The organism is Streptomyces sp. NPDC005728 (assembly GCF_040630895.1).
Lineage (GTDB): Bacteria > Actinomycetota > Actinomycetes > Streptomycetales > Streptomycetaceae > Streptomyces.
The window spans coordinates 1-57,671 of the sequence record NZ_JBEXYL010000019.1 but is presented as its reverse complement, the minus strand read 5'-3'; the positions used below and the strand labels follow the sequence as shown (position 1 = coordinate 57,671).

Genomic DNA, 57,671 nt, shown 5'->3' with positions numbered 1-57,671 from the left:
CGATCGGCATCGACCTCAAGGGACGCATTCCGGTCGGTGAACAGGCCTCGTCCGGGCGGGCTCTGGGTCGGTTGTCGGACATCGGCTGGGGCAACCGGCTACGGCCCCTGCTCGCACCCCAGGCCGCCGACACACCCGTGCCGGACGATGTGGCGCGCGCCGTGGTGGAGGTGCTGGCCGACTGGGCGAAGAGCCCGGGCGGCTGGGCCTCCGGCGCGGCCGGCGCCCAGCCCCGGCCCGTGGGTGTCGTCACGGTCGCCTCGCACACCCGGCCGACGCTGATCCACTCCCTGGGCGCCCGCATCGCGGAGATCGGCCGGCTGCCTCTGCTCGGTTCCGTGGAGTACGCCGACGAGGCGCCACGCGTGCCGCGCAGCAACAGCGCCCAGCGCCTGAAGGCCCTCGACGGCGCGCTGACCGTGCCGCCCGCCCTCGCCTCCGCCCTCACGGAGGCGCGCGGTCCGGTCCTGCTCGTGGACGACTTCACGGAGACCGGCTGGACCCTGGCAGTCGCTGCACGCCTGCTCAGAAGGGCCGGGGCCGGCGGGGTGTTGCCCCTGGTGCTGGCCGCCCAGGGCTGACCTCCGGCTGCGCCTGGCCCATCGGCGCCGGCCACCGCACACGAATCTGCCGTGGCAGAACGCCCACGGGGGTCATCAGAGGCCCTCGTGGGTAGGGATATAAGCCACGCACCACCTGATAACTGCCGGTGGCCCCAATTGCTCGTTGCCGCATCCCAGTTCGACAGGAAGAATTGAGGTCCGCTCCCCGCACGGCTCGTCCGTGATCCGGTTGGGCTTTACTGCGGTGCGCGCTCCCCCGAATCCGACCTCGCCCGCAGTGTGGGCGCGTAGCCGAAGGGAGGAACGTGACCTTCGGATTCGCCTCGTCCTCGGCGGCCTCGTTGTCGACGTCCGCGTCCGCCGCTTCCGCCAGCCGCCTGCTCGAGCCCGCGGAGTGGGCAGCCGCCGGAATCCCCCTGCTGCGCAACCCCCGTGAGGTCGTCAGCGGGCTCCACGCCCGCCATCACCCCAGACCGTCCATGGCGATCGTGGCCGTTCTGGATGCCGAGGAACGGCTGTGCGCCAGCGCCTCGTTCCTGCGCCGTCCGGCACCGGCCGACGGCTGGATGTTCCGCAACGCGCTGCTCGCCCAGCTGCGCCGGATCATTCCGCACGACCTGCGCCGCCGCACCCCGGTGCGCACCGCCGTGCTGCTCTACTGCCGTGAGGGCGAAGCGCGTTGGACCGAGGAGGACGGCGCTTGGATGTGGGGCCTGCGCGACGCCTGCACACTCCACGGGCTGCGCTGCGGTGCGTACATCACGCTGACCGGGGACGGGTGGCAGGTGCTCGGTGAGGGGCGCGGGGGACGCAGACCGCACGCCCACTCGGAGCCGGAGCCCTTCGCCATGTCGGAGACCCCGCCCCTGGCTCCTCGCACCGGCGGGCCGGTCTCCGAGGTCCTGCGCCGCGTGGCTGCCCGCTGAGGATTCGGCCGGGGGCTACGGGGGCCCGCCGGCGCAGCCCGCTCAGTGAGCCTGTGCCACCAGCCAGGAGGCGGGTGGAGGACCGCCGAGGGATACCAGCCAGAGCCGCGTACGAGTCACGCGACACCGAGGCTCGTACTCGGTGCACGGCGGTCTGTACGACACCGATACGCACAGCCGTCGGCCCGCCGCCGATACGGCGCTCGCCACTTGGGCCGGCCTCGGACGCGCCACTGCGCTCCCGCCTCGGCCCTGCCCGTGGGACGCTGTCGGCTCTACTGCCGACGCCTGCCAGGCGGCCGTCCCACGAGGAGGAACGGCCACTGCCAGTCGTCCGGGCACGCCAAGAACCGCACCGTGCGGATGCCCTCGGAACTGCCTTCGTCACCTCGACGCCCGGTGGGGCCGGACGTGACTCAGACGCCCGCGCCGAGCACCGAGTTGATCTGCTGCGGGTCGCCGCAGACGATCAGCAACGCACCGGCCCTGGAGTGGGCCAGCGGGAGGACGGTGGCGGCAGCGGCGGCAGGACCACCGTTGACGGCCACGACCACCACCGGGCGGGACGCGGCACGGGAAGCGATGGCGGCGTCCGTGTAGAAGACGTCGTCACCGGCGTCGTGCTGCGCCCAGTAGGAGGCTTCGCCGAAGGACAGCTCGTGCTCGGCCCACGGGTGCTGGGCACCGGTGGTGATCACCAGCACGTCTCCGGGGGTGCGGCCCGAGTCCAGGAGCAGGTCCACCGCCTCGTCGGCGGAGTCGAGCGCACCCTCGGCCGAGGCCGGAATGAGTTGGATCTGGGGGGTCGCCGCCGTGGCGGCGGGAACGGCCGGGCCCGACGGGCCTGGCTTGGACGGAGCCACGTCACGCGGTGTGCGCTGCACCGGCGACGTCGGCCGCTGGGGGCCGGGACGACCGGGGCGGGACGGAGCCGCGGGACGGGGGCCGGGTACGGGGCGGGGGGTCGGCGCGGTACGGCCGCTGGCCGGCGTGGCGCGGGGACCCTGGGCACTCTCGTGAATCTGAGGCTCCTCGGGAATGAGAGGCATGAGCTGATATTTATCAAACATTGGTGCGGCGCGGATGACCGGGTGGCACATCAGTGCGAGCAGAACCGTCAGAAATCGAAGCCGAGCTGACCCTCGATCTCCGGAACGCTTCCGTCCGCCCAGCCGCGGACCTTCTTGAGGTGCTGCCACTGGGGCAGCGCATCAAGATACGCCCACGACAATCGGTGGTACGGGGTGGGTCCCCGCTCCTCGAGTGCGGCCTTGTGCACGGGCGACGGATACCCGGCGTTGTCCGCAAACCCGAAGTCTGCATGGTCGATACCCAGTTCGGCCATCATTTTGTCGCGCTGGACCTTGGCGATCACCGACGCTGCCGCAACGGCCACGCACGACCGGTCACCCTTGATCACCGTGCGCACCTTCCACGGGGCGCCGAGATAGTCGTGCTTCCCGTCGAGGATCACGGCGTCGGGGCGGACCGGCAGGGCTTCCAGGGCACGCACGGCTGCCAGCCGCAGCGCGGCGGTCATCCCCAGTTCGTCGATCTCCTCGGGGGAAGCATGCCCCAGGGCATAGGCCGTCACCCACGAACGCAGTATCCCGGCCAGTTCCGTACGCCGTTTGACCGTCAGCAGCTTGGAGTCGGTCAGACCCTCGGGCGGTCGACGGAGTCCGGTGATCGCCGCGCAGACGGTGACAGGACCGGCCCAGGCGCCCCGCCCCACCTCGTCGACACCAGCAATGACCTTCGCTCCGGTCGTGGCGCGCAGGGAGCGCTCGACGGTATGAGTGGGCGGTTCGTACGGCATGGCGCCCTTAGCGTACGCCGCCGGGAACCTCGTGCGACACCCTGGTCCCACGGCCGGCACCGAGGTCGCGGGCGGCCGGGATCAGGCACCGTGCGGGCGCAGCAGCGGAAGCATCAGCAGGTCGATCATCTCCTCGAGATCCCGATCGCTCCATTCGCTGGCGCACATCTTCGATCGGTACATCATCATGGCCGGGATCGCATCGATGACATATCCGTTGGCTGCGTCGGAACGCACCTCTCCGCGCTCTATTCCACGGGTGATGACCTCACGCAAGAGCTTGACGGTCGGCTCCACCAAGCCGTCGGAGATCACCCCATGGAAGCGCTCGGCCTGCGCTGGGTCACATTCGTGAATCACGGCACGCAGTGCGAAACCGGGGCGGGAGTACATGGCCTCCCGCACCCGCACACACAGGGCCAGCAGATCCTCGCGCACGCTGCCGAGGTCGGGCACCTCCTCGACGGGGGGCAGTCCGGCCACGAGGGCATCGGCGACCAGGTCCTCCTTGGATGGCCAGCGACGGTAGACCGCGGCCTTACCGGTCTGGGCGCCGGCCGCGACCCCCTCCATCGTCAGGCCCTTCCAGCCGACCGTACTGAGCTGCTCCAGCGCGGCATCCAGGATCGCGCGCTCGAGCACCGCACCGCGCCGACGAGGAGGGGCCGTCTGAGCAGGAGCGGCCGTCCAGCGCGAGGTAACCATCGTGTTTCTCCAGCGAGCAAGGGGGAGTGGGGATTCAGGAGCGGGGCTGCGTCGCGTCTCAACCAAGGGGGACGTGATACGCGACGCGAGATTAAGTGAACGCTTGCGTTCTCTCTTGGGGACTCACTACCGTTGACGCGACAGTGAACGCGAGCGTTCACTAACACCTTCGTGGGGGACCCATAGTGACAACCTCTCAGCTGCTCCAGGAACAGAAACCGGGTGCGGCCCGCCGGGAGGGGCATCCCGGCATCGCGCTCACCGTCATCGCGGCCTGCCAACTCATGGTGGTGCTCGACGCGACGATTGTGAACATCGCCCTCCCGCACATTCAAGACGCGCTCAAGTTCAGCACCACAGACCTCACTTGGGTGGTCAGCGCCTACACACTCACCTTCGGCGGTCTGCTGCTCCTCGGCGCGCGGGCCGGTGACGTCCTCGGCCGGCGCCGGGTGTTCATGACCGGCATCCTGCTGTTCACCTTCGCCTCGCTGCTCGGTGGCCTCGCCCAGGAACCCTGGCAGCTGCTGGCCGCACGAGCCCTGCAGGGCGTGGGAGGCGCGATCGCGTCGCCCACCTCGCTCGCACTGATCACGACCACCTTCCCCGAAGGTCCCGAGCGCAACCGGGCGTTCGGCGTGTTCGCGGGAGTGTCGGCCGGTGGCGGTGCCATCGGTCTGCTCGCCGGCGGCATGCTGACCGACTGGCTCGACTGGCGGTGGGTGCTCTTCGTCAATGTGCCCATCGGTGTGCTGATCGCCGTACTCGCACCGCTGTACATCAGCGAATCCGAGCGGCACCCGGGGCGGTTCGACATCGCGGGCGCGCTGACGTCGACACTGGGCATGGCCTCGCTGGTGTACGGCTTCATCCGTGCCTCGGAGGACGGCTGGCGGGACGGACTGACCCTCGGTTCGTTCGGCGCGGCGGTGGTGCTCCTGGTGGCCTTCGTCTTCACCGAACTGCGAGCGAAGGAACCGATCACCCCGCTCAAGATGTTCGCGGACCCCAACCGTTCGGGGACGTACGTGATCATGCTGAGCCTGGCCGCGGCGATGTTCGGCATGTTCTTCTACATCGTGCTGTTCGTGCAGAACGTGCTGGGCTACAGCCCGATCAAGGCAGGCGTGGCCTTCCTTCCCGTCACGGTCGCGATCGCGATCGGAGCGGGTCTGTCCCAGCGATTCCTGCCCACGCTCGGCCCCAAGCCGTTCATGATGGTCGGCTCGGCGCTCGTGGCGGTCGGCCTGTTCTGGCAGACCTTCATCAGCCCTGACAGCTCCTACCTCAGCGGAGTGCTGGGACCGATGCTGGTGTTCGGTTTCGGTATGGGTCTGAACTTCGTGACTGCCACCGTCACGGCGGTTTCCGGTGTCGCCCCGCACGAGGCGGGGGCGGCCTCCGGGCTGCTGAATGCCACCCAGCAGATCGGCGGCTCGCTGGGTCTGTCCATCCTGACCACGGTGTTCGGCTCCGCGAGCACGGACGAGGCGAAGAAGCAGCTGCCCCAGTTCCTCGCGCACAGCACGCCGGAGCAGAAGGCGCAGTTCGCCAAGACGCACCTGCTTCCGGCGCCCTGGGGGAGCGAAGTGCTCGCCCACGGCATCTCGATCGCCTTCATCCCGGCCGTCGCGATGGCTGCACTCGCAGCCGTCACCGCCTGGCTGGTGATCAAGGTCCGCAAGAGCGACCTCGAGGCCCTCTCCGGCACGGCGGGTCCGAGCATCGGCTGACCCGCCCGAGGCTGCGGGAAGCCGCGGCCGGCCGGACCCCTGCCGGGATACAGACGGCACACACAGCGGTCCGGCCGGCCGCATCACGCTCACGGCCATGGTCGCGGCGCCCAAGGGCAGGATCAGTACCATCACCACAACGGCAACCACCGACATGGCCCGCACCCCCTTGCACCCTCGTCTGCCGCCGCCTCGAACCGCGCCGGCGTCTGACCCTGCCGACGGGGATGGCGGATACCAGGAATACGGTTGCCGGTCACGCAGAGTTCCCGGCGAGCACGGAGAGTTTCCGCCTCGGGTGACCGGCAGACCTGTGGTGAGCGCACACCAGGACGCAGGACCGTGCAGGCCTTTGGAGCACGGCCTTCAGAGACCCGCGAGCACCCAGTCCGGCAGCGCCTCGGTCCGCTCCAGCCACTCGGCCGGCGGCGTCCCCGCCTTGCCGGACGCGAGCACACCGCCCACGATCGCGCAGGTCGTGTCCACGTCCCCGCCCACCTGGGCGGTCGTCCAGAACGCCGTCTCGTAGCCGGCAAGGGACCGCGCGGCGGACCAGAGGGCGAACGGAACCGTGTCATGGGCACTCGTGCGGCGCCCGCAGCCGAGAACGGCCGCGACCGTGCCCGCGTCGCCGTAGTCGAGCATGTCCCGGGCGCGGCGCAGCCCGGCGCCGACGGCGCTCTTCGGGACGAGGGCGATCACGCCGTCGAGGAGCGTTTCGGGGCTGGGCGGGCCGTCCGGAGATGCGACCAGCGCGGCAGCCGCGGCAACGGCCATCGCGCCCACCACGGCTTCGCGGTGCTGGTGCGTGGGATACGCCGAGATCTCCGCCTGGTGGGTCGCCTGCTCCAGGTCGTCCGCGTACCAGGCACCCAGGGGCGCGATACGCATCGCCGCGCCGTTGCCCCAGGAGCCCCGTCCGTTGAAGAGGGCCGCGGACAGCTCGCGCCAGTCCTCGCCTTCCCGGACGAGGCGGAGCAGCCGGTTGACGGCGGGGCCGTAGCCCCGGTCGAAGTCGTGGTGCTCGGCGAAGGAGCGGGCCAGCGCGTCCTGGTCGAGGCGCTGGTGGGCGGCCAGGACGGCCACCACGGAGCAGGCCATCTCCGTGTCGTCCGTCCACTGCCAGGAGCCCCCGGGCAGCTCGCGCCGTTTGAGCAGGGGGTAGTTCGCCGGAACGAAGAACTGCGAGCCCAGCGCATCCCCCACCGCAAGTCCGCGCAGGCTGGCCAGGGCGCGCTCCAGGCGCCCGAGAGAAGAGGAGTCAGCGGTCATCGCCCTGCCACTCTATCCGCTGACCCAGTTCGGCACCGGGTCCCGCCACCGCTCGAAGGGCCGGTCGAGGGTGTACTTGCCGTCCTCCCCGAGAACGAGCATCCGCATCTCGGCGTTCCCGGGGTTCGACAGAGACTCGAATTCCGCGACGGTCCAGTGGAACCAGCGCATGCAGAACAGCCGCATCGCCAGTCCGTGTGTCACCAGGAGCACGTTCGGCGGATGGTCGGGGGCCTCGAAGCTGCGGAACAGGCTCTCCAGGAAGCCGCCGACCCGGTCGTACACGTCGGCACCGGACTCCCCCTGAGGGAAGCGGAAGAAGAAGTGGCCGTACGCGTCCCGGTACGCCTTCTGCAGGCGCACGTCGTCGCGGTCCTGCCAGTTGCCCCAGTCCTGCTCGCGCAGCCTGGGTTCCTCCCGCACCCGTATGAGGTCGGGGTCGAGGTGGAAGGCGCGCAGGGTCTCGAGGGTACGGCGGTAGGGGGAGACGTACACGCTCACGCGTTCGTGGCCGAAGATCTCGCGGACTGTCTTGCCGGTCTCTTCCGCCTGCCGCCAGCCGCGTTCGGTCAGCGCGAGAGCGTGGTCGGGCTCGCGCTCGTACACGGAGTCATCAACATTGCCCGTTGACTCGCCGTGCCGGACAAGGATGATGCGCCGTGGTCGTGCCATGCCAAAACCCTAGTTGGCGCGGCGGGCAGTCGAGCACTCGTACGGGCTCCATACGGCGTAGGTCACACGGATCTTGCACATTGAAGTGCTTTTCGGGCACACGAATCTAGCGTTTGCTTTTCCAACTATCTACGGCGGCGCCTGCCCCCGTCAGGTACACGCCTCAGACCGTCCAGGACGGCTCCAGCTCCACGATGTCACCCGAGAGGGCCGCGATGTCCGCCTCCGTCTGGGCGCGCAGGGCGAGGCGCTCCACCCGCTCCGTGCGGTACTTGCCGTGCTCGGCCGCCGACCGCCACATGGACAGGACCATGAACTCGTGCTCGGGCGCCTCGGCGAACATGCCCCGGATCATGCCGGGCGAGCCGGCCATCGCGGGGTTCCAGACCTTCTCCTGCATCAGCGTGAAGTGTTCGACGCGGTCCTCGTGCACCCGGCAGAGTGCGACGCGGATCAGGTCCGAGTCGGTGAACCGGGGCTCGAAGCCGGTCTTCACGTCGAATCGGTACTCGAACAGCTTGACCTGGGCGTCCTTGAACGTGCCGGACTGGGCAGCCGCCAGGCGGTCGTGGGAGCGGGCCATGAAGGAGTCGTAGAAGGCACGGCTCTCCCAGAAGGCGAAGATGTGCACCACCCCGGGCCGCTGCCGGCTCCAGCCTCCGCCCTGTCCCCGAAATCCCGGCTCCCCCAGAAGCCCCGCCCATTTCCGCTGCCCGCGCTCGAAGCCGCGGCGGTCCACCACGGTGCAGCGAATCCACTTGACCAGCACCGCGCCATCGTACGGCCACCGGGCGTGGCGTCGGTCACGCTCCGGCGGAGATCACCCGCGCATGCAGCCCGCGCCCGTGGCACGATGAGCAAGGAGCCCTGACTCCACAGGAGTTGGGGAAGACGGATCTTCAGGGGGGAAGGGGAAGCCCGGTGACCGGCTTCAGCAAGGGAAACCGCAAGGTGGAGGTCGCGCTCAAGTGGGACCCGAGTCCGGCGGGTCAGGCGCCCACCGATCTCGACCTCGTCGCCGCGACCTTCGTGTCCGGTGACCCGAACGGGGCTCCGGCCTATCTGGTGCACTTCGACAGCCGCTCCCCGGACGGCACGATCTACCTCAACCGGGACAGCACGGACGGCAAGGGCTTCGGCTGGGACGAGGTCATGACGCTCGAACTCGACCGGCTCGACAGCCGGTACGCGCGCGTGGTGGTCGGTGTCGTCATCCAACAGCAGACCGGGCACAAGGTGTTCGTGGATGTGCTGAGTCCCGCCGTGCGCATTCGCGAGGGCTACACGGTGCTCGCCGAGGACGACTTCGGCTCGGTCCTCGGGGCCACGGCGGCCACGATCGCCGAGTTCGTGCGGGACGGATCCGGCGGGTGGACCTTCCACGCCGGTGTCCATGGCTTCGACGAGGATCCGGCGGCCTTCGCCCAGGTCATGGGCCGGACGGACCGGCCCTGACGTTCACCCGGTGCAGGGGGCGACGATCGCGGGCGTCCGGGCCGGCTCCTCCAGGACGGTGCATGGTGTGGGAGGCCAAGGCAGGCACCGGGCCGGGCTCGCCGGTCCGGAAGGCCGCCGCCAACGGCGCCGGCCGGCGCATCGAGTCGGCCTCCGTGAGGCTCGGACGGCCGAGGATCCGCGCGAGCGCCTGGGCGAGGCGGTCGTCCTCCTGAGCGCGGCCAGGAGGTCCGCTCCGTCGGTGATCCGGGCCAGCACGAGCGGCACGAAGCCGCGGGCCCGCACGGCCGGATCCTTCAGATGAACAGCCATGCGGTCACCGAGCCGGTCTCGCCCGGCGGGACGGAGCCCCGGTACGCGGCAGACCGCCGCGAGGTAGGCGTCGTCGCGCACCACGGGACCGGGTGAACGAAAATCCTCGGCCAAGGCGTCGAGGGCAGCGGCCCGGTCCACTTCGCGAGGTCCGAGAGGCCGGCGTCGTACCTGTGCGTCGTGGTCATGAGCCGAGGTAGGGACGCGCCCCCGCAACCTGCGGAGCCGATTCCGCGGATGCCCCAGAGAGTAGAGGCGCCCCGGAAAAGTAAGGGGCGCCGGCAATTGGCCGGCGCCCCTTACCTCAGATACCGCGTGTCATCAGCTGCAGCCGCTGGTCGAACCGCAGCCCTCGCAGATGTAGCAGGACCCGGCCCGCTGCATCTTCGTACCGCAGGAGAAGCACAGCGGGGCGTCGGCCTGGATGCCCAGCTGCATCTCCACCAGCTCGGCGCTGGTGTGAGCCTGCCTCGGAGCCGGCTCGACCACCTCGGCCTCGACCTTCGGTGCGGCCACGGCCTTCAGCTCCTGGGCGCGCGGCGCCGACTGGGCCAGGCCCTCGACGTCGACCTCGTCCTCGGTCGGCTCGTAGGAGCCGGTCTCCAGGTGGCGCTGGCGCTCCTCGGCGGAGTGGATGCCCAGGGCGGAGCGGGTCTCGAAGGGCAGGAAGTCCAGCGCCAGACGGCGGAAGATGTAGTCGACGATGGACTGCGCCATGCGCACGTCCGGGTCGTCCGTCATCCCGGCCGGCTCGAAGCGCATGTTGGTGAATTTCGAGACGTACGTCTCCAGGGGCACGCCGTACTGGAGGCCGACCGAGACGGCGATGGAGAAGGCGTCCATCATGCCCGCGAGGGTCGAGCCCTGCTTGGACATCTTGAGGAAGACCTCGCCGAGACCGTCGTCGGGGTAGGAGTTGGCCGTCATGTAGCCCTCGGCGCCACCGACGGTGAAGGACGTGGTGATGCCGGGACGACCCTTCGGGAGGCGCTTGCGAACCGGGCGGTACTCGACCACCTTCTCGACCGTCTCGCGGATGGTCGCCTCGGCCTTCGCCGTGACCTCGGCCTTCTCCTTCTCCTTGGTCTTGGCGGAGAGCGGCTGACCGACCTTGCAGTTGTCGCGGTAGATGGCGAGCGCCTTGACGCCCATCTTCCAGGCCTCGAAGTAGATCTCCTCGACCTCCTCGACGGTCGCCGACTCCGGCATGTTGACCGTCTTGGACAGGGCACCGGAGATCCACGGCTGGATCGCGGCCATCATGCGGACGTGGCCCATCGCGGAGATGGAGCGCTCGCCCATGGCGCAGTCGAACACCTCGTAGTGCTCGTGCTTGAGGCTCGGGGCATCGACGACATTGCCGTGCTCGGCGATGTGGGCGACGATCGCCTCGATCTGCTCCTCCTGGTAGCCCAGGCGGCGCAGGGCCTGCGGGACCGTGCCGTTGACGATCTGCATCGAGCCGCCGCCGACCAGCTTCTTGAACTTGACCAGGGCGAGGTCGGGCTCGAGGCCGGTGGTGTCGCAGGACATCGCCAGACCGATGGTGCCGGTCGGGGCGATGACGGACGCCTGGGAGTTACGGAAACCGTTCTGCTCGCCGAGGCGCAGCACGTCCTGCCAGGCCTCCGTGGCGGCGGCCCAGATCGGCGTGTCCAGGTCGTCCATGCGGACGGCCTTGGTGTTCTCGTCCGCGTGCTGCTTCATGACACGCAGGTGCGGCTGGGCGTTGCGGGCGTAGCCGTCGTACGCACCGACGACCGCGGCGAGTTCGGCGGAACGCTTGTACGACGTGCCGGTCATCAGAGAGGTGATGGCACCGGCAAGGGCACGGCCGCCGCCGGAGTCGTACGCGTGGCCCGTCGCCATCAGCAGGGCGCCGAGGTTGGCGTAGCCGATGCCGAGCTGGCGGAACGCGCGCGTGTTCTCACCGATCTTCTGCGTCGGGAAGTCCGCGAAGCAGATGGAGATGTCCATCGCGGTGATGACGAGCTCGACGACCTTCGCGAAGCGCTCGACGTCGAAGGACTGGTTGCCCTTGCTGTCGTCCTTCAGGAACTTCATCAGGTTCAGCGAGGCGAGGTTGCAGGACGTGTTGTCCAGGTGCATGTACTCGCTGCAGGGGTTCGAGCCGTTGATACGGCCGGACTCCGGGCAGGTGTGCCAGTGGTTGATGGTGTCGTCGTACTGGATACCCGGGTCGGCGCAGGCCCAGGCGGCCTCGGCCATCTTGCGGAACAGGGCCTTGGCGTCGACCTCCTCGATGACCTCGCCGGTCATGCGGGACGTCAGGCCGAACTTGCCGCCCGTCTCGACGGCCTTCATGAACGTGTCGTTCACACGGACCGAGTTGTTGGCGTTCTGGTACTGGACGGACGTGATGTCGTCACCGCCCAGGTCCATGTCGAAGCCCGCGTCGCGCAGGGCGCGGATCTTCTCCTCTTCCTTCACCTTGGTCTCGATGAAGTCCTCGATGTCGGGGTGGTCGACGTCGAGGATGACCATCTTGGCGGCGCGGCGGGTGGCGCCGCCCGACTTGATCGTTCCTGCGGAGGCGTCGGCACCACGCATGAAGGAGACGGGACCCGAGGCGTTACCGCCGGAGGACAACAGCTCCTTGGAGGAGCGGATGCGGGAGAGGTTCAGGCCGGCACCGGACCCGCCCTTGAAGATCATGCCCTCTTCCTTGTACCAGTCGAGGATCGACTCCATGGAGTCGTCGACGGACAGGATGAAGCAGGCGGAGACCTGCTGGGGCTGCGGGGTTCCGACGTTGAACCAGACGGGGCTGTTGAAGCTGAAGATCTGGTGCAGGAGGGCGTACGCCAGCTCGTGCTCGAAGATCTCGGCGTCGGCGGGCGAGGCGAAATACTTGTTCTCCTCGCCGGCCTTCCGGTACGTCTTCACGATGCGGTCGATCAGCTGCTTGAGGCTGACCTCACGCTGCGGGGTGCCGACGGCACCGCGGAAGTACTTGCTGGTGACGATGTTGACCGCGTTCACCGACCAGAAGTCGGGGAACTCGACGCCACGCTGCTCGAAGTTGACCGAGCCGTCGCGCCAGTTGGTCATGACGACGTCACGGCGCTCCCACGCCACCTCGTCGTACGGGTGTACGCCGGGGGTGGTGTGGATGCGCTCGATACGCAGTCCCTTGCTGGCCTTGGTGCCCTTCGCTCGGGAACCTCGTGCCGGACCGCTCGCCGTCTCTGTCATGCCGCCTCCCTGTACGGGCTAAAACGCCCTGAAGTGCCACGATGTTCCCGTGGCACGGTGTTCTGTCGTGTATTGCGGGCACCCTCAGCTGCCGCCCGCAACAGGTCTTAGGTCGCCGCCGCCCGGCCGGACCCCGGGACTCCGTCCGGTTCCGGCCGCAGGTCAGTCGGCGGCGTGGGCGGGCACGGTGACCTGTGTGGTCCCTCCGCGCCCGCGATCGTCTTCCTTGCTCCCCGCTCCCGCGTCTTCGTCGTCCGCGGCGGGGCCTCGCGTCGCCTCCCTCAGCTCCGCGATGGCGGCCTCGAAGTCCTCGAGCGAGTCGAACGCCCGGTAGACGGAGGCGAATCGCAGATAGGCGACAAGGTCGAGCTCCTGCAACGGGCCGAGTATGGCCAGACCCACGTCATGGGTGGTCAGCTCGGCGCTCCCGGTGGCCCGCACCGCCTCCTCGACCCGCTGGCCGAGCTGGGCGAGTGCGTCCTCGGTGACGGGTCGTCCCTGGCATGCCTTGCGCACGCCGTTGATGACCTTGGTACGGCTGAACGGCTCGGTGACTCCGGACCGCTTGACCACCATGAGCGAGCACGTCTCCACGGTCGTGAAACGACGGGAGCAGTCAGGGCACTGGCGGCGCCTGCGGATCGACGTGCCGTCGTCGGTCGTACGACTGTCGACCACACGGCTGTCGGGGTGCCTGCAGAAGGGGCAGTGCATGATCTCCAACCCTCCTCACAGCAGACTAAACAGCCCCAAGAGACCTCAGGAGTCCCTCGAAGCAGCCCCAAGCATAGGCGATCGCGGAGCCGTCTCGGACCGGGGGGACCACAACTTGTGGGCTGCTGTAGCAATCCAACCACTAGATGTGGGGATTGGCTGATACACCGACAGCTCGCGCGTGTCGCAGCCGTACACCTCCACACGGCTGAGTCACCCTGCCACCTGTGGAAACACGCGCGCGCGGACGTACCGCGAGAACACTTACGGAGATACCGTGGGCGCCGCACGGAGGACGGGTGCGACTCCGGCACAGAAGGGGTCCGGATCCCGGTTGACGGGGTTCCGGATGGCAGACTGGGGATGCAACCCACGAGGTGATCCACCCCGGCGGTGAAGCGTACACAATGGGTGCTTTTGTCTGCCAAGGGTCGCGTTAGCCATACACCCGGACACATGACCGCGTCACGTGAATCGCACTTTTTCACTCGAACGTGTGTTTGGCGCAACCTTTCGAAAGCAACTACCGTTGTCCAGCAGGGAGACCATCGAGAGGGGCCGACGTGACCACCACCGCAGACAGTGCCACCATCACTGCCCAGGACCGCTCCCAGGGCCGAGTCGAGCCGGTACATGCGATGAACGAAGCCACGAATCCCGAGGGACACAAGCGCTCCCTGCCGGGCCGACCTCCAGGCATCCGGGCGGACAGCTCCGGACTCACCGACCGGCAGCGCCGGGTGATCGAGGTCATCAGGGACTCCGTGCAGCGGCGCGGTTACCCGCCGTCGATGCGCGAGATCGGCCAGGCCGTCGGTCTCTCCAGCACGTCCTCGGTCGCCCACCAGCTGATGGCGCTGGAGCGCAAGGGCTTCCTGCGCCGTGACCCGCACCGCCCGCGCGCCTACGAGGTGCGCGGATCCGACCAGGCCGTGACCGTGCAGCCCACGGACACCGCGGGCAAGCCTGCAGCGTCGTACGTCCCGCTGGTCGGCCGTATCGCTGCCGGTGGCCCGATCCTCGCGGAGGAGTCGGTCGAGGACGTGTTCCCCCTCCCCCGGCAGCTCGTCGGCGACGGCGAACTGTTCGTCCTCAAGGTCGTCGGCGACTCCATGATCGAGGCCGCGATCTGCGACGGCGACTGGGTCACCGTCCGCCGTCAGCCGGTCGCCGAGAACGGCGACATCGTGGCGGCCATGCTCGACGGGGAAGCCACCGTCAAGCGCTTCAAGCGCGAGGACGGCCATGTCTGGCTCCTCCCGCACAACGCGGCCTACGAGCCGATCCCCGGTGACGACGCGACCATCCTGGGCAAGGTCGTCGCCGTGCTGCGGCGCGTGTGACGGCTGCGGCAGGCGGGCCGGACGGCCTGCCTCCTGACCGGGCCCCGGGACCCCTGCGCCGGTTCCGGGGCCCTGTGCGTTCGGCTCCACCCGGAGCCGTCGTCCCATCCGCCTGGGTCGTCGGGCTGCCCGCGGCCGAACCGCAGGCAGCCCGACGGGCCAGGTAGGAAGGGACTACTCTTCCGCCTGCTTCGCGGCCGCGTCGATCGCCGCGAGCGACCTGCGCACCTGGTTACGGTCCGTGGTGTACCAGAAGTCGGGCAGCGACGTCTTGAGGTATCCGCCGTACCGCGCGGTGGCGAGCCGCTGATCCAGCACCGCGACCACACCGCGGTCCCCGGAAGCCCGTACGAGACGACCGGCGCCCTGGGCCATGAGCAGGGCCGCGTGGGTCGCGGCCACCGCCATGAAGCCGTTGCCACCCGCGTCCTCCACCGACTTCTGGCGGGCGCTCATCAGCGGGTCGTCGGGGCGCGGGAACGGGATCTTGTCCATGACGACCAGCTGACAGCTGGGTCCCGGGACGTCGACGCCCTGCCACAGCGACAGCGTGCCGAAGAGGCAGGTCTTGGGGTCGGTCGCGAAGTTCTTGATCAGCTCGCCGAGCGTCTCCTCGCCCTGGAGCAGGATCGGGAACTCGGGGATCCGCGAGCGCAGCTCCTCCGCAGCGAGCTGGGCGGCCCGCATCGACGAGAACAGTCCGAGGGTGCGGCCGCCGGCCGCCTGGATCAACTCGGTCAGTTCGTCGAGCATGTCGGTTCGCTCGCCGTCCCGCGCCGGGCGTGCGAGATGCTTGGCGACGTACAGGATGCCCTGCTTGCGGTAGTCGAAGGGCGAGCCGACGTCGACGCCCTTCCACTGCGGCAGGTCATCACCCTCCATCCCCTCGGGTCCCAGCCCCAGGGAGGCGCCGACGCCGTTGAAGTCACCGCCCAGCCTGAGGGTCGCCGAGGTGAGGACGACACTGCGGTCGGCGAAGAGCTTCTCCCTGAGCAGCCCGGAGACCGACATGGGGGCGACACACAGAGAGGCGCCGAAACGGTCGTGGCGCTCGTACCAGACGACGTCCCACTCCGAGCCGTTCAGGACCCGCTCGGCCACGTCGTGCACCGTCTCCACCGAGGCCAGCGCCTGCTTGCGGACCGCGTCCTCGTCCTGGACGGACTTGTCGCGGGTCGTGCCGATCGCGGAGATGACCGTACGGGCGGCGTCGCGCAGCGCCATCAAGGCATAGCCGAGGTCTTCCGGGATCTCCTCCAGACGGCCCGGCAGCGCCAGCTCCATGATCCGCTCGAAGCCCTCGGCGGCGGTCTGGAGCTGGTCGGCGGCCTTCTCGTTGACGAGCTTGGCGGCCCGGCGCACGGCACGGTTGACCTGGCCGGGCGTGAGTTCGCCGGTGGCGACGCCGGTGACGCGGGAGACCAGTTCGTGCGCCTCGTCCACGATCAGCACCTCGTGCTGCGGCAGCACCGGAGCGCCCTCGATCGCGTCGATGGCCAGCAGTGCGTGGTTCGTGACGACGACCTCGGCCAGCTTGGCGCGTTCGCGGGCCATCTCGGCAAAGCATTCGGCGCCGTAGGCACACTTCGACGCGCCGAGGCACTCCCGCGAGGACACCGACACCTGCGACCAGGCACGGTCGGAGACACCCGGCGTGAGGTCGTCGCGGTCGCCGGTCTCGGTCTCGTCCGCCCACTCGCGCATGCGCAGCAGGTCCTGGCCCAGCTTGCTGGTGGGCGCGGCGGCCTCGAACTGGTCGAAGAGTCCGTCCTCCTCGTCCTGTGGCATGCCCTCGTGCAGGCGGTGCAGACACAGGTAGTTCGACCTGCCCTTGAGCATGGCGAACTCTGGGCGCCGGCGCAGCAGCGGGTGGAGGGCGTCGACCGTGCGGGGCAGGTCGCGTTCCACGAGCTGGCGTTGCAGCGCGAGCGTGGCCGTAGCGACGACCACACGCTCCCCGTGCGCAAGGGCGGGCACTAGATAGCCCAGCGACTTTCCGGTGCCGGTGCCGGCCTGGACCAGCAGGTGGGATCCGTCGTCGATCGCCTCGGCGACCGATTCGGCCATGGTCACCTGGCCGGGGCGCTCCGTGCCGCCGACGGCTGCGACAGCGGCATGCAGGAGTTCGGGGAGTGAGGGCTTCGTCATAGCCCGACCACCCTACGGCCCGGCACTGACAAACGGGTGATCAAGGCGGGGGCGGGGGGTGGGATCACTGCCGGGACTCCAGGGACGGGACGGGGTGGCTGGGACGGCCAGGGTGGTTGAGACGGGACGGGTGGCTGGGACGGCTGGGTAGCGGGATCGCTTGGGTCTGCGGAAATCCGTCCCCCGCGATTGGGAACTGGATCGACCCGAGCGGCGTTCCACATGTAACCGCGCCGTCACACGGCGCTACATCAGACCGCGCAGGACCCGGTCCCGGATCATGAGGGCGGCCCGCTTGTCGGGCAGGTCGACCTCTGCCGCGAACCGAAAGCCGGCGCTCAGGAAGGCGGCTACGGAGGGGGTGTTGCCGAGATCGGGTTCGGCGACGACACGAGCGCAGGCGGGGCGGCGGTCGAGGACCAGATCGGCTACGGCTCTGAGCAGGGCGGATCCCAGTCCCCGCCCTCGGTCGGCGGCACTACCGACAAGGAGGTGGATCCCCGTGTCATGCGGACGGGCCGGATAGTGGCGGGCCAGCGGATCCAGGTCCGCCCGGTAGATCTCCCAGTAGCTCATGGGAGTACCGTCCAGCACGCCGAGACACGGCACGCTGCGTCCGTCGCCGTCGAGCTGAGCGCGCAGATGACTCTCCGTTTCGCTGTGGGACCCGGCCAGCTCCCAGAAGGCGGCGACAGCGGGGTCCTTCATCCAGTGCTGGACGAGCGACAGGTCCTGCTCGACGCTTACCGGCACCAACTGGAACCGGCCCACGGGTGTGCCGGTCGGCCCCCAGGCGGGGACGTGGTCGAGCAGGTCGTCCATGGACTGAGCGAGACCCTCCGTGCCCCGGTCGAGTCGCATGGTGACCCCGGCGAATCCCTGCCCTGTCTCCCCACCGCCGCTCTCCACGTCGACTGTCCCCTCGGCGAAAAGGGTGACGAACTCGTCGGGCAGACGCAGGTCCAGGGTGTCCTCGCCGTCCCCGAAGGTCGCGGTGTCCCCGGCGTCCCGGGTGTCCTCGATGCGTCGGGGGCCCGAGCAGCCGGGGTGGACGGGGACGGAGCCGGGGCCGGCGCTCGCGTCGGTGGGAGGCACGGTGCGCTCCTCTCAGGAGACGAAGGGGGTCATGGTCCTCGGAGACGAAGGAAGAGAGTGCGGTTCGTTCAGCAGTGAAGGGGGTTGGCGATGGTGACGTAGACGGACTGTGTGTCGACCGGGCCGACGAGTTCGTCGAGGCCGTGCAGCCGGGTCAGCAGGTTGGCCTTGCAGCGCAGGACGGGTGAGTCGAGCAGGACCCTGGGCAGCGAGGAGCGCAGGGCGACGGGCGCCGAGGAGACCTCGGTGAGGAAACCGCGGAAGGCCGCGAGGAGCAGTCGCTCGTCGGCGAGGTGCTGGGAGCCGAAGGCGCCGATCAGGCCGAGCACGTTGTTGATGGCGAGGTAGTAGCCGAAGCGTTCGTCGGTGACCTCGTCGGAGACGAACGTGTCGCTGTGCTCGCCGATGCCGGGCAGCCGCGCGTCGAGTTCGGCTCGCCGGGACTCGCGGAAGTAGTAGCCCTGGTTGTCGCGGTAGCGGCCGCCGGCGGGCCAGCCGTCACGGTCGAGCAGAAGCAGCGTGTTCTGCTGGTGGGCCTCGAGGGCGATTCCGGCCTCGCTGTCCAGCCACAGCAGGGGGCGGACGACCTGTTCTAGGTAGCGCAGGAACCACTCCGCGGCGACGGCTCCGACAGGCCGGCCGGTGCGGGCGGCAAGCTGTGCGACGAGCTGGGCCAGACGGGAACGATGGGGCGAGGCGCCGGGAAACGGCCAGGCATCGGTGCCCGGTTCGGCGAGCGGGCGAGGCGCGACGAGACCAGCGACGCAGCTGACGTCGTCGGCCGGGGCGAACGGGTTGTGCCTGATCACGGTGTCCAGGCCAGGCACGGGCCGGCCGTCCGGGTCGTCGACGGCGAGCCAGGCGGGGTCGCGGACGATGTCGAAGCCGGGGTGTACGGCCTGCCACTGCTTGAACAGGCCGCTGCGCAGCAACCGGTGCACCTCGACTCCGCGATGGAGTTCCTTGCGCAGGTTCTCGCGGCGGGAGTTGGTGATGCGCAGGCCCAACGACAGCTTGAGCATCGCGGGGGCGCCGGGCCGGTGGACGGTACGTACGGAGGAGGTGGGGTGCCAGGGAGAGCCGAGCGGGCCGAGGTCGCGGAGGGCTCCGCAGTCGAGCAGGGCGGCGACCGTCTCGCGGTGCCGGACCTCACGTGCCTGCCAGGGATGCAGGGGCAGGGCTGCGTATCCGTCGGGCAGGGGCAGGGAGGTGTCGGCGAGTCGTTGGGTGAGGTGGTCCGCGGGGACGGGACGGCCGCGCTCGGTCCAGGCCGAGTCGGTCGCGAGCAGAGAGGGGGCGACAGCCATCCAGTGGAGGGGGAAGGAGCCGCGCAACTCTGGTGAGTACAGACGGGCTTCGGCCTCGGTGAGGCCCTCTCGGCTCTTGGGTGTCGGGTGCAGGGGGTGTCCGAGGAGGAGGGCCTGCTCGGCGCTGAGGAAGAGGTCGGGGCCGTCGGCCGGGTGTGCGCGCCGGTCGTGGATGAAGGTCGCGGTGCGCCGCACGGAGTCGGCCACCCTGGCGACGAGGTCGCAGCCGTCGCCGGCGGGCGTGGGCTCCTGGGTACCGGTGGTGTCGACCGCGCTGCCGGGCGTCTCCCTGGCGAGCAGGGCCGCGAGGGTGACCGCGTCGACGGGCGGGACTGTTGCGGGGGCGCCGGCGAGACGGGGTGGCCCGAAGCGGTGCCAGCCCGACGGGGACCAGTGGCGGACCGGTGTGATCAGAGCGGTGGCGCTGGCGGGCAGCGGAATGCGGAGGGTGCCGGAGGAGGGGGCGGCGAGGTTCGTCTCCCGTACCCAGCAGCGGAGGAGGTTCTCCACGGCGGCCGTCCGGGCGGCGGTGTGCGGGTCGGGGTCGTCCAGCGGGTCGGTGCCGGGGGCTCCTGGTCGGGTGGTGTCCGGGGTTCGCCTCTTCTGCTGGGGCACCGACTCCGCGAGCGGCACGGAAGCGGGCTGGGCGCCAGAGTCTCCCTGGTCGTCGGGGCTGCCGGAACGGCCGTCGGGTGTGGGGGTGGCGTTCAAGGCGGCTCCTTGGGGGGCTGGGGTGCTGCGGTCTTCGTCCGGTCGTCCGCTCGGTCGTTCTCGTCCTGTCGTCGATGGGGCGTCCTGGTCGCGGCGGAGGACCCGTGTCGGGCGGGAGGGGCGAGCACGGTCGGGCTGTCTGCAGGTTGGTGCAGGGACGACGGTTTTGGACGGGAAGTCCTGGACGGAGGTGCAGTGGTGAGGGGATGGGCTGCGGGTCGTGGGGTGCTCGCCGGCATCGGCGGTGGGGCCGCCTGTGTGCGGGGTCTAGCCGGTGCTCTGGGCAGGGCCGTCGTGCTGTCGTTGTCTGCGGCCGCTGTCCTCCTGGTGGCGGGCCGCCGCTGCCACCGCGTCGGCCAGGCGGTCCATGACGGCCGCCGCCTGCTCGTCGCTGATGGTCAGCGGAGGAAGGAGCCGTACGACGCTGTCATGGCGGCCGCCGAGTTCCACGATGAGGCCACGGTGGAGGCACTCCCGTTGGACGGCTGCGGCAAGTTCGGGGGCGGCGGGGCGAGGGGTGCGGGTGGCTTCCAGTCCGTTCGTCGCCGCAGGGTGATCACCGGAGGAGGGGCCTTCGTCCGGCCCTGCCTCCTGGCCCTCCGGGTCCACCAGCTCGACCCCGATCATCAGTCCGCGTCCCCGGACGTCCCCCACGCACGGGAACTCCGCCTGAAGTTCCCGAAGTCGGGACATCATCCGGGAGCCGAGAGCGGCGGCACGCTCCGCGAGGCCGTTCTCGCGGACGTGGGCGAGGGTGGCGGTGCCGGCGGCCATGGCCAGCTGGTTGCCGCGGAAGGTGCCTGCGTGGGCGCCGGGTTGCCAGACGTCGAGATCGTCGCGGTAGACGACCACGGCCAGGGGGAGGCTGCCGCCGATGGCCTTGGACAGGACCATGACGTCGGGCGTGACGCCACTGTGCCCGACGCCCCAGAACGCGCCGGTCCGGCCGACTCCGGTCTGGATCTCGTCGGCGATCAGCGGAACGGACCGGTCGGCCGTGATCTGCCGCATGCGGCGCAGCCAGTCGTCCGGCGCCGGGACCACACCGCCCTCGCCCTGGACGGGTTCGAGGATCATCCCGGCGGGCAGCGGTACGCCGGACTTGGGGTCGTCGAGGAGGGACTCGGTCCAGCGGGCGGCGAGCTCGGCACCGCGCGGGCCGCCGACGCCGAAGGGGCAGCGGTAGTCCTGCGGGTACGGCAGGCGCGCGACCCGTACGTCGCCGGCACCTCCGGAGGCGGCCAGGGCCCCGGACGTCATGCCGTGGTAGGCGCCGGTGAAGGCGAGCATGCCGGTGCGCCCGGTCGCGGCCCGGACCAGCTTGAAGGCGGCCTCGACGGCGTCGGTGCCGGCCGGTCCGCAGAACTGGACGCGGGCACGGTCGGCGAGCCCGGGCGGCAGGGTGCGGAACAGCTCGGTGATGAAGGCGTCCTTGACGGGAGTCGCCAGGTCGAGCACGGAGAGCGGGGCGCCGGAGTCGAGGACGCGGCGGATGGCTTCCAGTACGACCGGGTGGTTGTGGCCGAGGGCGAGCGTGCCGGCGCCGGAGAGGCAGTCCAGATATCGGCGGCCGTCGGCGCCTTCGATGGTCAGGCCCCGGGCTCGTACGGGCACGATGGGCAGGGCCCGTGCATAGGTGCGCGCCGCGGACTCACGCGCCGACTGGCGCCTCAGGATCCCCTCGTGCACGGCGCGCGCTCCCCCGTACGTGCCTTCAGCCATCGACTCGGTCACGGCCACGGCTCGTTGTCCTCCCAGGCTGTCCAGAGGCGATGTGATCCGCGGGGACCGGGCAGAGGCAGCAGGCCCCCCACCGCTACCAACCGCGGACGGGCCTGCGGGTTACGGGTTGCCTCGAGATCCGTGGCTCGGGTCAGGACTACGGGCCGGGCAGGAGGTGGGACAGCGGCTCGAGGGAGGAGCCGTTCGGGCGGGCCGTGCGGGCCACATGCGCCGCCAGGAGGACGCCCGCGGTTCCGGTGGCCAGGTCCATGGAGAGGTGCTGCAGGCTGTCGAGGGCGAAGGCGGTGGTGCCTTGACAGGGGACGACGTGGGGGGCGAGTCGATGCAGGTGTGCGTGGGAGCCGGAGGGGTCGTCGAGGTGGGCGAGCGTGTACGCGTGTCCCGCATGGCCGGTGAACAACCCTGGTGAGGGCAGGAGTTCGGTGTCGAGACCGGCCTGGATGCGGTCGCGGGCCGAGGCGAGAGCGGGGTGGTGCGCGTACCTGAGGTAGGTATGCAGGGCCAGGGCGATGCCCGCGCTGCCGCGTTCCAGTCCGCCGAGCCAGACACGGCCGTCCCTCACCTGGAGATGCCCCTCGGGGGAGGTGGTGCACCGGTCCAGGTCCCGGGTGAGGGCGAGCCTGGCGAGGTCGAGGTGTCTCTCGTCCGCGTCAGCGGCAGCGTCGGCGAAGAGCCGGGTGAAGAGCAGGGCCGGGCCCGACCAGCCGTGCATGAGTCCGGCTTTCCGGTCGGGCGCGGCGGACGGGCCGGTCAGGCGTCGGCCCAGCTCGTCGGCGATCCGGGCGGCCGCGTCGGCTTCGCCGAAGTGTCGCAGGACGAGGGCGATGCCGGACAGCCCGCCGAACAGGCCCGGTCCGCAGTCGTTCAGGTCGATGGTGCGGAGCGCTTCGAGGGCGGCACGGGCCTCGTCGGGCCTGCCGAGCGCCTTCAGGATCCAGGCGACGCCGGCGAGGCCGTCGTACAGGCCGGGGCGTGGGTGGCGCAGGCGGGTGACATGGGTGACCAGCCACTCGATCCACGTCTCGAACGCCGGGACGGCGGCATGGTGTCCGGTGGTGTGCAGGGTGTGCAGAACACCGGCGGCACCGAAGGCGAGGGTGCCTCCCTGGCCGTCGAACTGGCGGACGTCACCGGGAAAGAGGCGGTCCGTGCGCTGCGGTGTCGCGCTGTGCACGATGCTGTCGCGCAGGGAGTCCAGGACGAGGTCCCCTGACGCCGACGCAGCCGGGTCGGCGTCAGGGGGCGCGTCGCCGGTCGGCCAGGGCGCCGCGAGCCCCGCGGGTGCGGCGGGGGTGGTGTGGGTGGCCGCCGGTGGCGTGAGGGCCGTACGGATGCGCTCGGTGACCTCCGGCGGCAGCGGGAAGCGCTGCCGGGCCCAGGCGAGGAGGTGGGCCGCCTTGGCCGGGTCGAAACGCAGGAGCGGGGTCAGCGGGCAGAACAGCGCGAGGCCCAGGCAGCCCAGTGCGTACGTGTCGGCGGTGAAGCCGGACCGTGCCCAGGGAGCGGAGAACCCGGGCGTGGTCAGGGACACGGGGGCGGGTTCGGTGACGGCGTGAGCCGTCTCGAAGTCGATGACGCAGATGCTCCCGTCCTCGCGGAGCAGGATGTTGGCGGGTTTGAGATCGCCGAGGACGATGCCCGACGAGTGGAGCCGGGCGACGGCCTCCTCGACACGGCCGAACACCTCGAGGGCCCAGCTGGTGTACGGGCCGACGGCGAGCGGGCCCGTGGTGCCGGGCGGTGCGGTGCGGGCCGGATCTGCGGCGGGCCGAAGCAGCGGGTTGAGGCGGCCGATCGCCTCGTGCAGCGGCTCACCGTCGACGTGTTCCCGGACCAGGAAATGGTGCTCCCAATGGGTGGTCAGGGTGTGGACACGCGGGACGCAGGCAAGGTGGGCCAGGTGCTGGAGCACGTCGTGTTCGCGCCGCAGGCGCTCCACCGCGTCCTCGCCGTTGCGGTCCAGGCCCGCGTGCGGGCGGGCCTCGCGCAGGACGACCCTGCGGCCGGTGGCGCGGTCGACGGCCCGGTAGACACCGCCGCCGTTGGAGAAGTGCAGGGCCTTCTCCACCGTGTAGGGAAAGGGGTCCGCCCGGGTGGTGTCTCGTGTCGTCCTCAGGTGGTCGGCGAGGAACGAGGGCACCGGGGCCCAGTCCGGGACGGTGAAGAACGGGCGGCGCCGATCGGGCACCCGCCGGCCGTCGGGCCGCGTCATGGCCGGCACCCAGTCCCCGTCGGGCGAGAAGCAGTAGGCCGCCTCGAAGGCGCCGTACCGGACGTACAGCGGCCCTTCGCTCCAGCGCAGGTCGCTGAGGACGTACGGGCCCCGTACGTCCTTCAGGAGGACGGAGAGTTCTTCGAGCGTGCGCTGCAGGACCAGGTCGTCCTCGGGGTAGAGCGTGAGGAGCTTGCCGCCGGCGGACCGGTCTGCCTGTTTGGCGTTCCGTTGGGCCAGCAGGGCGCCGCTGCGCAGGAACTTGAAGGCGAGGAGGTGTTCGACGCAGTACGTCCACGCGGTGTCGACGGTGCGGGAGGCGTCCTCGCTCCGGGCGGACACGTGGACCTTCCAGCCCTGGGCGGGCCGGCGGTCCGACGAGGGCAGCAGGTTGATCCAGCCGCCGTGTTCGACGCGGTGCCAGCCCTGGGGGGTGGGCCGCAGGCCCGCGGGATAGCGGCTGTCGGCGTCGGCCAGGCGGTCCGGCGATTCGGTGAAGACCGGGCCGGTCATGGTGTCAGGGGGTAGAGGCAAGGCAGTGCCCTTCGGCTGTGGCGCGAACGGGTTTGTGCAGGCCGGCGCACGTGCCGGGGCCTTCAGGACGTGTCCCGCTGCGGGCCGTGAGGGGCCCGCAGCGGTCTCAGCGCCGCAGGGTGCGGCCCGGTCTCATTCCGGGCCCACTGTGCTGTGGTGGCTGTTGGCGCACGGCCAGGCAGCGGGTGCCTCCTCTTCCAGCTCCTGGAGTTCGAGGACCTCCTGCATCGACATCACCCCCTCTCCGCAACCCCGACGGGCCATGACCGGAGACGGTTCGGACGTCCCCGTGACACGGGCCTCCACGACGAGGCCCGGTCTCACTCGCCTCCGCGTGCGCTCTCGTAGCTGTTGGCGCACGGCCAGGCAGCGGGTGCCTCCTCTTCCAGCTCCTGGAGTTCGAGGACCTCCTGCATCGACATCACCTCCTCTCGGTACCGTCGACGGACCGGGTGGGCCGCGTGTCGAGGAAGGGCAGCGGATGGCGGCCCCGTTTCTCGAACGCGGAGTCGAGGGCGAGCAGTACGCCGGCCGACCCCGTCGCCAGGTCGGCCGAGAGCCTGTTCCTGCGGTAGCCGGGGAAGGCGAGCCGACCCCGGTGGCTCCGGGCGTGCCAGGCCAGGCGGCGGATCTGGGCCCGGATGACCGGCACGTCGGCGGGGTCGTCGAGCGCGGCGAGCGTGGCGATCGCCCCTGCCCGGCCGCGCAGCAGGCCGCTGTTGCGGATGTGGACGCCGGCGGCGGTACGACGCAGTGCGGTCAGCAGCGCCGCCTTCTCGGGATCGGAGCGCAGCCGGAGCTGGTCGCGCACCACGGTGGCCAGGCCGAGGCTTCCTCCGTGCAGGTACGGCAGGTTGTGCCGGCCGGCGAGGACGACCGTGCCGTCGGACAGCGTGGTGCAGCGCCCGATGTCGTGGGAGATGGCGCGCTCGGCCAGGGCGAGGAACCCCGTTCCGCTTGCCTCCTCCGTCCCCTCCGTCTCGTGGAGGTGGAGGAAGAGCAGGGCCGCACCGGTCGGGCCGTGCAGCAGGCCCCGGGGATCCGGCCGCCCGGGGCGGGCGGCCGGCGGTGCCGGTACGTACGTCCGGGCCAGCACGTCCGCCATGCGCAGCGTCTCCGTGCGGTACGCCTGGGTGCCGGTGACGCGGGCGAAGTGCAGCAGTGTCAGTGCCGCGCCCGCGAGCCCCTCCGCCAGGTCGGGGCAGTCCGGGTCGGGTGCCGGGCAGCGCTCGAGCACCTCGAGGGCGGCGTCGCGGTGGCCGAGCAGGTCGAGGATGAGGGCCACGCCGTGCAGTCCGTCGTAGAGCCCCGGCCGGGGAACGGGGGTGCGCTCGACCGCCGACCGCAACCAGTCGACGTATGCGGGCGGTACGGAGGCACCCACGCGGTGGAGGGCATACAGGACGCCTGCCGCGCCGTACCCGAAGGCGTACCCGCCCAGGGCGGCGCGTCCGGTGGGGGTGGCGGGGAACAGCCGGTCGGGGCGGTCGGGCGTGGCCATGGCGTGGATGCCGTCGACGAGGGACTGCCGCACGACGGGCCAGTCCAGCCGGTCCAGGGCAGCCACGGCGGGGTCCTCCGGCCAGGGCGGGGCGGCTTCGGGCCGGCGTGCCGTGAGGGCGGGCAGCAGCCCGGAGCCGAACCGCTTCGGCACAGGGAACAGCTCCTCCACGGCCTTCACCAGCGAGGGTGCCTTCGCCGGGCCCGACCAGGGCGCCAGACAGAACAGCTGCAGAGTCAGCCGGGCGAGCAGGTGGGCGACGGCCTCCTCGGGCCCCAGCCCGTCCGGGACGCCCGCATCACGATCGCCGGTGCCTGCCGCCCGGCTGTCGTCGGCGTCCGCCAGGGCACGGATGCCGACGAGCGCGATCCCGCCCGATGGCCGCATCACGACGTTCTCGGCATCCAGGCCGGTCAACCGCACGCCGCAGGCGAGACAGGCCCGCAGAGCCCGCTCGACCTCCTCGACGGCTCCCAGGGCCCACGCCGTGTACGCGGCCGCCTCCGGACCGGTCCGCCGGGCCACCGTGAGCGGCATGCATGCTCCGGCTGTCTCCTGCAACGACGGGCCCTCGACGTGGTCGACGGCGAGGAAGCGATGCTCTCCCCAGGTACTCAGCTGCCTGAGCGCGGGCACGCACGCCGGCCCGGCCAGCCGCGTCAGCAGTTCGCCCACCCGGTCGAGGCGGGTGACCGCGTCCTGCCCGTACCGGTCCAGCCCCGCGTGCGGACGCGCCTCCCGCAGGACGACCGGCCTGCCGGTGTGCCGTTCGGTCGCCAGGTAGGTCCCACCGCCGTTGCGCATCGCCAGCGCCCGGCTCACCTGATAGGGGAACCTGCCGCCCGTCGTGGTGTGCAGGGCGTCCTGGTCGGATTTCAGTGCCGCAGGCAGCTCCACCCAGTCCGGCAGGGCGAAGACGGCACCTCGGGTGTCGGTCACGGGGGATCCGTCGGGCCGGGCGAGTACGGTCAGCCCGTCGTCGGCCCTCCGGGGGCACGGGTGAGGGCGGGTGCTCGCGTAGCGCACATGCACGGGAGTCGTCCCATGGCGGAGCGCGGGCAGGATCCGGGGTCCCGTCGCGCCCTCGAACAGGACGGACAGCTCGGAGACGATGCCGGTCAGCTGGTCCTCGTCCTGCGGGTGAAGCATCGCCATGACGCCGCTGGTGAGCCGGTCGGCCTCCTCCGAGTTCAGCGCCTGTGCGGCGGCAGCGCTTCGTACGATCTCGAACGGCAGCGAGCGGGCCACGCCGTAGGCCCAGACGGTCTCGGCAACCGACTCCGCCCCCGGGGGAGTCGAGGAGACCTCGATCCGCCAGCCCTGCTCCGGCGGCCGCGCCCCCGGTGGCGTCCACCGCACCCACCAGCCGACCTGGGAACGCGTCCATCCGGCCGGCGGGTCGCGCCGTGCGGTGGCGAACCGGTTCCCGGCGTCCGGCAGCAGTTCCGGTAACTCGTAGAAGTCCGGGTCCGCCTGGCAGAACCGGTCGTAGTCGCGCGGCGACAACATGGCGCCCTCCCTCCCCCCAGGTCGCTCAGGCGGTGCGGTTCACGGTCCGGTGCGGCAGGGACGGCCCCAGGTGGCCGGCGAACTCGGGCGGATCGAAGCGGACCGATCGCCGGGCGATCCTCGCGCGTACGTCGTCCGAACCGAAGTGCAGGTCGAGCGTGCGCACGGCTTCGCCCCACTCCCGCCGGGTGCGGATGCCCGCCAGCACCGACAGGACGAAGGGGTCGTCCCAGCGGGCGACCGAGCGCTGCCAGACCTCGGCGGCCGGCTCGTGCAGCAGGTTGCCGACGGTCCCCTCGTAGACGGGGATGCCCCGTACCTCCCCGTCGGGTTCGAGCAGCATCAGCGGAATGCGCTCCCGGTGCGTCGGCTGGTCCGGCCGCATCATCAGATCCAGGTTGTCCAGGGTGAAGACCTGCACCGAGTCGGGCGCCAGCTCGCGCAGCCGCGCGCGGGTCCGCTCATCGGTCAGCCGGGCGGCCTGTGCCTCCTCCAGGAGTTCGTGCTCCTCGAACTCACGGCGACTGGCCAGCCCTTCGGGGACGACGGCGTTGAAGGACAGGAAGCACAGACGGGGGAACCGCGGCGCGATCTCGGTGGCGAACCGTTCCAGGTGCCCGAAGTTGGTGCGTACGACGACACAGTCCGTGCCGAACCACAGCCTCGGCCTTCCCCGGGCGGCTCGATCGGCCGCGAGTTCGTCGAGAATCCCGAGCGTCTTCATGACGCGGGCGAAGGAACCCGCCCGCCCGCGGATCCGGTCGTGCACCTCCGCGGTGGCGCCGTCGAGGCTGACCAGCACCTCGTCGAAGGTCTCCGCGACGGTCCCGATCAGTCTCCGGTTCGTCACCCACCCGCTGGTGTTGATCGACGTACGGATCCCGGCGTCCGCCAGCAGCCGCGCCGGCTCCGCGATGCGGGGTACGAGCATCGGCTCACCGCCGGAGAAGGCCACCACTCTGGGCCCCAGCGAGACGAGCGCCTCCGCGAGGCGGAGCATGTCCGCGTGCTCCAACTGCCGTGAGGGCCGTCTCCCCGACTCGGAATAGCAGTGCGAGCAGCGCAGGGGACACGCGTAGGTGAGGTCCCACACGACGACTTCGGGCCGGGGAACGCGGCGCGTGGCCGTCAGCTCCTGGGTCTCTTGTCCGGTGACACTCATGGCGGCTGCTCCTGACAGAAGGACGGTTCAGGGCGTCTGGCCGACGCAGACCATGCCTGCGGGAAGACGGTGGCACGGCCTGCGGCGGGCGGCCCAGCAACGGTCCGCTGAGCGGACCGGAGCGGCGGAGGGAAGATCTCCGTAAGTGCCGACAAGCCCAATTGACGTTCACTACAATGGAATTGACCGATATGCGGAGCTGACCACTCCGCCGGACGGACCGCAGCGACGGGGGAACAGCCATGCCCGATGGCCCTCAGCCCGCACCGGAACCAGCGCACTGCCCTCACCGTCACCGCACCGCACCCGGACGCAGCGTCCTGGAGGGCGCTTTCCTCCTCCTGGAGGAACTGGCCCGGTCCGGCGAGTCAGGACTGACCCAACTGGCCTCGCGCACCGACCTGTCCAAGGCCACCGCCCACCGGCTCCTCGACCAGCTCGTCGCGCTCGGCGCGGTCCACCGCCACGCCGGCCGTTATCGCATGGGCTCACGGGCCTTCCGCTTCGGCCAGGCGTGGCAGCCCGCTCCCCTGCTGCGGTCGGCCGCCGCCCACCCCCTGCGCGGGCTCGCCGCGGCTTGCCGGGGCAGCGTGAGCATGTCGGTGCGGGAGTCGGACGGCGTCCTCGTCGTCGGCGGCATGCACGGCGAGGCCGACGACGTCTTCCCCCTCCGCGCCGGCGTGGTCCTGCCGCCCGCCAGCGCGGCCGAGACCGTCATCAACGGCGCCCACAAGGACGAGGTGGCGTACGACTACGCAGCCGTGCGCGCCCCGCTGTGCTGTGTGGCAGCCCCCGTACGCACCCCCGCGGGAGCGATCGTCGCCGCCGTGGCCGTCGTCGTGCTCAAGGAGAACCGCCACCTGCTCCCTTCCCTGGCCGAGGCCACACGCCGCACCGCGGACCTGGTCAGCGCCAACCTCGCGCGTGTACCGGCGGCGCACCGCACACTGCACTCCCTGGCGGTGCGTCACACAGGGCGGGAGGGGGCCGATATCAGCTGTCAGACGTCGACTGCCAGGGCGGACAGCTCGTAGCGAAACCGTTGCCCTCCCGTCGGAACTCCCCCACAGCGACCGCATAGTGTGTGGTCCCGTTCTCAGCGGTCCATGAGACCGGCATGAACTCCTCATGAGTTCACGGCCGGTGCCGGGGGCCGAAGCGCCTAGTTCCTTCACAGCATGGGGAGTCACGAGCATGCGATCCATACGGCCGTCGTTCACCGTTCGCCGAGGGAGGGGTACGTCACGCAGGACCTCCCCCGTGCTGGCGACGGTCGCCCTCGTTTCGGCGCTGACCCTGACCGCCACCGCCTGCAACGGCGACGGCGACGCCGACGCCGACGGCAAGCCGACCGCCTCCGCGACGGCGGCCGGCGACGGAAAGATCCAGATCCCGGACGACATCAAGAACAAGCTCAAAGAGCACGGGATCGACATCGACAAGTGGAAGAACGGCGCCTGGAAGAACTGGAACAGGGACGACTGGCTGCGCGAGGCCAACGACTTCATCAACCCGATCATCAAGGGCCTGTGGGACCCGGGCCGCATGCGGGACGCCAACGACCCGGACAAGGGCGTCGACGACAACGACATCTCCGGTGACCAGGGTGTGACGGACCCGACGCCGGCCCCGGTGAAGGCACAGGCGGTCAAGGCGCCGTACCACACCAACGCGGCCACGTCGGGCAAGCTGCTCTTCGACTCCCCCGAGGGCCACATGGTCTGCTCGGCGACGGTCGTGGAGGACCCGGCGCACCCGGGCAAGTCCAACCTCATCTGGACGGCGGGCCACTGTGTGCACGCCGGCAAGAACGGCGGCTGGTACCGCAACATCGCCTTCGTGCCGTCGTACAACAACGCGGGCAAGTCGCTCGACCAGCTACAGGACGCCACCCGGGAGGAGATCGCACCGTACGGCGTCTGGTGGGCCGATGCGGCGAAGACGTCCCAGCAGTGGATCGACCAGGGCGGTGAGACGGGCGGCAACGGTGCCTCGTACGACTTCTCCGTGATCCATGTGACGCCGGAGCAGGGCAACGGCGGCAAGTCGCTGGAGGAGACGGTCGGCGGTGCGCTGCCGGTGAACTTCGACGCCCCGGCCGTGCCGAAGGTGCAGAGCATCACGGCCACCGGCTACCCGGCGGCACCCCCGTTCGACGGTCAGCTGGCGTACCAGTGCCAGGACAAGCCGGGACGGCTGTCGATCAACAAGCCCGACCCGACGATGTACCGGATCGGCTGCACGATGACCGGCGGCTCCTCCGGCGGCGGCTGGGTGGAGACGGGCTCGGACGGCAAGCCGGCGCTGGTGTCCAACACGTCTATCGGCCCGGTGAGTTCGGGCTGGCTGGCGGGTCCCCGTCTGGGTGATGTGGCCAAGGGCGTGTACGAGTCGGTCAGCAAGAAGTTCGCCGGGCAGTAGCGTCCGCCCGCACAGCCCGCGCACGGGCGGCGGCGAGAGGTCTCACAGGAACCTTCACCGTCTCGCCGCCGTCCGTCCCCAGTCCCACGGGCATAGTGGGGTGTCACGAAAGCTTCAACGGGGGTAATCGCACCATGTGTTCCGCACGTACGTACTCGACGCGCCGGCGTCGTACCGTCCTCGCCGCGACAGGGCTCGTCGCCGCCCTGGCGCTCACCGCCACGGCCTGCAACGGCTCCGACGACAAGGCGGGCGGCCAGGCCGGAGCCGGCGCTTCCCAGTCCGCCGCCGACGGCAAGGTCCAGATCCCGGCCGACATCGCGAACAGGCTCAAGGAGCACGGCATCGATGTCGACCAGTGGAAGAACGGCGGCTGGAAGGACTGGGACAAGGACAAGTGGCTCAGTGAGGCCAAGGACTTCGTCAACCCGGTGATCGCGGGTCTGTGGAAGCCGGAGCGGATGAAGTCCGCCAAGGAGGCCAACAAGACGCTGTCCACCAAGGACGCCGCCGCCGACCAGGGCGTCAGCGATCCGGAGCCGCAGCGCGTCGAGGCCGCCGCGGAGAAGACGCCGTACCACCAGCACGCGGCACCCGTCGGCAAGGTGTTCTTCGACTCGCCCGAGGGCCACATGGTCTGCTCCGGCACGGTGATCAAGGACGTCAACCACCCGGGCAAGTCCAACCTGGTCTGGACGGCGGGCCACTGTGTGCACGCCGGTCAGAACGGCGGCTGGTACCGCAACATCGCCTTCGTGCCGTCGTACAACGACCTCGGCAAGCCGGAGTCGGAGCTGGCGAACGCGACGACCTCCGAGATCGCTCCGTACGGCACCTGGTGGGCGGACTGGGCCTCGACCTCGAACGAGTGGATCCAGGGCGGCTCCGAGACGGGCGGTGCGGGGGCGGCGTACGACTACTCGGTGCTGCACGTGAAGCCCGAGTCCGGGGCGAAGTCTCTGGAGGAGACGGTCGGGGCGGCCCTCGACGTCGACTTCTCGGCACCGTCCGCGACCGAGGTGGCCAGCATGGGCGCCTGGGGATACCCGGCGGCGCCGCCCTACAACGGGCTGAAGATGTTCAAGTGCCTCGACCGGCCCGGCCGGCTGTCGCTGAGTTCGTCGCTGCCGACGATGTACCGGATCGGCTGCACGATGACCGGCGGCTCCTCCGGCGGCGGCTGGTTCCGGGTGGTCGGCGGCAAGACCGAGCTGGTGTCGAACACCTCCATCGGCCCGTCCGACAACACCTGGCTGGCCGGCCCGCAGCTGGGCCCGGAGGCCGAGGCGCTCTACCAGAACATGAGCAAGACCTACGGCGGCCGGTGACACGCACCGAACCGGCCCCGGCATGACGAAGGCCCGCCGCCCCGTCGGGGTGGCGGGCCTTCGTCATGCGCTGCTGAGGGTCAGGCCGCGGACGCCGGCACGTAGGGCGCCAGGTCCGCCGCGAGCTCCTCGTGCACCCGGACCTTGAGCAGGGTGCCCTCCGCGGTGTGCTCCTCGGAGATCACCTCGCCCTCGGTGTGGGCGCGGGCGACCAGCTTGCCGTGCGTGTACGGGACGAGCGCCTCGATCTCGACGGACGGCCTCGGCAGGTCGTTGTCGATCAGCGCGAGCAGTTCCTCGATGCCCTGGCCGGTGCGGGCCGAGACCGCGATGGAGCGCTTCTCGATCCGCAGCAGCCGCTGGAGCACCAGCGGGTCGGCCGCGTCCGCCTTGTTGATCACGACGATCTCGGGTACGTGCGTGGCGCCGACGTCCCGGATCACCTCGCGCACGGCGGCGAGCTGCTCCTCCGGCACCGGGTGCGAGCCGTCGACCACGTGCACGATCAGGTCGGAGTCGCCGACCTCCTCCATGGTGGAGCGGAACGCCTCGACCAGGTGGTGCGGCAGATGCCGGACGAAGCCGACGGTGTCGGCCAGGGTGTACACCCGGCCGCTCGGGGTCTCCGCGCGCCGGACGGTCGGGTCCAGGGTCGCGAACAGCGCGTTCTCGACCAGGACGCCGGCGCCCGTGAGGCGGTTGAGCAGGGAGGACTTGCCGGCATTGGTGTAACCCGCGATGGCGACGGACGGCACCTTGTTGCGCTTGCGCTCCTGGCGCTTGATCTCGCGGCCGGTCTTCATCTCCGCGATCTCCCGGCGCATCTTCGCCATCTTCTCGCGGATCCGTCGCCGGTCCGTCTCGATCTTGGTCTCACCGGGACCACGGGTGGCGAGGCCGCCGCCCTTGCCGCCGCCCATCTGGCGGGACAGCGACTGACCCCAGCCTCGCAGCCTCGGCAGCATGTACTGCATCTGCGCGAGCGCGACCTGTGCCTTGCCCTCTCGGGACTTGGCGTGCTGGGCGAAGATGTCGAGGATCAGGGCCGTACGGTCGACGACCTTGACCTTGACGACGTCCTCGAGCTGGATCAGCTGGCCCGGGCTCAGCTCACCGTCGCAGATGACGGTGTCCGCGCCCGTTTCGATGACGATGTCGCGCAGCTCCAGCGCCTTGCCGGAGCCGATGTAGGTGGCCGCGTCGGGCTTGTCACGGCGCTGGATCACGCCGTCGAGCACGAGCGCGCCCGCGGTCTCCGCGAGGGCGGCCAGCTCCGCGAGGGAGTTGTCCGCGTCCTGGGCGGTTCCCGTGGTCCACACCCCGACGAGCACGACCCGCTCCAGGCGGAGCTGCCGGTACTCGACCTCGGTGACGTCCTCCAGCTCGGTGGAGAGGCCCACCACACGGCGCAGGGCCGCGCGCTCGGAGCGGTCGAACTGCTCACCGTCCCGCTCGCCGTCGATCTCGTGGCTCCAGGCGACGTCCTCTTCCATCAGGGCATCGGCCCGAAGACCTTCGGGATAGTCGTGCGCGAAGCGCTTGGTGTCCTGGGAAGGGGAAGAAGAGGAGGTCATTGGATCCTTACGTCGATGGGAGGGCCGCTTCGGCGGTGATGACACCGCCGGTCATCAGTGACAACGCACGAGCATCCCGGGAGATTCCCGTGTCCCGTGCCGCGCCGACCTGAAAATGGTCGCACGGCACGGCCCGTCTCGTCACCGCCTTATTTCTGGCTCATTTCCGGGCCCGGCCCTTGGCGGCCTTGGGCGACGCCGTGGCCTTCCACTCCGGGTGGCCGGGCATCGGCGGGGTCTTCGCACCGTACAGCCAGTCCTGGAAGAAGCCGCTCAGGTCGCGGCCGGCGACGGCCGACGCGAGGCGGACGAAGTCGTCGGTGCCGGCGGTGGAGTCCCGGTGGTCCCGGACCCACATCCGCTCCAGGCGCTCGAACGCCGGCCGGCCGATCTCCTGGCGCAGGGCGTACAGCACCAGAGCCGCGCCGTCGTAGATGCCGGGCCGGAAGATGCTGATCTTCTGGCCGGGCGCGGGCGCCTTGGGCAGGGCGGGCGGGCCGCCGCTGTCACGCCAGCGGTCGGAGGAGCCGTAGGCGGCCTTCATGCGATCCTCCAGGGGCTTGTTCTCCTTCTCGTCCGCGTAGAGGGCCTCGTACCAGGTGGCGTGCCCCTCGTTCAGCCAGACGTCGGACCAGGTGCGGGGGCTGACGCTGTCGCCGAACCACTGGTGGGACAGCTCGTGCACCATGATCGACTCGATGTACCACTTGGGAAGGGCCGGCTCGGTGAACAGGTTCTTCTCGAAGAGCGAGAGCGTCTGCGTCTCCAGCTCGAATCCGGTGGAGGCCTGCGCCATGAGCACGCCGTACGTCTCGAACGGGAACGGGCCGACCTTGCTCTCCATCCAGGCGATCTGGTCGGGCGTCTTGGCCAGCCAGGGTTCGAGCGCCTTGCGGTCGGCGCTGGGCACGACGTCCCGGACCAGCAGTCCGTGCGGCCCCTCGCGGTGCAGGACGGTGGAGCGGCCGACGGACACCTGGGCGAGCTCGGTGGCCATGGGGTGCTGGGTGCGGTAGGTCCAGGTGGTCGTGTCGCCGTCCCGGTCCGCTCCCGCCGGCAGGCCGTTGGCGACGACGGTGTAGTCCTTCGGGGCGGTGATCCGGAAGGTGAACATCGCCTTGTCGGACGGATGGTCGTTGCTCGGGAAGACCAGGTGGGCGGCGTCGGCCTGGTTCGCCATGGCGAGGCCGTCGGAGGTGCGCACCCAGCCGCCGTCCTGGTCCTTGGCGGGAACGGGGTCGCTGGTGTGCTGCACGGTGATCCGTGTCCGGCTGCCCGCGGGCAGCGGGCTGTCGGGCGTGACGACCAGGTCCTCGCCCGCGTTGGTGAAGGCGGCGGGGCGGCCGTCGACCTGGACGGACCGGACGGTGCCGTGGGCGAAGTCGAGGTTGACGCGGTCCAGGTCGGTGGTGGTCCGGGCGATGATGGTGGTGACGGCCTGCAACGGCTTGTCGTTGCTGCCGGAATAGGTGAAGGACAGGTCGTACGACGCCACGTCGTATCCCGGGTTGCCCAGGTACGGGAAGAGCCGGTCGCCGACGCCCAAAGGCTCGGCCGGGGCCGTCGCGGCGAGGAGGCAGACGGAGACGGCGGAGGCGAGCAGGGCCGCCTTCCGGTGCCGGAGGGTCCTGAGCCTGGGCCGGGGGCGGGAGTTGAGCAGCATGCCCCACCGCTACCAGTGCGCGGGGACGCTACGGCGGCGACGCGCGCCCGGCGCACCCGAACGGGTCGGTCCCAGGGGGCCTTCCGGGCGGCGGCGCCTCAGGAGGCCGGTGCCTGGTTCTGGGCTCTGCTCACGTCGTACACCCCCGGCACGTCGCGCATCGCGCGCATGAGGGCCGGGAGGTGCGTCGCGTCGGGGAGCTGGAGGGTGTAGGTGTGGCGCACCCGCTGCTGGCTGGGCGGTTCCACGGTCGCGGAGACGATCTCGGCGCCCTCCAGGGCGATCGCCTCGGTGAGGTCGGCGAGCAGATGCGGGCGGCCGAACGATTCAGCGACCAGCGTGACCCGGCACTCGGTGGCGTCCCCCCAGCGCACGCCGATCTCCGCGCGCCCCCTGCTCTTCATGTGCGCCACCGCGGCGCACTCCACGCGGTGCACGGTCACCACTCCCCCGCGTACGGCGAAGCCGGTGATCTCGTCGGGCGGTACGGGCGTACAGCACCCGGCGAGGCGTACGGCGGCGCCGGGCCGGTCCACCAGGACCTCGGCGCCGCGGGGGCGGGCGGCAGGGGCGCCTGCGGCCTCGGCGGACCGTGCGGCCGCGCCGGGCATGCCGCTCTCCGCGCCCGCCGCGTTCCCTCTCGTGTCGTCGGTCTCGCTCTCCGTGCCTCCGCCCGGATGTGTCGCCAGCCACCGCTGGATGGCGATGCGGGCGGCCGGGGTGTGGGCGTGCTCCAGCCACTCGCGGGAGGGCTCGGAGGCCGGATCCTGGCCCATCAGGAGCTGGACCGTGTCGCCGTCCCTCAGGACCGTGCTGAGGGTCGCCAGGCGGCCGTTGACGCGGGCGCCGATGCACGCGTGGGCGTCCTCGCCGTACTGCGCGTAGGCGGCGTCCACACAGGTGGCTCCCTCGGGCAGGCCCAGGGTGCCGCCGTCGGGCCGGAAGACGGTGATCTCGCGGTCCTGGGCGAGGTCCTCGCGCAAGGTGGACCAGAAGGTGTCGGGATCGGGCGCGGCCTGCTGCCAGTCGAGGAGGCGGGAGAGCCAGCCGGGACGGGTGGGGTCGGCACGCTCGCCGTCGGCCGCCTGGGACTGCTCCTCCGAAGGAGGAGCGTAGGGATTGCCGAGCGCGACGACCCCGGCCTCGGCGACCTTGTGCATCTGGTGCGTGCGGATGAGGACTTCGGCGACCTGGCCGTCCGCGCGGGTGACGGCGGTGTGCAGCGACTGGTAGAGGTTGAATTTCGGTACGGCGATGAAGTCCTTGAACTCCGAGACGACCGGCGTCAGACAGGTGTGCAGTTCACCGAGGACGCCGTAGCAGTCCGCGTCCTCGTTCACGAGCACCAGGAGGCGGCCGAAGTCGGCGCCGCGCAGTTCGCCGCGCTTGCGGGCCACCCGGTGGACGGAGACGAAGTGGCGGGGGCGGATGAGGACTTCGGCCGGGATGTCGGCCTCGCGCAGCACCCCGCGCACCTCGTCGGCGATCTCCGCGAGGGGGTCGTCGGAGCGGGCCGCGTTCACGGCGATCAGCTCCCGGGTGTGTTCGTACTCCTCGGGGTGGAGGATGGCGAAGACGAGGTCCTCCAGTTCGGTCTTCAGGGCCTGCACACCGAGGCGTTCGGCGAGCGGGATGAGGACGTCGCGGGTGACCTTGGCGATCCGCGCCTGCTTCTCGGGGCGCATCACGCCGAGGGTGCGCATGTTGTGCAGGCGGTCGGCGAGTTTGATCGACATCACGCGCACGTCGCTGCCCGTGGCGACGAGCATCTTGCGGAAGGTCTCGGGCTCGGCGGCCGCCCCGTAGTCGACCTTCTCCAGCTTGGTGACGCCGTCGACCAGGTACCGCACCTCCTCGCCGAACTGTTCCCGCACCTGATCCAGCGTCACGTCGGTGTCCTCGACGGTGTCGTGGAGCAGAGAGGCCGTCAAGGTGGTGGTCTCCGCGCCGAGTTCGGCGAGGATCAGGGTCACGGCGAGCGGGTGCGTGATGTACGGCTCGCCGCTCTTGCGCATCTGACCGCGGTGCGAGGACTCGGCCAGGACGTAGGCGCGGCGCAGGGGTTCGAGGTCCGCGTCGGGATGGTGGGCGCGGTGCGCCTCGACGACATGGCTGATCGCGTCGGGCAGCCGGCCGCGGGCGGCCGGACCGAGCAGCGCGGCCCGGCCGAGCCTGCGCAGGTCGATCCGGGCCCGGGACTTCCTGCGGGCCGGTGCGGGCGCCGGGGGCGCTACCGGGCCAGGCGTCGCAGGGTTCGTGGCCTCCGCACTCATGGGCACCTCCGGCTCGTGGACCGGCGGACGGAGCCCAGGGCATGCGCGGCTCAGGGATGGCGACGTTCCCCCGTCCGTGCCGGTGCTTGATGCTACCGAGCCCACCACGCGCGACTGACCGCCTCTCGCCGAGCGTGAAACGGATCACCCATTCGAGCGATGACGACGAGGTTTAGAGTTTGCGCCACCTGCCCTGCACTCGGCCGCGGTTTCGAACGGTCCCAGCCGCCGGAAATCGCCGAACTCGGCGTCCGGAGACGCCCTTCGCTCGGATTCCCCAGGTCAGCGGAGCGCGTTTTCCAGCCACTCGGAGTCGATCTCGCCCTCGGCGACGATCACGGCGGGTCCGGTCATCTCGATCTCGCCGTCGGGCCGCTCGGTGATGACCAGGCGCCCGCCGGGCACGTCCACGGTGTACGTCGCCGGTGTGCCGGTGACGGCCGGGTCGGCGCCGTCGCGCCGGGCGGTGGCCACGGCGACCGCGCACGCGCCCGTACCGCACGAGCGGGTCTCGCCGGAGCCGCGCTCGTGCACGCGCATCGCGACGTGGCGGGGGCCGCGGTCGACGACGAACTCGACGTTCACCCCGTCCGGGTAGGCGGCCGCCGGGCCGACCGGCGGCGCGGCGAACAGGTTACCGGCGTGCGCGAGGTCGTCGACGAAGGCGACGGCGTGCGGATTGCCCATGTTCACGTTGCGCGCGGGCCAGCTGCGCTCGCCGACGCTCACCGTGACCTCCCCTTCGGGCAGGCGTGCGCTGCCCATGCCGACGGTGATGTCACCGTCCTTGGCGATGTGGACGGTCTTCACGCCCGCGCGCGTGGCGATCGCGAGGTCACCTTCGCCCACATGTCCGGCGTGCCGGAGGTAGCGGGCGAACACACGGGTGCCGTTGCCGCACATCTCCGCGATCGAGCCGTCGCCGTTGTGGTAGTCCATGAACCACTCCGCCTCGGCGGCCATCTCCCTGGCCTCCGGGTGCGCGGCGGACCGCACGACGTGCAGCACGCCGTCGGCGCCGATGCCGGCACGGCGGTCGCACAGGGCGGCGACGGCGGCCGGTGTGAGGTCCAGGGTGTTCTCGGGGTCCGGGACGATCACGAAGTCGTTCTCGGTGCCGTGGCCCTTGAGGAAGGCGATCCGCGTGCGCGTGCTCATTCCTCGATCGTAAGGGAAGGTCGTCGTCCAGCTGCAGGTCGGTGGGGGCTTCAGCGGAGCCTTGCTACGCGCCAGACGGCCAGGACGACCACCACGGCCACCAGCAGCACGTATCCGAGCACGACCCGCCAGTCCGGGCGGCGGCCCGAGCCTCGCGCCGGCAGGCCCGGCCAGGTGTAGCCCACACGGCGGGCGGCCATCATGCCCCAGCCGGCGGCACAGGAGCAGATCAGCAGCCCCAGCATGGCGATGACCGCGCCGCTGTCGCCGAAGTCGAAGGCGAGCGGGAAGGCGAACATCAGGGAGCCGCCGGCGGCCAGGGCCACGATGGGCGCGAGCTGCCAGATGCGCAGCCGCCGCTGCGGACGCAGCTCGACCTCGACCTCCGGACCGCCCGCGTACATCTCCTCGGGTGTCGGCCCGTCGGCGGTCACGCCGCCCTCGATCTCGTCGGGTCCGTCGTCGGTCAGGGCAGTCAGACGGTCCTCGCCCTGTTCCGGTTCGTCACTGTCGGTGGTGACGTGTTCGGCACTTTGTGCGGTGTCGCGAGGGCCGGCCTCCATCGCCACGCGCCCTCCCAACTAGGACTTCACTTGGTCGATCGAAGCTCGATGATGGCACGGCCCCGGAGGCCGCGTTGACCCGCGGCGCATCCCGATGCCATGACGTGATCAGGCTGTGACCGGTCGTTCGACCCATGCCAGAGCCAGCTGCGGAAGTTCCGCGCGGTCCGCGACGGCCCCGCTCAGCCAGTGCACCCGGGGGTCGCGCCTGAACCACGAATCCTGGCGGCGCGCGAAGCGCTTGGTGGCCCGCACGGTCTCGGCCCGCGCTTCCGCTTCGGTGCACTCCCCGGCGAGCGCGGAGAGCACCTGCTGGTAGCCCAGCGCACGCGCCGCCGTACGCCCCTCGCGCAGCCCCTCGGCCTCCAGGGCGCGCACCTCGTCCACGAGCCCCGCCTCCCACATCCGGTCGACGCGGCGCGCGATGCGCTCGTCGAGTTCGGGGCGGGCGACGTCGACGCCGATCTGGACGGTGTCGTAGACGGAGTCGTGGCTGGGGAGGTTGGCGGTGAACGGCTGACCGGTGATCTCGATCACTTCCAGGGCACGGACGATACGGCGGCCGTTGCTGGGCAGGATCGCGCGGGCGGCCTCGGGGTCGGCGGCGGCCAGGCGGGCGTGCAGCGCGCCGGGGCCGCGCAGCGCCAGCTCCTCCTCCAGGCGGGCCCGTACCTCGGGGTCGGTGCCGGGGAACTCCAGGTTGTCGACGGCTCCGCGGATGTACAGGCCGGAGCCGCCGACCAGGATCGGCCAGCGGCCCTCCGCGAGCAGGGCGTCGATCCGGGCACGGGCCAGTCTCTGGTACTCGGCGACCGAGGCGGTGACCGTGACGTCCCAGATGTCCAGGAGGTGGTGCGGGATGCCGGCGCGCTCCTCGGGCGTCAGCTTGGCGGTGCCGATGTCCATCCCCCGGTAGAGCTGCATGGAGTCGGCGTTGACGACCTCGCCACCGAGTCGCTGAGCCAGGAAGACGCCCAGATCGGACTTTCCGGCCGCTGTGGGTCCGACGACGGCGATGACACGGGGGGCGGGGGGTGCGCTACTCACCGCACCAGTCTCGCAAACCTCACAGCCACGCCTCGAACGAGTTACGTGACGGCGGGCGTCCCGGGTCGTTGCACCGAGGTGCCGCCCGCCGGTTGCCGGAGGCGGTGACCCGGGTGGCGCAAACGGACGCACCGTTTGACGCGGGATTTCCCTCGCACGAGTAACGTATGGAGTGGATATGGGCGTTTTTGCACGGCTCCTCGGCAGGTCCAAGGCGACGCAGGAGGAGGCGGCGGCCGCCGCGCCGCAGACCGACACCGAGTCGGCAGCGGCCGAGGCGGCAGAAGCCGCTCCGGCAGCGGAGGCCACGGGGACGACCGAGGAGGGGCGCGAGGGTGCGGCGGCGGAGCCGGAGGCCGCCGGGGCCGCCACGGCCGAGGGCGCCGAGATCCCCAAGCAGCAGTCCGCGGACGAGGTCGCGGACAGCGAGGCCGGTGAAGGCGCCCGTACGTGACTGTCCCCGTGAGGGAAGGTGGACCATGGGTCTTTTGGACAATGTGAAGGCCAAGCTCTCCCCGGCCAAGGACAAGGTGTCGGACCTCGCGCGCCAGCACGGTGACAAGGTTCAGCACAGCCTCGACAAGGCCGCCAAGGCCGTGGACGAGCGGACCAAGGGCAAGTACAGCGAGAAGATCCACGCGGGCACGGGCAAGGCGAAGGATGCGATGGACCGCCTCGCGCACAAGGAGGGGGCGCAGGCCCACGACGCCACGACCCCCAGCCCGCCGGAGGGTCCGCCGCCGGCTTCCTGAACGGCATACGGATCGGCGGACGGCCGCGGAGTGCCAGGGCTCCCGGCCGTCCGCCGTTTCCCGGTCGGCCGGGCTCCACGTGTGGCCGTTCGATGTCCGGCCCTAGGACCAGGTGGCCACCAGGTATCCGACGCCGTACGGGGCGTCGTCGTAGAGCAGTGCTCCGCTCAGGCCCGCGCCCTCGGCCGCCCCTGCGAGGACCTGCCAGGACGCGCGGCCGGAGGCCTTCAGCTCGTACGCCAGCTCCGGGTCCAGCGCCTCGACGGCCGCCACGTCCGCGGCTCCCAGCGCTCGCGCGACCTCTGCGTCGAAGGGCGCTGCCCGCTCGTCCAGGTATCCCGGCGCCTTGAGTGTGCGGCACGCGCTGGCGTCGCCCATCACCAGCAGCGCCACCCGCCCGGCCCGGGCGCCGATGTCCCTTCCGGCTTCGATGCACCGCTCGGGCGCGAGTGGTTCCCCGACACCGAGTCCCTCGATCGGGGCATCCGCCCAGCCGGTGCGCTCCAGCAGCCAGGCGCCGACGGCCAGCGACGGCGGCAGCTCGCGCTCGGGGACGGCGTCCGTGGCGGGGCCCAGCCGAACGTCCAGGTCGACGCCGAAGCCGCGGAAGGAGCCCGGGGTGCCCTGCGGGTGCCGGCCGCGCCCGCTCTGCCCGGCGGGCCCGACGACGACCAGCGCGTCGGGGCGGGCGGCGGCGAGCACGCCGAGCGCGTCGGTGCACGCCGCGCGCGCGGTGTCCATCTCGGGTGCGGCCCCCGCTGCGACCTCGGGCACGAGCAGCGGCGGACAGGGGCAGACGGCGGCGGCGACAAGCATGACCGGCAGAGTACGCCGTGCTGCGGCCGGGCGTTGTCTGCGCGGAGGCGGACGCGCCCGGGTCGCGCGAGCGGGCGTACGACACCGTCACCGCCGACGGCGGCCGGCGCACCCCCGGCCGGGCCGGGACGCCGCGCCACCACCGGCGGTTCGCGACGAACCGTCCGGATCAGTCGCAGCCGCAGCCGCTGCCCGTGGCTACCGGCAGCGGGGCCGGTGCGCCGATCTTCGGCAGGCCGAGCATCACGCCCGCCGGCTTGGCGGCCTCCGCGGCGTTGCGCTTCTCCCAGGCGTCGCCCGCGCGCGTGCGGCGCACGGCGAGGACGGTGCCCTCGGCGAGGAGGTGGTGCGGGGCGGCGTAGGTGATCTCGACGGTGACCACGTCACCGGGGCGGACCTCCTGCTCCGGCTTGGTGAAGTGGACCAGGCGGTTGTCGGGGGCGCGGCCGGAGAGACGGTGGGTGGCGCCGTCCTTGCGGCCCTCGCCCTCGGCGACCATCAGCTCCAGGGTGCGGCCGACCTGCTTCTTGTTCTCCTCCCAGGAGATCTCCTCCTGGAGGGCGACGAGACGCTCGTAGCGTGCCTGGACGACCTCCTTGGGGATCTGGTTCTCCATGGTGGCGGCCGGGGTGCCGGGACGCTTGGAGTACTGGAAGGTGAACGCCTGCGTGAAGCGGGCCTCGCGGACGACGTGCATCGTCTGCTCGAAGTCCTCCTCGGTCTCGCCGGGGAAGCCCACGATGATGTCGGTGGTGATCGCGGCGTGCGGGATGGCGGCGCGGACCTTCTCGATGATCCCGAGGTAGCGCTCCTGCCGGTAGGACCGGCGCATCGCCTTGAGCACGGTGTCCGAACCGGACTGCAGCGGCATGTGCAGCTGCGGCATGACGTTCGGGGTCTCGGCCATGGCGGCGATGACGTCGTCCGTGAAATCGCGCGGGTGCGGGGAGGTGAAGCGGACCCGCTCCAGCCCCTCGACGCTGCCGCAGGCGCGCAGCAGCTTGCTGAAGGCCTCGCGGTCGCCGATGTCGGAGCCGTACGCGTTGACGTTCTGGCCGAGCAGCGTGATCTCGGAGACGCCCTCGGCGACCAGCGCCTCGATCTCGGCGAGGATGTCGCCGGTGCGGCGGTCCTTCTCCTTGCCGCGCAGGGCCGGGACGATACAGAAGGTACAGGTGTTGTTACAGCCGACGGAGATGGAGACCCAGGCCGCGTACGCGCTCTCGCGCCGGGTCGGCAGGGTGGACGGGAACGCCTCCAGCGACTCGGCGATCTCGACCTGGGCCTCTTCCTGCACGCGCGCGCGTTCCAGCAGGACCGGAAGCTTGCCGATGTTGTGCGTGCCGAAGACGACGTCCACCCAGGGCGCCTTCTTCACGATGGTGTCGCGGTCCTTCTGTGCCAGACAGCCGCCGACCGCGATCTGCATTCCGGGACGGCTCGCCTTCCTCGGGGCGAGCCGGCCGAGGTTGCCGTAGAGCCGGTTGTCGGCGTTCTCGCGCACCGCGCAGGTGTTGAAGACGACGACGTCCGCGTCCCCGTCCGACCCCTCCGGGGCGCGCACGTACCCGGCCTCTTCGAGCAGTCCGGACAATCGCTCGGAGTCGTGGACGTTCATCTGACACCCGTAGGTGCGGATCTCGTAGCTCTTGGGTGCTGGAACGTCCACTGCCGGGCTCCGGTCGCTGCTGCTGGTCATGGGTCAAGGGTAGGCGTTCCCTGGTGAAGGCTTTCCCGGCACTCCTCGGCCTCGGTGCTTCCCGGTACCCCCACCGGCCGCGGAGTGCTCGGGCTCCCGGCGTCCTCGCGCAGCCCGACCCGGTCGTGGACGCGGCGCCAAGCAGCGCTTTCGGGGCGGGCGATGTCCCTGGAGGGCGTGCGGAGACCGGGGGCGCATGACGGGGAGCGAGTAGGTCCGCCGCTCACCGGTGACGGTCGCGTCAGGCCGCTCGAACGCGCGCCGGGCTGCGCAACGGGGCCGCACCCATGGCGTGGTGCGGCCCCGTAGGAAGCAAACCTCAGGCGTCCCCTACCAGGCGACGGGCAACGACGTCACGCCGTGGATCAAGCGGCCGGAGGAGCGCGGTACCTGCTCCGCCGGCACGGCCAGCCGGAGCGTGGGGAAGCGGCGCAGCAGGCTGCCGATGACGATCTCCAGCTCGAGGCGGGCCAGGCCCGCACCGAGGCAGTAGTGGATGCCGTAGCCGAACGTGAGGTGCTGGGCGTCCGGAGTGCGGTCGACGTCGAGGGTGTCGGGCTCGCCGAACCGCCCGGCGTCACGATTGGCGGAGGCCAGGGACGCGAGCACCGCGGTGCCCTCGGGTACGACGGTGTCACCCAGCTTCACGTCCTCCAGGGCGATACGGAGGGTCGCCTCGTCACCCGGCGGGACGAAGCGCAGCAGCTCCTCCACGGCGGCAGGGACCGCCTCGGGGTCGCGGCGGACCGCCTCGAACTGCTCAGGGTGTGTCAGCAGCGCCAGGACACTGTTGGCGATCTGGTTGGTCGTGGTCTCGTGACCGGCGATGAGGAGGGTGATCGCCAGGTGGAGCAGCTCCTCCTCGTCGAGCCGTTCGGCGTCCGCCTCATGGATCGACACGAGGGCGGAGAGGAGGTCGTCGCCGGGCGCCTCCCGCTTGGCGGCGATGAGGCCGCCCAGATAGGTGGCCAGGCCCATGTGGGCCGCGCCGATCTGCTCGACCGGCAGGGAGACGGTCGACAGGACGATGCCGGACCATTCGGCGATCTGCTCGCGTTCGTCGAGCGGGACCCCGAGCAGTTCGCAGATGACGGTCACGGGCAGCGGGAAGGCGAGGGCGGGAACCAGGTCGGTCGGGGACCCGGTCCGCTCCATCGCGTCCAGCAGCTCGTCGGTGCAGCTCTGGATGCGGGGCCGCAGGGCCGCCACCCGGCGGGCAGTGAACTCCCGGGAGACCAGCCGGCGTACCCGGGTGTGCTCCGGCGGGTCCATGCTGAGCAGGTTCTTGGCGTTCTGCGGCTCGGTCCCGATCCGGGGGGCACCGGGCCGGGCGGTGGCGGCCCGGCTGAAGCGGGCGTCGGACAGCACCGTGCGCACCGATTCGTAGTCGGTGACGAGGAGGGCGTGGTCGCCGCTGGGCATCCGGATGTCCGCGACCGGGTGCGTCTCCCTCAGCCGCTTGTAGTGCGGGCACGGTTCGAGCGCCGTGGGCCGCTCGAACGGGTAGGCGAGGGGGCTGTTCTCGACCGGGGTGTCGGTCACGTGCGTACCAATCTGTGTGAACGCGGATGTGGGGGGAGGACGGCGGTGCCGGCGGCTGTGCCGCCGCGCTCAGCCGGTCCGGAAACGATTGAGGGCGGGCTCGTGCCGGGCCCGCAGCTCGGGGTCGGTGACGCCCAGGCCCTCCTGGGGGGCCAGGCACAGCACGCCGACCTTGCCGTGGTGCCGGTTGCGGTGGACGTCGCCCACCGCCTGGCCGATCTCGGCGAGCGGGTAGGTACGGGAGAGCGTGGGGTGGATCCGGCCCTTGGCGACGAGGCGGTTGGCCTCCCAAGCCTCACGGTAGTTGGCGAAGTGGGAGCCGATGATCCGCTTGAGGTGCATCCAGAGGTAGCGGTTGTCGAACTCGTGCCGGTAGCCGGAGGTGGAGGCGCAGGTGACGACGGTCCCGCCCCTGCGGGCGACGTAGACCGAGGCGCCGAAGGTCTCCCGGCCCGGGTGCTCGAAGACGATGTCGACGTCCTCGCCGCCCGTCAGCTCGCGGATCCGGCTGCCGAGGCGCTTCCACTCCCGGGGGTCCTGGGTGTGCTCGTCCCGCCAGAACCGGTAGTCCTCGGCGCTGCGGTCGATGATCGCCTCGACGCCCATCGCACGGCAGATCGCCGCCTTCTGCTCGCTGGAGACCACGCAGATCGGTATCGCGCCCCCCGCGAGCGCGTACTGGGTGGCGTACGAGCCGAGACCGCCGCCCGCACCCCAGATCAGCACGTTGTCGCCCACCTTCATGCCCGCGCCGTTGCGCGAGACCAGCTGGCGATAGGCGGTGGAGTTGACCAGACCGGGTGCGGCGGCCTCCTCCCAGGTGAGGTGAGCGGCCTTCGGCATCAGCTGGTTGGCCTTCACCAGCGCGAGGTGGGCCAGGCCGCCGAAGTTGGTCTCGAAGCCCCAGATCCGCTGCTCGGGGTCGAGCATCGTGTCGTCGTGGCCCGCCGCGTCCTCCAGCTCGACGGACAGGCAGTGCGCGACCACCCGGTCACCGGGCTGCCAGCGGCGCACTCCGGGTCCGGTGCGCAGCACCACCCCGGAGAGGTCCGAGCCGATCACGTGGTAGGGCAGGTCGTGCCGGGCGGCCGGGCCTCCGGTGCGGGCGTAGCGCTCCAGGAAGGCGAAGGTCGGCACGGGCGAGAACAGTGCGCTCCACACCGTGTTGTAGTTGACGGAACTCGCCATGACGGCGACCAGGGCCTCGCCGGGGCCGGGCTCCGGGGTCGGTACGTCACTGATGTGCAGGGCCTTCGCGGGCTCCCGGTCCTGGACCGGGAGTCCGTCGAACATGTGCTGCTCGTCCTTGAAGAGCACGGCAGCTCGATAGGACTCCGGTACCGGCAGGGACGCGAAGTCGCGTGACCCTGCGTCCGGTGACTCGATCGCGGCGACCAGGTCGGCTATCACCACAGACTCCCGTGGGTGTAGGGGGCTTCGGATCCGGCAGGTGGTGGCCGGGTCGGCCGGCCACCACCTTCGGCGGGTCTACTGGTGGAGCTTCACCGGAAGCTCGGTCAGGCCCCGCATCACCAGTCCGGGCCGCCACTTCAGGTCGGCCGATGCGTCCAGACGCTCCATCTTGGGGAAGCGCTCCAGCAGATGACGGAAGGCGATGTGGGCCTCCAGCCGGGCCAGCGGAGCGCCCAGGCAGTAGTGCATGCCGTAGCCGAAGGCCATGTGCTGGTTCGGGCTGCGCTCGGCGTCGAAGGTCATCGAGTCGGTGAAGACCCGCTCGTCGCGGTTGGCCGACAGCAGGGAGATCAGGACCAGCTCCCCCTCCTGGATGGTCTGGCCGCCGAGTTCCAGGGTCTCGGTGGCGACCCGGAAGCTCGCGCCGGGCACCGGGCTCTCGAAGCGCAGGAACTCCTCGACGGCCCCCGGGATCGCCTCGTGGTCGGCCCGCAGGCGGTCGGCCAGCTCCGGGTCGGCGAGCAGCAGGGCCGTGCCGTTGCCGAGCAGGTTCACCGTGGTCTCGTAGCCGGCGATGATGAGCAGGAAGCACATCGAGGTCAGCTCGTGCTCGGCGAGCCGGTCCTCGTTGTCCCGCGCGGAGATCATCGCGGAGAGCAGCTTGTCGTCCGGCTCGGCCCGCTTCTGCTCGACGAGGTCCCGGACGTAGTGGACGAACTCGGTCACCACGTCGACCGGGAAGTTCTGCGTGCCAACCCCCGAGAGGTAGGCGTTCGACCAGGTGCGGAAGCGCTCGTGGTCGGAGACCGGGACACCGAGCAGCTCGCAGATCACCTGCATCGGCAGCGGGTAGGCCAGGTCGCGGATGGCGTCGGGGTGCTCCTGGACGGCCATGTTGTCGAGCAGGTCGCTGGTCATCTGCTCGATCATCGGCCGGAGCCGTTCGATCCGCTTGGCCGTGAACACCGAGGAGACCAGCCGCCGCAGCCGGGTGTGGTCGGTGCCGTCGACCCGCAGCATGTGGGTGCCCATGCTGGCGCGGATGTCGGCGGGCAGGACGTCCTGGGAGACGATCCGGGTACCGATCCGGTTGGACAGCCGCGCGTCGCCGAGCCCCGCCCGGCAGTCGGCGTACTGGGTGACCAGCCAGAGCGGCACCCCATTCGGCAGTTCGACCTGGAACAGCGGGCGTTCCTCGCGCAGTTGCTCGAACAGGTCGTGCGGGGATTTCACACCGTACTGGGCGTAGAGATCGGTGAACGTAACCATGTGTCTGTGCTCCTTGTGGGATTGCGGGGTCAGTCGAGTGCCGGCTGCTTGGCGGCGGGGGCAGGGGCGGGGACCGGGGGCTTGAGCGCCGGGATGCCCAGCGCCAGTGCGCCGCCGGCCAGCAGGACCGCGACGCAGATCCACAGGCCCGGGATCACGGCGTCGGTGAAGGCCTCCGGCGAGTGGTAGTTGCCGCCCCGGCTGGTGAACACGGTGGTGAGGACGGCGATGCCCAGGGCGCTGCCGATCTCGCGGACGGTCGCGTTGGTGCCGGACGCCTTGCCGATGTCCTGCGGCTGGACGGAGCTGACCACCACCGTCGCGCTCGGCGCGAAGATCAGTCCGGTGCCGATGCCGCACAGCATGTACGGCGCCACCATCTGCCAGTCCGCGGTGGCCGGGTCGGAGATCAGGGCGCACCAGGCCAGACCCACGGCGGCGAGGGCCAGCCCCGCGGCGATCAGTCGGCCGGCGCCCACCTTGGGGATGAGCTTGCCCGCGTACGGTGCGCAGATCGTCGGCATGACGGCCCAGGGCAGGGTCCACAGACCGGCCACGAACGGCGAGTGGTGGCGGACCACCTGGAGGTACTGGGCGAGGAAGAAGATCGAACCGAACAGACCGAAGAACACGGCCAGCGAGGCGAGATTGGTCAGGGTGAAGGCGCGGCTGCGGTAGATCCGCAGCGGGAGCAGCGGCTGGGCGGTGCGGCGCTCCCACAGCACGAAGAGCACCAGCAGCACGGCGGCCGCGGCGTACTTGCCGAGCACGCGGGCGGAGGTCCAGCCGTAGTCGCTGCTGTCCACGATCGCCCAGACGAGGGCGAGCACTCCGGCGCCGCCGAGCAGCAGCCCGAGGAGGTCGAGTCCGGCGGCCGCGCCCCGGCTCTCGGCGTGGACGCGCAGCACCAGCGGTACGGCGATGAGACCGATCGGGACGTTCAGCCAGAACAGCCAGTGCCAACCGATGCCGGTGGTGATGGCGCCGCCGATCAGCGGGGCGATGCCGACCGCCAGGCTGCTGATGCTGGACCAGATGCCGATCGCCACACCCCGCTTCTCCGGCGGCACGGCCACGGTCAGCATGGTCAGCGACAGCGGCAGGACGGCGGCCGCGCTCATGCCCTGCAGGGCGCGCAGGGCGACGAGCGCCTCGGTCGAGGTGGACAGCGCGCATCCGACCGAGAACAGCACGAACAGGGAGAGTCCGGAGACGAACACCTTGCGGCGTCCGAACCGGTCGCCGAGCCCGGCCGCGACCAGCAGCAGGCCGGCGAAGCCGAGGATGTAGCTGTTGGTGACCCACTGCAGGCCCTGGATCGAGGCGTCCAGGTCACGCCGGATGGACGCCAGCGCGTTGGTCACCACCAGGTTGTCCAGCGCCACCATGAACATCGGCAGGGACACGGCCAGGACGGTCAGTCCGAACGCCGGGCGTGCCGGGGCAGCCGGTTGGTTTGCCATACCAGTTCTTTCTGTGTTGGGGGGAGTTGCCCGGCGACGGCGGCGTCGGCGGGTGATCGGTCAGCGCAGGCGCGCCAGGTCCTCGGTGAGTGCCCGGGCCACCTGGGTGTTCTGCTCGGCCAGGTAGAAGTGGCCGCCGGGGAAGCTGCGCAGCGTGAAACCGGATTCGGTGTGGTCGCGCCACTCCTCCGCCTCGGCGAGGGTGACCTGTGGGTCCTGGTCGCCCACCAGCACGCTGATCGGGCAGCGCAGCCGGGGTCCGGGCTCGTACCGGTACGACTCCACCGCCGTGTAGTCGCCGCGGATGGCCGGCATGATCATCCGGATGATGTCGTCGTCGAGGAGCAGCCGGTCGTCGGTGCCGTTCAGCCGGCGGATCTCGGCGATGACGCCGTCGTCGTCCATCGAGCGGACCCCGCGGTCGCGCAGCCTGGGCGGGGCGGTGCGGCCGGAGGCGACCAGTCCCAGCAGGTCGAGGGAGGAGCGCTGCTCGATCCGGCGGGCCACTTCGAAGGCCACGCAGGCCCCCATGCTGTGCCCGAACAGCACCAGCCGGCGCCTCGGGAGCGACTCCAGCACGGTGACGATCTCGTCGGCAAGGCGGGGGACCGATGTGATCGGCGGTTCGGCGCGGCGGTCCTGACGGCCCGGGTACTGCACCGGCACGACGTCCGCGACGCCTGCCAGGGCGGTGGCGAGCGGGCGGAAGTAGCTGGCGGAGCCGCCCGCGTGCGGGAAGCAGACCAGTGACAGGTCGGTGTCCTCGGGCGCCGGCTGGTAGCGGCGGATCCAGAGTTCTTGTGCAGTCAGGGCGTTGGTCATCCCCGTACCTCCGTGCGCAGCCAGGACGCGATGGCGTCGGCGGTTGTCCGATGGTGTTCGTCGAGCATCGAGAAGTGGTCTCCGGGTACGTCGACCACGTGGTGGGCGTGCTCCCAGCCGGTCCCCCGTTCGCCCCGGTCCGCGCCGGGGACCTCGGCGGTGGCGCGCAGCAGCAGCACGGGGGTCGTGAGGGGCTGCGGGCTCCAGTCCGCGAAGACCCGGAAGTAGCCGCCCATCGCCACCAGCCGCTGGTCGTCGAGGAGTTCGGCCGCCTCCTCGTTCTCCAGCAGCTGGGAGACCATCAGTCGGGTGCTGGAGCGGTCCGCGGTCCGGGAGAAGGTGTCGGCCAGGACGACGGCGGCGGCCGGCGTGCCGAGCGCGGCCAGGTGCTCGGCCACGGCGTGGGCGATCCATCCGCCGGAGGAGCGGCCGAGCAGCACGATCGGGCGGCCGGCCGCCAGTTCGACGGCGGTCTCCGCCTGGGCGGCGATCAGCGCCCGGGCCGAGCGCGGCAGCGGTTCGCCGGCCGTGAAGCCGGGGTGCGGCAGCGCCCAGACCTCGCCCACGGCGCCGAGTGCCGAGCCGAGCCGCAGATACTCCTGCGGTCCGGAGACGGCGCTGAGCGAGGGGAGGCACAGCACGGCGAGGTCCGCGGCGCCGGACGTGATGCGGACCGGGGTGGGCCAGCGGTCCGCGTCGGCGCGCCGTTCGAAGTCCGGCCGCAGTGCCGCGGCGGCGGTCAGCAGCTGGAAGCCCTCGGTGAGCCGGCCGGTGCCGTACGCCTGGCGGAACAGGCCGGTCAGCGGGTTCCCGGAGGGCTCGCCGGGCGCCTGCGCCAGTCGCTCCGCGAGGTGCCCGGCCAGCGCGTTGACCGTCGGGTGGTCGAAGGCCAGGGTCGCGGGCAGGGACAGCCCGGTGGAGTCCCGCAGCCGGTTGCGCAGTTGCAGGGCAGTGAGGGACTCGAGTCCCAACTCGACGAAGGACCGGTCGGGGTCGACGTCCTCCGGCGTGGCGTGGCCCAGTACGGCGGCGGCGGACGTGCGGACGTGGTCGGTGACCGCGGCGGCCCGCTGCTCGTCGTCGGCGAGCCGGGCCAGGGTCCGCGGCAGCGTTCCGGTGTCCTCCTCGGCGGCGGGCGCGGGCGCGAGGGTCGCGGGGAGCGTCGCGGCGGGGGTGGACGCCAGCCAGAACGAGCGCCGCCGGAACGCGTAGCGCGGCAGCTCGACGCGGCGGGCGGGCGGGAGCGCGGCGGTCCAGTCCACGGCCGCGCCCCGGACGTACAGCTCGCCGGCGGACTGCTGGAAGCGGGTGGGGTGGCCCTCGTCGCGCAGCAGCGAACCGGTGACCGTGACGGCGCGTCCGGCCTCGGTGGTCTCGGCGGTCTCCTCGATGCCGCCGACGAGCACGGGGTGCGGGCTCGACTCGACGAAGTACCGGAAGCCGTCCTGGATCAGCAGTCGTACGGTCTCGTCGAAGCGAACCGTCCGGCGCAGGTTGCGGTACCAGTAGTCGGCGTCCAGCTCCGTCCCGGAGAGCGGCGTGCCGGTGACCGCCGAGTAGAACGGCACCTCGGCGGGCTTCGGCGCGACGGCCGACAGCCGCCTCAGCAGCTCCTCACGGACGCTCTCGACGTGCGGCGAGTGAGAGGCGTAGTCCACCGGAACGCGGCGTACCCGCAGCCCGTCCGCCTCGCTCCGCGCCAGGAACGCGTCCAGGGCGTCGGCGTCACCGGCCACCACCGTCGCGTTCGGGCCGTTGACCGCCGCGACCGCGATCCGGTCCGCCCAGGGGGCGAGCCGGGGCGCCACCTGGTCGGCCGGCAGCGCGACCGACACCATGCCGCCGCGCCCGGCCAGTTGTGTCAGCACCCGGCTGCGCAGGGCCACCACCAGTGCGGCGTCCTCCAGCGAGAGGGCGCCGGACACGCAGGCGGCCGCGATCTCCCCCTGCGAGTGGCCGGCGACGGCGTCCGGCTCGATGCCGTACGACCGCCACAGGGCGGCCAGCGACACCATGACGGCGAACAGGGCCGGCTGGACGACGTCCACCCGGTCGAGGGAGGGCGCGTCCGGGTCACCGCGCAGGACCCGGGCCAGCGACCAGTCGACGTGGGGTGCGAGCGCCTCCTCACAGGCCGTGAGGCGGTCCCGGAACACGGCGGAGGAGGTGGCGAGTTCGGTGGCCATGCCGCGCCATTGGGAGCCCTGGCCGGGGAAGACGAAGGCGGTGCGGCCGGCCGTCCGGGCGGCCGTCGTGCCACGGACCGTGTGCGGGGTGTCCCGGCCGTCCGCCAGGGCGCCGAGCCGGTCCAGCAGGTCCTCGCGGCCGTCGGCGACCACGACCGCGCGGTAGTCCAGTGCGGTACGGCCGGTCGCCAGGGACCAGGCCACGTCGGCACCGCGCTGCTCCGGGTGGTCGAGCAGGTGCGTGTGCAGCCGGGCGGCCTGGGCGCGCAGCGCCTGCGGGGTGCGGGCGGAGAGCACCCAGGGCAGGGGGCCGGCGGGTGCCACGGACGGTACGGGTACGGGTACGGGCCGTTGGTCCGCGGTTTGTTCCGCGGTTTGTTCCTCAGGCTCTTCCTCGGGCTGTTCGAGGATGACGTGGGCGTTGGTGCCGCTCATCCCGAAGGAGGAGACCGCCGCGCGGCGGGGACGGTCCGTCCCGGGCCAGGGGCGTGCCTCGGTCAGCAGCGCGACGGACCCCGCCGACCAGTCGATCTGCGGTGACGGAGCGTCCACGTGCAGGGTCTTCGGCAGCGTCCCGTGGCGCATGGCCTGCACCATCTTGATCACGCCGCCCACGCCGGCCGCCGCCATGGTGTGCCCGATGTTCGACTTGAGCGAGCCCAGCCAGAGCGGGCTGCCGGCCGGGCGGTTCTGCCCGTACGTGGCGAGCAGGGCCTGGGCCTCGATGGGGTCGCCGAGCCGGGTACCGGTGCCGTGTGCCTCGACGGCGTCGACGTCCGCGGGGTTCAGCCGGGCGTCCGCGAGGGCCTGCCGGATCACCTGGCGCTGGGCGCGGCCGTTGGGCGCGGTCAGGCCGTTGCTGGCACCGTCCTGGTTGACGGCCGAGCCACGCAGCACGGCCAGCACCGGGTGCCCGAGCCGCCGCGCGTCGGACAGCCGCTCCAGCAGGAGCAGCCCGACCCCCTCGCCCCAGGCCGTGCCGTCGGCCGAGGCGGCGAAGGACTTGCACCGGCCGTCCGCGGCCAGACCGCCCTGGGCGCCGAAGTCCGCGAACGCGCCGGGCGAACTCATGATCGTCGCACCGCCGGCCAGGGCTGTCCCGCACTCCCCGCGCCGCAGTGCCTGGGCCGCCAGGTGCAGGGCCACCAGGGAGGAGGAGCAGGCCGTGTCGACCGTGACGGCCGGGCCCTCCAGGCCGAGGAAGTAGGCGATCCGCCCGGAGGCGACGCTGCCGGCGTTGCCGGTGCTGAGGTAGCCCATGGCCTCGGCGGGGATGGCCTCGGCCCTGGTCGCGTAGTCGTGCAGGTTGAGGCCGGTGAAGACGCCCACCTGCTCGCCGCGGGCCGCGGACGGGTCGAGGCCGGCCGCCTCGAACGCCTCCCAGGCCGCTTCCAGCAGCAGCCGCTGCTGGGGGTCCATGGCCAGGGCCTCGCGCGGCGAGATGCCGAAGAAGTCGGCGTCGAACTCGTCCGCGTGGTGCAGGAATCCGCCGTGGCCCGCCCGGTCGTCGGGCCAGCCGCGGTTGTCCGGGAACCCGGAGATGGCGTCCCGTCCTTCCGACACCAGCTCCCACAGCCCGTCGGGGTCGGCGACACCGCCGGGGTACCGGCAGCTCATGCCGATGATCGCCACCGGTTCATGCTGCCGGTCGGTCAGCTCGCGCACCTGTCTGCGGGCCTCCCGCAGGTCGGCCGTCGCGCGCTTGAGGTAGTCGAGGTACTTCGCCTCGTTGGTCACAGGGTGCGTGCTCACGACGACTCCAGTTCGGCATCCAGCAGGTCGAAGATCTCCTCGGCGGAGGCGGACTCGAGGTCGGCGTCCGCCGTGCGGTCCGCCGGCCGGTCCCGGGAGCCGGTGAGGGCGCGCAGCCGGGCGTAGATCTCCTCGTGTTCCGTCCCCTCGCCGGGCAGCACGGCGAGCAGGGCCTCCAACCGGTCCAGTTCCCGGTGGAGTTCGGGCACTCCGGACAGTTCAGCGGCCGCCTCCTCGTCCAGCCGGGCGGCGAGCGCGGCCGGGGTGGGGCAGTCGAACAGCACGGTCGGGGGCACCTGCAGGCCGCTGGCCGCCGTCACGTGGTTGCGCAGTTCGACCGCGGTGAGCGAGTCGATGCCGATGTCCTTGAACGACTGCGCCGGGTCCACGTCGTCGGCCCCGGAGTGCCCGAAGACCAGCGCGGTGCTGCGGCGGACGATGTCGAGCAGCGTGCGAGCCCGCTCGTTAGGCGACTGGGCCAGCAGCCGGTCCCTGGCCCCGGGAGCCGCGACGGGTTCGGCCGCGACCGTGCGCCGGGCCGGGCGGGCAGCCGGGGTGGGGCGCTGCGTCGTCGGACGGGGCAGGTCGGCCGGTGCGGGACGCAGGCCCACGGAGTCCGCCGACGCGACCGGCAGTCCGGCCGGGTCGGTCAGCAGCAGGGAGACCGCGCCCGGTGCGGCGGGGGCGATGCGGACGCGGGCGGCGGTGGCGCCGGTGGCGTGCACGGACACGCCCGACCAGGACGCGGGCAGCTCGCCGGCCGTGTCCGTCAGGCCGAGCGCGTGCAGCGCGCCGTCCAGCAGGACGGGGTGGACGCGGTACCGGCCGGCCTCCTGCGCCTCGGCCGGGGCGAGGGCCAGCTCGGCGTACAGCTCCGCGTCGCGGCGCCACACGGCCCGGACGGTCTGCAGCGCCGGCCCGTGGTCGAGCCCGGCCTGCGCCAGGCGCTCGTACAGGTCCTCGGCCGCGGCCGGTACGGCGCCGTCCGGCGGCCACACGGCCAGGCCGGTGTCCGGGGCCGGGCCGGCGGGGCGCAGTGTGCCGTGGGCGTTGCGGACCCATCCGCCGGGACCGGACGTCCCCTCGGGCCGTGAGTGCAGCTGGACGGTGCGTCCCTCGCCGGACGGGGTGACCGTCAGCCTGAGCTGCGTGCCGCCCTGGTCCGGCAGGACCAGCGGGGCCTCCAGGACGAGTTCCTCGACGAGGGCGCAGCCGGTCTCGTCGCCGGCCCGCAGGACCATGTCGACCACGGCCGAGGCGGGCAGCACCGGCGTCCCGGCGAGGGTGTGCTGGGCGAGCCAGGGGTGGGTGTGGGCGGCGAGGCGGCCGGAGAACAACAGGCCGTCGGATCCGGGCAGTTCGATCGCGGCGCCCAGCAGCGGGTGGTCCGCGGGGGCGAGGCCGGCGGCACCGAGGTCCTCCGGCTGCGCCGGCAGCGCGTCGAGCCAGTACCGCTGCCGCTGGAAGGCGTAGGTCGGCAGCTCCGTGCGCGGCGGGCGGGGCCCGTCGAACGCCGCCGACCAGTCCACCGGGGTGCCGCAGAACGCCGGCCAGTCCACCGGGATGCCGTGCACGTGCAGCTGGACGACCGCCTTGGTGAGGCTCTGCGTCTCGGCGGTGCCGCCGCGCAGGGAGGGGACGAAGGTGACGGCTTCCGCGTCCGCGGGCAGGCAGTTGGGGCCCATCGCGGACAGCACGCCGTCGGGGCCGAGTTCCAGGAAGGTGGTCACTCCGTCGGCCGCCAGGGCACCCACCGCGTCGTGGAACCGTACGGCCTGCCGGACGTGCCGCACCCAGTACTCGGGGCTGCCGAGTTCCTCCGCGGTGACCGGGGCGCCGGTCAGGGTGGAGAAGAACGGCGTGGTGACCGGGGCGAACCGAAGACCGCGCGCCACCTCGGCGAACCCGTCCAGCATCGGGTCCATCAGCGGCGAGTGGAAGGCGTGGCTGACCTCGAGGCGCTTGGTCTTTCGGCCCATGGCGCGCAGCTGGCCGGCGAGGTCGAGCACTGCTTCGGCGGCGCCGGACAGGACGACGGCGGAGGGCCCGTTGACGGCGGCGACACCGACCCGGTCGGCCATGTCTCCGATGAGGCCGAGCACTTCCGGCTCGGTGGCCTGGACGGCGACCATGGCCCCGCCCGCCGGCAGCTCCTGCATCAGCCGCCCGCGGGCCGCCACCAGGGCGGCCGCGTCCGGCAGCGGGAACAGGCCGATGACGTGGGCGGCGGCCAGCTCACCGATCGAGTGGCCGGCCACGGCGTCGGGGCGGACGCCCCAGTGCTCGATCAGCCGGTAGAGGGCGACCTCCAGGGCGAACACCGCGGGCTGGGTGAAGCCGGTCTGGTGGATCAGGGCCGCCTCGGGGCTGTCCTCGGGTGCGAAGACGATCTCCTTGAGCGGCCGGTCGAGATGCCGGTCCAGTTCGGCGCAGACCTCGTCGAAGGCCGCCGCGAAGACCGGGAACGCCTCGTACAAATCGCGTCCCATGCCCAGGCGCTGACTGCCCTGCCCGGTGAAGAGGACGGCGAGCCGACCCGAGTGGTGCCGGCCCTGCGCGACTGCGGCAGCGGGCTCACCGGCGGCCACGGCGGCCAGTCCGCCGAGGAGTGCGTCGCGGTCCTCGGCCACCACCACGGCCCGGTGGTCGAACGTGGTGCGCGTGGTCAGCAGCGAGTACGCCGCCGTACCCAGGTCGAGGTCGGGTCGCTCGGTGACGAAGGCGTGCAGACGCTCGGCCTGCGCGCGCAGTGCCGTCTCCGTCCGGCCCGACACCACCCAGGGGATCGGACCGGACTCGGCGTCGGGAGCGTCCTCGGTTTCGGGGGCCTGTTCGAGGATGACGTGGGCGTTGGTGCCGCTCAGCCCGAAGGAGGAGACGGCCGCCCGTCGCGGCCGGTCCAGCTCCGGCCAGGCCCGCTGTTCGGTCAGCAGCTCCACCGCACCCGCCGACCAGTCCACATGCGAGGTCGGCTCGTCCACATGCAGCGTCTGCGGCAGTACGCCGTACCGCAGAGCCATCACCGTCTTGATGACCCCACCCACACCCGCAGCCGCCTGGGCATGCCCGATATTCGACTTCAACGAACCCAGGAACAGGGGCTGTTCGTCGGGACGCTCCTGGCCGTACGTGGCAAGGAGTGCCTGCGCCTCGATCGGGTCACCCAGCCGCGTCCCCGTCCCATGCGCCTCCACCGCGTCGACATCGGCGGCACTCAGTCGTGCATCGGCGAGCGCCTGCCGGATCACCCGCTGCTGCGACGGCCCGTTCGGCGCCGT

General features: G+C 71.4%; 40 protein-coding genes (1 of these 40 running past the window's edge). 10 read left to right on the top strand and 30 right to left on the bottom strand.

The genetic code is table 11. The features are described from left to right. Nucleotides 1-581, top strand: partial view of a RecQ family ATP-dependent DNA helicase gene (locus tag ABZ471_RS15655; protein ID WP_359066624.1) — the end only. It extends 1,585 nt beyond the left edge of the window; 581 of the gene's 2,166 nt are visible here — the last part of the coding sequence; its start codon lies off the left edge, out of view; it ends in the stop codon at nucleotides 579-581. Nucleotides 582-868: 287 nt separating this feature from the next. Then, the gene (locus ABZ471_RS15650) at nucleotides 869-1,489 is read left to right on the top strand and encodes a hypothetical protein (RefSeq protein ID WP_359066622.1); all 621 of its coding nucleotides are present in this window, start codon (nucleotides 869-871) and stop codon (nucleotides 1,487-1,489) included. Nucleotides 1,490-1,905: 416 nt separating this feature from the next. Here ABZ471_RS15650 and ABZ471_RS15645 read toward each other — a convergent pair whose 3' ends face one another. The 3 genes from ABZ471_RS15645 to ABZ471_RS15635 form a co-directional block, all read right to left on the bottom strand. Continuing rightward, nucleotides 1,906-2,538, bottom strand: coding sequence for a hypothetical protein (locus ABZ471_RS15645; protein ID WP_359066620.1), 633 nt, complete (start codon nucleotides 2,536-2,538; stop codon nucleotides 1,906-1,908). 68 nt (nucleotides 2,539-2,606) lie between these two features. Beyond that, entirely contained in the window at nucleotides 2,607-3,308 is a 702-nt protein-coding gene (locus ABZ471_RS15640) for a ribonuclease HII (protein ID WP_359066618.1), read from the bottom strand. Nucleotides 3,309-3,389: 81 nt separating this feature from the next. Next, nucleotides 3,390-4,013, bottom strand: a complete 624-nt coding sequence (locus ABZ471_RS15635) for a TetR/AcrR family transcriptional regulator (protein WP_359066616.1) — start codon at nucleotides 4,011-4,013, stop codon at nucleotides 3,390-3,392. Nucleotides 4,014-4,198: 185 nt separating this feature from the next. Here ABZ471_RS15635 and ABZ471_RS15630 point away from each other — a divergent pair, with 185 nt between their 5' ends. Next, entirely contained in the window at nucleotides 4,199-5,746 is a 1,548-nt protein-coding gene (locus ABZ471_RS15630; protein ID WP_359066614.1) for an MFS transporter, read from the top strand. Nucleotides 5,747-6,112: 366 nt separating this feature from the next. On the opposite strand, the gene ABZ471_RS15625 is transcribed toward ABZ471_RS15630, so the two are convergent. From ABZ471_RS15625 to ABZ471_RS15615, 3 genes are all read right to left on the bottom strand, one after another. After that, entirely contained in the window at nucleotides 6,113-7,018 is a 906-nt protein-coding gene (locus ABZ471_RS15625) for an ADP-ribosylglycohydrolase family protein (protein WP_359066612.1), read from the bottom strand. A 12-nt stretch (nucleotides 7,019-7,030) separates the two neighbouring features. Continuing rightward, on the bottom strand, nucleotides 7,031-7,690 hold the full coding sequence (locus ABZ471_RS15620) for a histidine phosphatase family protein (protein ID WP_359066610.1): 660 nt from the start codon (nucleotides 7,688-7,690) through the stop codon (nucleotides 7,031-7,033). 163 nt (nucleotides 7,691-7,853) lie between these two features. Continuing rightward, nucleotides 7,854-8,459, bottom strand: coding sequence for a YdbC family protein (locus tag ABZ471_RS15615; protein ID WP_359066608.1), 606 nt, complete (start codon nucleotides 8,457-8,459; stop codon nucleotides 7,854-7,856). Nucleotides 8,460-8,572: 113 nt separating this feature from the next. Between ABZ471_RS15615 and ABZ471_RS15610 the strand changes: the two genes are divergently transcribed. Continuing rightward, nucleotides 8,573-9,145, top strand: a complete 573-nt coding sequence (locus ABZ471_RS15610) for a TerD family protein (RefSeq protein ID WP_359066606.1) — start codon at nucleotides 8,573-8,575, stop codon at nucleotides 9,143-9,145. A 633-nt stretch (nucleotides 9,146-9,778) separates the two neighbouring features. On the opposite strand, the gene ABZ471_RS15605 is transcribed toward ABZ471_RS15610, so the two are convergent. Together ABZ471_RS15605 and nrdR are read right to left on the bottom strand one after the other, a co-directional pair. Next, nucleotides 9,779-12,673, bottom strand: a complete 2,895-nt coding sequence (locus ABZ471_RS15605; RefSeq protein WP_359066604.1) for a vitamin B12-dependent ribonucleotide reductase — start codon at nucleotides 12,671-12,673, stop codon at nucleotides 9,779-9,781. 162 nt (nucleotides 12,674-12,835) lie between these two features. Then, a complete protein-coding gene (gene nrdR / locus ABZ471_RS15600; protein ID WP_359066602.1) occupies nucleotides 12,836-13,387 on the bottom strand; it encodes a transcriptional regulator NrdR in 552 nt (183 codons plus the stop codon). 563 nt (nucleotides 13,388-13,950) lie between these two features. Here nrdR and lexA point away from each other — a divergent pair. Further along, complete coding sequence (gene lexA / locus ABZ471_RS15595) at nucleotides 13,951-14,730, top strand: transcriptional repressor LexA (protein ID WP_030750750.1); 780 nt, start codon at nucleotides 13,951-13,953, stop codon at nucleotides 14,728-14,730. A 174-nt stretch (nucleotides 14,731-14,904) separates the two neighbouring features. Here the strand turns inward: lexA and ABZ471_RS15590 are convergent, their stop codons facing one another. From ABZ471_RS15590 to ABZ471_RS15560, 7 genes are all read right to left on the bottom strand, one after another. Beyond that, complete coding sequence (locus tag ABZ471_RS15590) at nucleotides 14,905-16,878, bottom strand: ATP-dependent DNA helicase (RefSeq protein ID WP_359066599.1); 1,974 nt, start codon at nucleotides 16,876-16,878, stop codon at nucleotides 14,905-14,907. 246 nt (nucleotides 16,879-17,124) lie between these two features. Next, nucleotides 17,125-17,973 carry a GNAT family N-acetyltransferase gene (locus tag ABZ471_RS15585; RefSeq protein WP_359066597.1) on the bottom strand — a complete coding sequence of 283 codons (849 nt, stop codon included), beginning with the start codon at nucleotides 17,971-17,973 and terminating at the stop codon, nucleotides 17,125-17,127. 68 nt (nucleotides 17,974-18,041) lie between these two features. Continuing rightward, a complete protein-coding gene (locus tag ABZ471_RS15580) occupies nucleotides 18,042-19,895 on the bottom strand; it encodes an IucA/IucC family protein (protein WP_359066733.1) in 1,854 nt (617 codons plus the stop codon). Between the two features lie 363 nt (nucleotides 19,896-20,258). Further along, nucleotides 20,259-21,713, bottom strand: a complete 1,455-nt coding sequence (locus tag ABZ471_RS15575) for a diaminobutyrate--2-oxoglutarate transaminase family protein (protein ID WP_359066731.1) — start codon at nucleotides 21,711-21,713, stop codon at nucleotides 20,259-20,261. Nucleotides 21,714-21,870: 157 nt separating this feature from the next. Further along, a complete protein-coding gene (lanKC, locus tag ABZ471_RS15570) occupies nucleotides 21,871-24,459 on the bottom strand; it encodes a class III lanthionine synthetase LanKC (protein WP_359066595.1) in 2,589 nt (862 codons plus the stop codon). Between the two features lie 442 nt (nucleotides 24,460-24,901). After that, nucleotides 24,902-27,490 (bottom strand): class III lanthionine synthetase LanKC, encoded by a 2,589-nt coding sequence (gene lanKC / locus ABZ471_RS15565; protein ID WP_359066593.1) that lies wholly within the window; start codon nucleotides 27,488-27,490, stop codon nucleotides 24,902-24,904. A 25-nt stretch (nucleotides 27,491-27,515) separates the two neighbouring features. After that, on the bottom strand, nucleotides 27,516-28,652 hold the full coding sequence (locus tag ABZ471_RS15560; RefSeq protein WP_359066591.1) for a radical SAM protein: 1,137 nt from the start codon (nucleotides 28,650-28,652) through the stop codon (nucleotides 27,516-27,518). Between the two features lie 242 nt (nucleotides 28,653-28,894). Between ABZ471_RS15560 and ABZ471_RS15555 the strand changes: the two genes are divergently transcribed. The 3 genes from ABZ471_RS15555 (at nucleotide 28,895) to ABZ471_RS15545 (ending at nucleotide 32,401) form a co-directional block, all read left to right on the top strand. Continuing rightward, nucleotides 28,895-29,686 (top strand): helix-turn-helix domain-containing protein, encoded by a 792-nt coding sequence (locus tag ABZ471_RS15555; RefSeq protein WP_359066589.1) that lies wholly within the window; start codon nucleotides 28,895-28,897, stop codon nucleotides 29,684-29,686. A 160-nt stretch (nucleotides 29,687-29,846) separates the two neighbouring features. After that, entirely contained in the window at nucleotides 29,847-31,073 is a 1,227-nt protein-coding gene (locus tag ABZ471_RS15550; RefSeq protein WP_359066587.1) for a hypothetical protein, read from the top strand. Between the two features lie 134 nt (nucleotides 31,074-31,207). Next, nucleotides 31,208-32,401 (top strand): hypothetical protein, encoded by a 1,194-nt coding sequence (locus ABZ471_RS15545; RefSeq protein WP_359066585.1) that lies wholly within the window; start codon nucleotides 31,208-31,210, stop codon nucleotides 32,399-32,401. A gap of 80 nt (nucleotides 32,402-32,481) precedes the next feature. Here the strand turns inward: ABZ471_RS15545 and hflX are convergent, their stop codons facing one another. From hflX to miaA, 6 genes are all read right to left on the bottom strand, one after another. Further along, on the bottom strand, nucleotides 32,482-33,975 hold the full coding sequence (gene hflX, locus ABZ471_RS15540) for a GTPase HflX (RefSeq protein ID WP_359066583.1): 1,494 nt from the start codon (nucleotides 33,973-33,975) through the stop codon (nucleotides 32,482-32,484). 160 nt (nucleotides 33,976-34,135) lie between these two features. Next, complete coding sequence (locus ABZ471_RS15535) at nucleotides 34,136-35,638, bottom strand: M1 family metallopeptidase (protein ID WP_359066581.1); 1,503 nt, start codon at nucleotides 35,636-35,638, stop codon at nucleotides 34,136-34,138. 98 nt (nucleotides 35,639-35,736) lie between these two features. Further along, complete coding sequence (locus ABZ471_RS15530; RefSeq protein ID WP_359066579.1) at nucleotides 35,737-37,911, bottom strand: HD domain-containing protein; 2,175 nt, start codon at nucleotides 37,909-37,911, stop codon at nucleotides 35,737-35,739. Between the two features lie 282 nt (nucleotides 37,912-38,193). Next, the gene (gene dapF / locus ABZ471_RS15525) at nucleotides 38,194-39,069 is read right to left on the bottom strand and encodes a diaminopimelate epimerase (protein ID WP_359066577.1); all 876 of its coding nucleotides are present in this window, start codon (nucleotides 39,067-39,069) and stop codon (nucleotides 38,194-38,196) included. Between the two features lie 50 nt (nucleotides 39,070-39,119). After that, a complete protein-coding gene (locus ABZ471_RS15520) occupies nucleotides 39,120-39,632 on the bottom strand; it encodes a hypothetical protein (protein ID WP_359066729.1) in 513 nt (170 codons plus the stop codon). A 108-nt stretch (nucleotides 39,633-39,740) separates the two neighbouring features. After that, nucleotides 39,741-40,679, bottom strand: coding sequence for a tRNA (adenosine(37)-N6)-dimethylallyltransferase MiaA (gene miaA, locus ABZ471_RS15515; protein WP_359066575.1), 939 nt, complete (start codon nucleotides 40,677-40,679; stop codon nucleotides 39,741-39,743). 178 nt (nucleotides 40,680-40,857) lie between these two features. Between miaA and ABZ471_RS15510 the strand changes: the two genes are divergently transcribed. Together ABZ471_RS15510 and ABZ471_RS15505 are read left to right on the top strand one after the other, a co-directional pair. Next, nucleotides 40,858-41,133: a hypothetical protein gene (locus tag ABZ471_RS15510; RefSeq protein WP_359066573.1), complete on the top strand. Its 276-nt coding sequence runs from the start codon at nucleotides 40,858-40,860 to the stop codon at nucleotides 41,131-41,133. Between the two features lie 25 nt (nucleotides 41,134-41,158). Then, nucleotides 41,159-41,431, top strand: a complete 273-nt coding sequence (locus tag ABZ471_RS15505; protein WP_359066571.1) for an antitoxin — start codon at nucleotides 41,159-41,161, stop codon at nucleotides 41,429-41,431. Between the two features lie 102 nt (nucleotides 41,432-41,533). Here the strand turns inward: ABZ471_RS15505 and ABZ471_RS15500 are convergent, their stop codons facing one another. The 9 genes from ABZ471_RS15500 to ABZ471_RS15460 form a co-directional block, all read right to left on the bottom strand. Further along, a complete protein-coding gene (locus ABZ471_RS15500; RefSeq protein WP_359066569.1) occupies nucleotides 41,534-42,247 on the bottom strand; it encodes a class III extradiol dioxygenase subunit B-like domain-containing protein in 714 nt (237 codons plus the stop codon). A gap of 169 nt (nucleotides 42,248-42,416) precedes the next feature. After that, nucleotides 42,417-43,946 carry a tRNA (N6-isopentenyl adenosine(37)-C2)-methylthiotransferase MiaB gene (gene miaB / locus ABZ471_RS15495; protein WP_359066567.1) on the bottom strand — a complete coding sequence of 510 codons (1,530 nt, stop codon included), beginning with the start codon at nucleotides 43,944-43,946 and terminating at the stop codon, nucleotides 42,417-42,419. 330 nt (nucleotides 43,947-44,276) lie between these two features. Next, nucleotides 44,277-45,488, bottom strand: coding sequence for a cytochrome P450 (locus ABZ471_RS15490; RefSeq protein WP_359066565.1), 1,212 nt, complete (start codon nucleotides 45,486-45,488; stop codon nucleotides 44,277-44,279). Between the two features lie 69 nt (nucleotides 45,489-45,557). Then, nucleotides 45,558-46,901, bottom strand: coding sequence for a crotonyl-CoA carboxylase/reductase (gene ccrA, locus ABZ471_RS15485; RefSeq protein WP_359066563.1), 1,344 nt, complete (start codon nucleotides 46,899-46,901; stop codon nucleotides 45,558-45,560). A gap of 75 nt (nucleotides 46,902-46,976) precedes the next feature. Continuing rightward, a complete protein-coding gene (locus ABZ471_RS15480) occupies nucleotides 46,977-48,170 on the bottom strand; it encodes a cytochrome P450 (RefSeq protein WP_359066561.1) in 1,194 nt (397 codons plus the stop codon). A 29-nt stretch (nucleotides 48,171-48,199) separates the two neighbouring features. Then, nucleotides 48,200-49,633 (bottom strand): MFS transporter, encoded by a 1,434-nt coding sequence (locus tag ABZ471_RS15475; protein ID WP_359066558.1) that lies wholly within the window; start codon nucleotides 49,631-49,633, stop codon nucleotides 48,200-48,202. A gap of 60 nt (nucleotides 49,634-49,693) precedes the next feature. Then, nucleotides 49,694-50,455, bottom strand: coding sequence for an alpha/beta fold hydrolase (locus ABZ471_RS15470; RefSeq protein WP_359066556.1), 762 nt, complete (start codon nucleotides 50,453-50,455; stop codon nucleotides 49,694-49,696). Continuing rightward, on the bottom strand, nucleotides 50,452-54,378 hold the full coding sequence (locus tag ABZ471_RS15465) for an acyltransferase domain-containing protein (RefSeq protein WP_359066727.1): 3,927 nt from the start codon (nucleotides 54,376-54,378) through the stop codon (nucleotides 50,452-50,454). Before ABZ471_RS15465 ends, ABZ471_RS15470 begins: the two co-directional genes overlap by 4 nt. Before the next feature lie 11 nt (nucleotides 54,379-54,389). After that, nucleotides 54,390-57,671: acyltransferase domain-containing protein (locus ABZ471_RS15460; RefSeq protein ID WP_359066554.1), on the bottom strand; the 3,282-nt coding region annotated here is incomplete at its 5' end.

Excerpts from the sequence above, each read along its gene's own strand:
- ABZ471_RS15645 (WP_359066620.1), bottom strand. The coding sequence starts at position 2,538 with ATGCCTCTCATTCCCGAGGAGCCTCAGATTCACGAGAGTGCCCAGGGT.
- ABZ471_RS15640 (WP_359066618.1), bottom strand. The coding sequence starts at position 3,308 with ATGCCGTACGAACCGCCCACTCATACCGTCGAGCGCTCCCTGCGCGCC.
- ABZ471_RS15635 (WP_359066616.1), bottom strand. The coding sequence starts at position 4,013 with ATGGTTACCTCGCGCTGGACGGCCGCTCCTGCTCAGACGGCCCCTCCT.
- ABZ471_RS15625 (WP_359066612.1), bottom strand. The coding sequence starts at position 7,018 with ATGACCGCTGACTCCTCTTCTCTCGGGCGCCTGGAGCGCGCCCTGGCC.
- ABZ471_RS15620 (WP_359066610.1), bottom strand. The coding sequence starts at position 7,690 with ATGGCACGACCACGGCGCATCATCCTTGTCCGGCACGGCGAGTCAACG.
- ABZ471_RS15605 (WP_359066604.1), bottom strand. The coding sequence starts at position 12,673 with ATGACAGAGACGGCGAGCGGTCCGGCACGAGGTTCCCGAGCGAAGGGC.
- nrdR (WP_359066602.1), bottom strand. The coding sequence starts at position 13,387 with ATGCACTGCCCCTTCTGCAGGCACCCCGACAGCCGTGTGGTCGACAGT.
- ABZ471_RS15590 (WP_359066599.1), bottom strand. The coding sequence starts at position 16,878 with ATGACGAAGCCCTCACTCCCCGAACTCCTGCATGCCGCTGTCGCAGCC.
- ABZ471_RS15575 (WP_359066731.1), bottom strand. The coding sequence starts at position 21,713 with ATGGCTGAAGGCACGTACGGGGGAGCGCGCGCCGTGCACGAGGGGATC.
- lanKC (WP_359066595.1), bottom strand. The coding sequence starts at position 24,459 with ATGACCGGCCCGGTCTTCACCGAATCGCCGGACCGCCTGGCCGACGCC.
- lanKC (WP_359066593.1), bottom strand. The coding sequence starts at position 27,490 with ATGTTGTCGCCGCGCGACTACGACCGGTTCTGCCAGGCGGACCCGGAC.
- ABZ471_RS15560 (WP_359066591.1), bottom strand. The coding sequence starts at position 28,652 with ATGAGTGTCACCGGACAAGAGACCCAGGAGCTGACGGCCACGCGCCGC.
- ABZ471_RS15555 (WP_359066589.1), top strand. The coding sequence starts at position 28,895 with ATGCCCGATGGCCCTCAGCCCGCACCGGAACCAGCGCACTGCCCTCAC.
- ABZ471_RS15550 (WP_359066587.1), top strand. The coding sequence starts at position 29,847 with ATGCGATCCATACGGCCGTCGTTCACCGTTCGCCGAGGGAGGGGTACG.
- ABZ471_RS15545 (WP_359066585.1), top strand. The coding sequence starts at position 31,208 with ATGTGTTCCGCACGTACGTACTCGACGCGCCGGCGTCGTACCGTCCTC.
- hflX (WP_359066583.1), bottom strand. The coding sequence starts at position 33,975 with ATGACCTCCTCTTCTTCCCCTTCCCAGGACACCAAGCGCTTCGCGCAC.
- ABZ471_RS15535 (WP_359066581.1), bottom strand. The coding sequence starts at position 35,638 with ATGCTGCTCAACTCCCGCCCCCGGCCCAGGCTCAGGACCCTCCGGCAC.
- ABZ471_RS15530 (WP_359066579.1), bottom strand. The coding sequence starts at position 37,911 with ATGAGTGCGGAGGCCACGAACCCTGCGACGCCTGGCCCGGTAGCGCCC.
- dapF (WP_359066577.1), bottom strand. The coding sequence starts at position 39,069 with ATGAGCACGCGCACGCGGATCGCCTTCCTCAAGGGCCACGGCACCGAG.
- ABZ471_RS15520 (WP_359066729.1), bottom strand. The coding sequence starts at position 39,632 with ATGGAGGCCGGCCCTCGCGACACCGCACAAAGTGCCGAACACGTCACC.
- ABZ471_RS15510 (WP_359066573.1), top strand. The coding sequence starts at position 40,858 with ATGGGCGTTTTTGCACGGCTCCTCGGCAGGTCCAAGGCGACGCAGGAG.
- ABZ471_RS15505 (WP_359066571.1), top strand. The coding sequence starts at position 41,159 with ATGGGTCTTTTGGACAATGTGAAGGCCAAGCTCTCCCCGGCCAAGGAC.
- ABZ471_RS15500 (WP_359066569.1), bottom strand. The coding sequence starts at position 42,247 with ATGCTTGTCGCCGCCGCCGTCTGCCCCTGTCCGCCGCTGCTCGTGCCC.
- miaB (WP_359066567.1), bottom strand. The coding sequence starts at position 43,946 with ATGACCAGCAGCAGCGACCGGAGCCCGGCAGTGGACGTTCCAGCACCC.
- ABZ471_RS15480 (WP_359066561.1), bottom strand. The coding sequence starts at position 48,170 with ATGGTTACGTTCACCGATCTCTACGCCCAGTACGGTGTGAAATCCCCG.
- ABZ471_RS15475 (WP_359066558.1), bottom strand. The coding sequence starts at position 49,633 with ATGGCAAACCAACCGGCTGCCCCGGCACGCCCGGCGTTCGGACTGACC.
- ABZ471_RS15470 (WP_359066556.1), bottom strand. The coding sequence starts at position 50,455 with ATGACCAACGCCCTGACTGCACAAGAACTCTGGATCCGCCGCTACCAG.